The organism is Geodermatophilus sp. SYSU D00742, assembly GCF_054049935.1.
In genome coordinates this window covers 171,876-229,546 of record NZ_JBJGYJ010000002.1, presented here as the reverse complement: position 1 = coordinate 229,546, position 57,671 = coordinate 171,876, and the positions used below count along the sequence as shown (strand labels likewise).

The window sequence follows — 57,671 nt, the reverse complement described above, 5'->3', positions numbered from 1 at the left end:
CTCCTCGGACACGGCTCTCGTCCCCGGAGTGGCGTGGCCCCCGATCAGGTCGCTGCGGCGGCACCTGGAGTCGGAGTTCCGACTCGCCTACGGGAACACTGTGGCGCACCCAGCAATCCTGGAACTGCGTCTGCTGCAACAGCACGTCCTGCGCTGGAGACGCCGTCGCGAGTTCTCCACGCTGACGCAGTACCCCAGCCTGATGAAGGCCCGCGCACGCGTCATCGACAGCCACATGCGGGCCCTCCTCCGGGAGAGCGGGCATCGATTGGCGCGGTCGCTCCAGACTTCCCGACCCCGTCGGCGGGTGGCAGCCGGATGACCAGATGGGACGAAGGACGACGGTGAAGATCTTGCTCACGGCTACCGTGACGCCACAGGCGATGCGTGTCCTGCACCTCCGGGACCCGGCGGAGCGACGCGAGCAGTACGTGGAGAGTCTGCGCCACTGGATGCCCATCGCTCGTGCGCACGGGGCGACCGTGGTGCTCTACGAGAACAGCGGCGAGGACCTCGAACAGCTGGCGCGCGACGCATTCGGCTCCCTGCCGGAGGACCTCCACCTGCGGCCCGTCCCCGTGCCCGATCCCTCACTGGTCGCGCTGGGCAAGGGTGCCACCGAGGCAGCCATGATGGACCAGTTCGCCGCGACCTACAGGGGCGACGCCGGGGAAGAGGTCTGGGTCAAGTGCACCGGCCGGCTCGTCGTCCGCAACTTCGGCCGCTGCCTTCCCCTGACGCTGCCGCCCTGCTCGTTCGCGGCACGCCTCGCCATGAGTCTCGACCACATGGACACCCGCTTCTTCGCGGCCACGGCAGCAGCCTGGCGGGATTACCTGACCGGCGCGGGGTCGGAGGTGGACGGGCCCGGCGGAGTCCTCCTAGAACACGTCCTGGCGCGTCGCGTCCTGACCGGGCTCGGGGACGGCGCCACCCTGGTGCGCCTCCGCGCCCAGCCGGACGTCCTGGGGCGCTCCGGCAGCCACGCCGAGCGCCGGTACGACAGCGCCCGCAGCCGGCTGCAGCGCCTCGTCGCGGAGGGGATCGAGTGGACGCTGCGAGGCCCTTTGAAGGACAAGCACTTCTGACCGCTCCGGGGGTCGATCAGTCGTACAAGCGCTTGAGCGTGCACCGGTACGCCTGCGACGAGTAGGTGCGGTGCGCCCAATCGAGGGCGCGCGCCCGTACCTCGACCGCAGAGGCCGGATCCCGCAAGACCGCGACAACGGCGTCAGCGAGGCAGCGCGCGTCGTCCTCGACGGCCACGAACACCCCAGGACCGTCGACTCCCTCGGCCCCCACCCGCGTGGCCACGACCGGAACGCCCCACAACATGGCAGTGACGCACTTGAGCTTGACGCCCGCTCCCATGCGCAACGGCGCCACCACCACGGAGGCCTGGCGGTAGTAGGGACCGAGGGTGTCAACGTATCCGGTGACCTCGACGCCGTCGTGCCGGGCGGCCTCCTCGACGAGGGAGGGACGCACACCTGCACCGGCCAGAGTGAACCGGGCCTCAGGGACGGATGACCGGATGCGCGGCCAGATGTCGCTGAGGAACCACGTCGCGGCGTCGTGGTTCTCCGGCCGGCCCAGCGCACCGACGAACAGCACCCGCGGTTCGATCGATCGGTGCTGCTCCAGCCGATCCGGCATGTCCTCCGAGTCCAGGGGCGGTGACACGACCAGTACACGGGCGGAGCCCCCGCGCCGCCTCAACAACATCTCGTCCTTGTCACTGAGGACGACTGCGGTCTGCAGTGCCCGCATGGCACGCCATTCCAAGGGGATCGCAATCAGCCACCGGAGCAGCGCCACCGTTCGCGACCGCCACGGGAGGTGTCCGCTGATCGCTCTCCGCTGGTGACCCTGGGAGACCACGTCGTGGAACACTCCGACCAGCGGTGTGTCCGGGACGGCACGTCTGATCCGTGAGGCGAGGAGCACGGAGCTGAACCACTGGAGCTCCACCCGATCGGCGGCCCGCAACGCGGCGATGACCCGTTCATCACGCAGGCAGGCGTGTGCGAAGGCACGGGCGGCCAGGAACGGGACTGCTCTGACGGCCAGCGCTGCCAGCGGACGACGACGTGCCGACGGCTCGACGAGGAGTCGCCGGTAGGGCACCACCGGTGCACGCTCGAAGGCGAGTTCGTTGTCCGGGACCCGAGGCGAGACCACGACCACGTCGTGGTCCTCGGACAGCAGCACGGCATGCCTGCGGAAGAACTCGCCGCCGGCGTGCGGAATGCCGGGGAAGGGTAGGAACGGCGAGATGCTCACGATCCGCACGTCCTCGTGCCTTCCGTCTCGTGCTCGATCCCATCCACCCGGCGCTCCCTGCGAGCGCTCGGGGCCAGCTGGAGTCGTTGCCCCTCAACAGGGGGATGAGGCTACGCGCTGAGACCAGCTCCACCTCACGTGGACCGCGGCGCGTTCCGACCTGTTCGGGCTCGCGTCGCCGAGGGCGAGCAGGCGCCGCCGAGGGACGGGACCTGAAACAGTGGCCGCCATGAGGGTCACCTACGTGTTGCACACGGCTGTCTGGGGTGGAGCGGAGACCTACGTGGCCCGGTTGATCCAGGAGCTGTCGGGCCGGATGACCCCCATCGTGGTGACCCCTCGCCCGGTGCCCGAGCGACTCCTGGGAGCGCTACCGAGCGAAGTCGAGCTCCGCGCCGTCGACGGCGTCGGTCGCAAGGGTGACCTGGGGGCTCTTGCACGGCTGGTCAGGACGGTCCGGTCCACCCGGCCAGACCTCGTCCACGTCAACCAGTCGACGCCGGCGAACAACCGCTACGGCCTGCTGGCGGCGCGGCTGAGTGGAGCTCCCTTCCTGAGTACCGTCCACTCCCCCGAGCCGGCGCGGAGCCGACTGCAGAGGCTGCTCCTGCCCGTCCTCTTCCGCGGTGTGCGCACGGTGATCACCGTCTCGGACGAAACGCAGGACCTTCTGGTGCGGACGCTGAGGGTGCCCGCCGCGCGAATACGCGTGATACCGAACGGGGTACCGCTGTTGGATCGACCACCAGCGCGGAGAACCGACGGAGGGGGACGACTCGTCGCCGGGAGCCTCGGCCGCCTCGTCCGGGAGAAGGGGTTCGACGTCCTCCTGGAGGCACTGGACCTCGTCGTCCGCGACAGACCCGGGGTGCGGCTCCGAGTCGCAGGTGAGGGCCCACAGCGAGCTGCGCTGGAGGCGCGCGCTCACGACCTCCCCGTCTCCTTCATCGGCGAGGTCACGGACCCCGCATCCTTCCTCGTCGAGCTGGACGTCTTCTGCCTCTCCTCCCGTCGCGAGGGGCTCCCCTTCGCTCTGCTGGAAGCAATGGCGTTGGGTGTCCCGTGCATCGCGACCGACGTGGGCCAGGTCCGGGCTGCACTGGATGACGCGGTCCTCGTGGTGCCGCCCGAGCAGCCGTCCGCTCTGGCTCATGCTCTCCGGCAGCTCGCCGATGCACCTGTCGATCGGGCTGCCCTCGGGGTGCGGGGGCGCGCGCTCATCGCGGAGCGGTACGACGTCCGGTTGATGGCAGCAGCGACGATGGCGCTGTACGAGCACACCGTCGCCGTGGCCGGCGATGGTCGTCGGGAACCGGAGCGGACATGACGTCGCGCCAGCCCGAGGCCGTCGGCCTCGGACGCGAGATGCCAGCCTCCCCCGCGTCGGGCCGTGAGCGCGGCGCACCCACCGCCTGGCCCACTCTCGCCTCCATCCACGGGGATGCAGGACAGCAACGAGAGCACGGCCCGGCGGACAGCGGCGGAGCCGCTGGATTGGCCGGATCGTGACCCTCCGCAGTGCGGACCTCAGGTTCGTCCTACCGCACATGGTCCGGCGTGCGGTGGTCGTCGGAACCGGCGAGCGGCCGCAGCTGGCGGCGATGGCGGTCGGCCTCGAGGAGGCGGGCATCGAGGTCGACCAGCGGCCGGCAGGTCACACTGGAGCCCCCGGGGATCTCGTCGTCGCTGGAGCGGGCGACGCCGAGGAGGCGCTGCGGCTCCCGGGACGGGCCCACCTCCTCGTGGGACGGCCTCCCCGGATGCGTGGGTTGGCACGGACGTCGCTGCCGCTGCTCCTCCGCGGCGATCCCACGGCTCCTCGACTGGTCCTGCCACTCTCCCCCACCACAGCGCTCCGGCACTATCTCCGCCAGGCGGCGCCTCGTGATGCCCTGGCCCGTGGCTTCAGTCGGAGCATCGCCCATCTCACCCGGCTCCCCGTGCCCACCCAGGCTCTCGTCCCCTCCAGCGCGCTGGTGACCCTGGTCCTCCCCCGCGGTGACAGGTCGCGGCCGCCGGCCATCCTCCAGGCTGCCGAGCGCGTCGGGGTTCGCCCCGGGAGGAACTGGATCCTTCGACTCGGCACGGGGGACGTACTGCAGCGAGCCGTGTTCTACGTCCTGGACGGGCAGCAACCGACCTGGGTGGTCAAGTTCAGCCGTGTCCAGGGGTACGACCGGTCCTTCGTCGACGACGAGGCGGGGCTGGCGCTGGCACACAGGTCCGGTGGACCAGTGGCTGCCCACGCTCCCCGCCACCTGGGCCAGTTCGACGTGGACGGACTGACCGCGTCCGTCGAGACCGCAGCGGTCGGCACTCAACTCGTCCATCTGCTCCGTCGGCGTCCGTGGCACCTGCTCGACGAGATCGCCGACTGGATCGTGCAGGTGGGTCGGCACACGGCTCGGGCACCTCAGTTGCTGGAGCCCGAACGGGCACGACTGCGGGCTCTCGCGGTGGAGGCGGGTGGCCGCTTGGGTGTGCCCGAGGACGTGGTCGACCGAGTGCCCGAGACTCCCGCGGTGCTCCAGCACAACGACCTCGGCACCTGGAACATCATCTCCGACGGTCACTCCTTCACCGCCGTGGACTGGGAGGCGGCTCGGCATTCGGGCCTTCCGCTGTGGGATCTGTTCTACTTCGCGGCCGACGTCTTCGCCCACATCGACGGACCAGCTGACGTCTCCACCCGGATCGAGCGCACGTTGCGCGTCTTCGCCGGTGAATCAGCGCACTCACCGCGACTCTTTCGTTGGATCCGCGCGGCCGCGACCGCTCTCGACGTGCCGAACTCGGCCTTGGGTGCACTCGCCACCCTCTGCTGGCTGCACCACGGACAGTCCCCCGCACGACGTGAGATGGACCTCCGCGGGGCGGCTCATGCGCCCCTCGGCCACCATCCACTTCTCGCACCGGCCTGGCTCGGACACCCGCGGCTGGGCGTTTCGTGGGCGGCACTGAACGGGTGATCGGCATGCGAGTCGAAGAAGTGCCATCCGGACGGCGAGTTCGCGCGGAGGGTCGTTGACCGTATCGGCGCCAGCGTCGCATCGGAGTGGCGAGCGAGCGACAGTGCCCGATGACGTCCTCATACACGGCCGCAGGAGCGGACCGCTAGGTCAGACCGCCCCGCCCCTTCGAGGTGCCAATGAGGGCGACAACCGCGCACGGCCGCCCGCGCAGCCCGCGTTCTCGCCGGTGCTGAACGCAGGTCAGACCAGCGCCAAGGTCTCCTTGCACCAACGACTGTGGCTACGAGCACGAGCGTCAGCAGATTTACGACACGCAGAGGCCCATGCGCCGTTCCCGTCGGACAACCCGGAAGGAGCCTTCGAGATCGATGTGCTTGTGGATCGATGCGCGGGTCTGAACGTGCACGGGGACCCCGTGCTGGCGGCCGTCCGCCGACCCGCCGCGGACGAAGCGAGCAAGCGCAGGAGTCGCGCCTATTACGACACCCTCACCGCGGCGCACCGTGATCGGGGTGCCTGCCAGCCGTCGAGGGTGTGGGCGCAGCGGCGATGGGCGACCATGGGCGTACCGGAGGCCCCTCTGGCACGTGCTGACGGCCGAGCCGGGATCACTTGCTGCTCTGCAACGCCGAGCACGTGAACAACCTGCCTGGGCGCCAGACCGACGTCTCCGACGCGGCCTGGCTGGCTCCCTCCGCCGCGGAGGTTGACCTGCTGGGCACGATCCCCGGGATCAGGCCGCGCACCGCTCGGGTGGTCCTTGTCGAGATCGGCGCGGGTATGAGCCTGACCCACCACCGCGCATCTGGCCAGGTGGGCCGGGCTGTGCCCGCGCAACCCACGAGTCCACCGGTAAACGCCGCTCCTGCAAGGCCCGCAGGGGCGATGCCGCGCTGCGCACTGCCCTGGTCGAGGCGGCCTCGGCGGCAACTCGCACCCGCGGCACCTACGCCGGCGCCCAGTACAGCAATCTCGCCGTCGCTGAGGCAGCAACCGCGAAGGTCAGGGGGTCTTCGCCGTCGCCGTGCCGACACCCTGATGGTGATCACCTGGCACGTGCCACCCAGCGCGCACCCTACGTCGACCTGTGTGCCAACTACTTCACCCGACGCACCGACGCCCAGGCTGGTTTCAGCTGGACGATCATTACATCGACAGCTCGTTCTTTCAGCTGGATGTCAAGATCCTCACCCTGACTATCACCGCGCCTTGCGGGCGTTCGGGCGACGAGTGTCGAGGAGGTCGTGGACCTCCCCCTGGAGCCGTAGGGTCCGGGCATGTATTCGCGATCGGCCCGGCTCTACGACGTCATGTACGCCGGCAAGGACTACGCAGCGGCAGCCCAGTACGTGCGTGGCGCGATCGAGTCGGTCAACCCCAAGGCCGCGACGCTGCTGGATGTCGCCTGCGGAACGGGCCAGCACCTCGAGCACCTTCGTGCGTCCTACGACGTGGAGGGACTCGACCTCAACCCGGATCTCCTCGCTGCGGCGCACACCCGCTGTCCAGGCGTGCCCCTCCACCACGCGGACATGTCCTCGTTCAGCTTGCCGAGGCGCTTCGATGTGATCACGTGCCTTTTCGGTTCGGTCGCCTACCTCAAGACGGCTGACCGGCTCACTGCAACGGTCAAGCGCATGACCTCGCACCTCACAGATGACGGCGTACTGCTCATCGAGCCATGGTTTACACCGGCGGCATTCTGGTCCGATCACCTCGTAGCGAATTTCTATGACAGTCCAGATTTGAAGATTGCGTGGATGTACCGACACGAACGCGATGGCGACTTGGCCATCCTCGATCAGCATTTTCTCGTAGGAGAACCGCACGGCATGGAGTCCTTCACCGAGCGTCACGAGCTCGGGCTGTTCTCCGAGGAGGACTGGGACGCTGCATTCGCTGCAGGAGGCCTCCGCGCAACTTTCGACGCCGACGGGCCGTTCGGGCGCGGGCTGTACACGGCGCGGCGACTGCCCGGCACATAGAGATGACGCACGAAGAGGTGATCGACCTCGGTGATGTAGGCCGATGGAAGGAGACCTTGGAGACACTCCCCCACAGCTGGGCTCACACCTGGGAGAGTTGCCATGCAAACTACCTCAGCACGAACCAGCGGACGTTTCTATACCGGGCCGAGACGCAAGGAGCGCGCGTGGCGTGCCCGATCGCCGAACGTCTCATCGACGAGCACGTCGACATCGCCACGCCTTCCGGGTTCTCCGGCTTCGTCGGCACGGGAGAATGGAACGACTTCCCGGAGCGCTTCCGCGGTTTCGCCCGGAGTCAGGGCTACGTCTGCGGCTACATCGCACTCAACCCATTGTACGGTGACGCATCGTACATCGATCCTGACGAGGTCTATCCTAACACCTACATCTACGTCCTCGATATGACGTTGGGATTGGACGCCCTACATGATCGCCTGTCTCGGAATCGGCGACGCGAACTCCGGGCGTGGTCGCCGGGGATGCATGACCTCGATCGGGCTCGGCTGCGCGATTTCTTGCTCACCCACTATGGGGCGTTCATGGAACGTCGCGGCGCGGCGCCTCAGTACCGGTACGATGCGCGGACACTGGAGGCGATCTGCGATTCAGGTAACGTGCTGATGTTCGGCGCCGAATCGAACGGATGCGTTGAGGCGGTGCGGGTGGTGGGCTATACCCCGTATGGCGCAGACGACCTGTTTCTCGTCTCGACGGACGAAGGATCGCGGCACGCAGCCGGGTTGGCATGGTCCGCGATGCACCGGCTCACCGAGCTGGGTGTGCCGACGTACAACCTCGGTGGAGGCGTCAGTCCGGGCGACGCGGTCGCGCAGGCCAAGGAGCGGTTCCGCCCCGCGCGCCTCCCCCTGAACGGGCTCAAGCAGGTGTACGTCCGACAGGCGTATGACGAGCTCTGTCGCCGTTACGGCCAGCGTCGAGACATTCACCCCGGATACTTCCCGCCCTACCGGGCGACTCACGGCGCGCCCGTCAGAAAAGTTCCGTGACGCTCCTCGAGTGCAAGGGCAACGGCCCCTTCGAGGAAGCGGGCTACATCAAGGCGAGCGCGGCCCATGAGGGCTCGGTTCCGGTCGTCGTCGACGCCGGACGCGCACGCCTCACACTCTTGAGGACCAATGACGGCAGCATGCACACCGTCTACGGCTACCCTCACCCGGTCGGCCAGGTTTCAGAGTGCGATCTCATGGAACTCGCGGAGGTGCTGGCCCTCAGCCCGGGACCGCTCCGGGTTGCACTCTCACCGGTAGGATGCGGCGCGCTGCTGGCGCAATGCCTCAGACATCGAGTCCCGGTGGTCGATGAGCGGATTGTTGGCATTGCGGACCTAGACGGCGACCCGCTCGACGCCTTCAAGCCAAAGGCACGGGCGATGGTGCGGCGTGCACTGCGCTACGGCGCCAGCGCCCGAGTAGGCCCGGTGGAGCCGGACTTCGGTGTCTTCTACCGTCGGGCGATGCGGGCGGTGCGAGCCGGACCGCTGTACCACTTCGGCAACCCATACTTCGACGCGCTCGCCCGATCCGGCGCCTTCCAAGTCACCGCTCGAGACGCGCATGGAGTGAGTGCGGCAGCGATCTTCCTCGCCCGCGGCGCCGATGCCAGCTACCACCTCAGTGCAAGCCGAGCTGAACCCAGGCCCGAGGCCGGATCAGTCAACCTCGTTGTACTCGAGGGCCTCCGTGAGTGCGCGAGACGCGGAGCGGTCATCTGCGTGCTAGGCGGTGGCACGACAGCGGCACCCGATGACACGCTCCTGCACTTCAAAGCCAGCATGGCGACTCGCATGTTGCGACGGCCCACGTTCCAGCGCGGCACGGTTTAGCGAGAGCGCGCGATCGCTGAGCCAATCGTGGCCGACGAACGGCCAACTGCCGGTCAGGGGCACCTCGGTGAGCATCCGCCGCCCCAACGGCCGCGAGCCGGAATCATCGACAGGGGCAGGCAGCGCGTCGTGACATGCGACCTGCGCGGTCCCGCGGGAACGTCGTCGCAGTGCTTGGGGGCGCTTCCGGCTTGAGTTCACCGACCGGCAGCCGCCTGCCGTCAGATCGGCCATTCAGTCACCGTCTCCGCGTCGCGCACCGGCACCCAGGTCATGGTTCCGGTACGCCTGTGGCGGAATCGCTTGGACCTCACTCACTCGAAGGCCGTGAATACTCGGATGAGGAGTGCGTGTACCGCCCCAGCCGAGCGGGTCAACGGACGTCCTCCACAGGCCGAATCGGAGGTCGTGAGGGAAGTCTGGTCAGTGCCCACAGCGCGAGACGTGCACGCTCCCCCCTGCCACCGTGTAGGTACCGCGGATCGAACGGCCAGGTGCGGAAGCTTTCGGCGAGACAGGCTCGTGCGGTGTCGCGTTCCCCCACCCGCAGTTGTGCACGAGCAAGCCGGCTCAGGGCGAGAGCCAGTCGTCGTCGGAGGTGTTCCTCCTGCGAAGGAGGCAACACGCCGACCAGACGACTGAAGAACTCAACCTCGTTCTCTCGTCGCGTGACATCGGACAGTCCCGAGTGCATTCCTCTGTCGTGGAGGCGGAAGACCCCCATCACATCGGGCAGGTAGTGTACTTCCCCCTTCTCCATCGCGATGAAGTAGAGGGGCCAGTCTCCCCATGGCAGGTGGAAGTACCAGGCGGGCAGTGGATTCAGAACCGCCCGTCTGAACAGGGGGCTACAGGCGGGTACCGGATTGGATCCGAACAGGTCTCGCCATTCGAGCCGACGCTGATCCCCCGGTGATAGATACAGCTCATCCGGCCGCTCTTCGTCCTCAAAGTGGCGGACGACGTTGTGGAACACCATCGAGCACGCGGGATACTCGTCGAGATGGGCGGTCTGGACGCGGAGCTTGGCGGGCGAGGTCCAGTAGTCGTCGCCGTCCAACCCCGCGATGTACTCGCCCTGGGCGCGTCGGATGAGCTCGTCGAACATGACCTTCCCGCCGCCGCCCAGGTTCGCTTCCGGGTAGTGAACGCGGATGAGGTCTGGATGCCGACGGACATAGCTGTCGATCACTGATCTCGTTCCGTCGGTCGAGCAGTCATCGCCGACGAGCAACTCGAACGACACGCCGGCCTGTTCGAGGACGCCTTCCAGAGCACGTCCGATGTAGGCCTCGTGGTTGTAGGCGGTGACTATGACGCTGACCCGAACGGGGGCCACTGGACGTGGAACGCCGTTCATCCGGCCTGCGGCCGCTCGTCCGGGAGGACGGGAACGGCGCCTGGAGGGGATCCGGGCCGGCGCGGCAGAGCGGCGGCGAGCGCGGGGCCCGCCGACATGGCGCGCCGCATGAGCCCAGTGATGACCTCGATGTCCGCAGTCGAGACCCCGGTGCCGGTCGGCAAGGTCAGGACCCGCGCCGCCAGGCGATCGGTCGCCGGCATTCGAAGCCGGTCGGGCCCCTGTTCAGAGACGTAGGGCTCGGCCCGGTGGCAGCCGGGGTAGAAGTACCGTCGGGCGAGGACGTTCTCGGCCCACAGCACCTGGCAGAGGTCGTCCCGAGACAGGCCCGCGGACTCGTCGATCTCGACCACGACGTACTGACGGGTCGTGACATCATCGTCGTCGTAGACCATGAGATCCACTCCCGGGATGCCGTCGAGGCCGCGGCGGTAGGCGTCGTAGTTCTCGTGGTTCACGGCGATGAACCGGTCGCGCGCCTCCAGCGACGTGAGTCCCATGGCCGCGGCCACTTCTGACATCTTGCCGTTCGTCCCCAAGCTACGGACCTGGTCGTAGTCCGCGAATCCGAAGTTCCGGATCAGCCGGGCCCGATCCGCGAGGTCATCGTCGTCGGTCACGATCGCCCCGCCCTCGAACGAGTTCACGAACTTCGTGGCGTGGAAGCTGAAGGTCTCCGCCGCTCCGAAGCTGCCGATCATGCGTCCCCCGCTGGAGCAACCCAGCCCGTGGGAAGCATCGAACAGGAGCGGCAGCCCGTGACGGTCCGCGACCGCCTGGAGGTCGTCCACCGCGCAGGGCCGGCCCCAGACGTGGACGCCGAGGATCCCGGTGGTGCGTGGGGTGATCATCCGCTCGACCTGGGCGGGGTCGATGTTGTGCGTGTGTGGGTCGATGTCAGCGAAGACCGGGGTGATCCCCTGCCACCGCAGGGAGTGTGGCGTGGCGACGAAGGTGAAGGGCGTGGTGATGACTTCGTCGGTCAGTCCAGCCGCACGGACGAGGATCTCCAACGCCAAGGTGCCGTTGCACGTGGCGACGCAGTGCCGGACGCCGGCGATCGAGGCCACCGCCTCCTCGAACTCCTGGACCAGCGGACCTCCGTTGCTGAACCAGATCCGGTCCAGGATCCCGTCGATGCGGGCCAGCAGACGGTCGCGGTCCCCGAGGTTGGGTCTCCCCACATGGCGCGGCCGGTCGAACGCCGGGACGCCACCGAGGACGGCGAAGCTGGCCAATCGGGCATCCACCGTCGGCTCGGCACCTGACGGCATGTCCTGCGCAGGCCTCATCACTCCCCCGCTCCCTGCGCGCTGACCGCGACGTTCCGGTCGGCCGCTCGGTACGCCGGGAACCACTCGCCGGACGCTCGAGTCGCAGCAGTGAGCGTCGCGTAGCTCGTCTCGTCGAAGACCAGCCCCCACAGGTATGCCGGCCGTTCCTCGGTGGGCCAGCCGCTCTTGAAGCGCGAGAGGCCGTCCTCCTTGTGCCCCGCGCCTGCGACACCACCGAAGTCGACGAACCGGACGCCGTCGTCACCGAGACCCTCCAGCCCAGCGGCGAACGACGCGCAGCAGGCGCTGACCTGCCGACCCGCGTCGGAGGACGCGCCGAGGTGGTGGGCCCGTTCCCAGTCCACCAACCACAGCGTCATGGCGACGATCGCACCTCCCCGGTCAGCGCGGAGTGCCACCATGCCGCGCAGCTGGAGTTTTCGCTTGAGGGACTCCCGTGGGGAGCCGTGAATCCCGCCGAGTCTGTGTCGAGCCACGAGTCCAGAGCAGAGCGTCACCCAGTCATCCAGGTGCCTCAAGGGCACCAAGAGGACTTCCACATCGACCGAACGGCCGGCGCGTCGCAGCTGCCGTCGATCGTGTGGGGGCAACGGCGCCTCCGCGGTGAGGTCGCGGACGAGATGGCCCTGGAAGAGGGCCAGACGGTCGGGGAACGCTACCTCCAGGCGGCTCTGAAGCACCTCGTGGAGCGGGGCGGCCACGAGGACGACGTTGGTGGCCTTGCCCTCCAGAGCTGCAAGAGGGTCCGGGAACCGGGACCAGTCCCGACGGCTGAAGAGCTGATACGGCCCCATGAGGTCATGGCGACCCGTCGCCTCGACCCCCCGCTCCAAGAGCGAGCTCCCGGAGCGGGGGCTGGCGACGAGTGCGCGGATCTCAGATTGGGAGGCCACATGGGCGGGGTCGACGTAGGCAGCGCCCTGACCCGTCGACCTGGTCAACGACGCTCACCCAGGGCGGCATCGCTGTCGGCGAGCTGCTCGGTCTCCCAGGCCAGCTGTGGCCGTACCGTTCCCTCCCACGCCCCGAACCAGCCGTCACGGCTGCGCGGGTCGTCTCTCACCTCGAAGACGAGCATCTCGTCCTGCTTGTAGATCGCTCGTGAGTCAGAGATGACGAGGAGTTCGACCCGGTACGTGCCGTCGTTGAACAGATCGCCGGGGATGTGGCAAGTGTCGCGGTACAGACCCCGCGGGAACGGCCGCCCCTGCCACTCCTTCTCCAGTAGCGGAAGGGCGTTGAAGACCATGACCCCCTGCGCGTTGTACACGTGCAGGCTGAGGTTGAGCAGCGCCCCGGGCCGCAGGTTCCAGTACTCGAACTCCATGGCCACCGGGGTGCGCACGTCGATGGGGTCGGATGGGTCGCCGAACTCGGGCCGGACGGCCGCCCGGCGGATCCGGACAGCGTCGGTGCCGGGAGCCGACTCGAGGTCCGGCCACGTGCGCTCGCTGAATGCCGAGAAGGACGTCGACAGGTACCGGCCCACGACGTCGGGCGTCGGGCCGTCAGCGACGACGCACCCCCCGTCGAGCCACACCGCCCGCCGGCAGAGGGACTCCACAGCGGTCATGTTGTGACTCACGAAGAGCACGGTGCGTCCCCCGTGCGCTGCATCACCCATCTTGCCCATGCACTTCTTCTGGAACTCGGCGTCACCGACCGCGAGGACCTCGTCGACGACGAGGATGTCCGTCTCGAGGAAGGCCGCGACCGCGAACGCCAGTCGCGCCCGCATGCCGCTGGAGTAGCGCTTCACCGGAGTGTCCACGAAGCGCTCGACGCCGGCGAAGTCGACGATCTCGTCGAACTTGGACTGGATCTCCCGTCGTCGCATTCCGAGGATCGCACCGTTGAGCGTCACGTTCTCCCGTCCTGTCAGTTCAGGGTGGAACCCCGTCCCTACTTCCAGGAGCGCACCCACGCGGCCTGCGACGACGGCTTGGCCCTCCGTGGGCTCCGTGATCCGGCTGAGGATCTTCAGCAACGTGCTCTTGCCGGCACCGTTGCGACCGACGATGGCGACGGCCTCCCCCGGAAGGACCTCGAAGCTGACGTCACGCAGCGCCCAGAAGGTGGAGTCTCGAGAGCGCTCACGGCGACGAGACCTCCGGAACGATGCAGACACCCCCCGGGAGATGACGTCACGCAGGGCGAGGTACGACTCGCGCTCCCCCAACTGGTACCGCTTGCCCAAGCCGTCCACCCGCAGTGCGACGTTGCTGGCCTCAGACGGCATCCGCGAACGACCTCTCCATACGACGGAAATAGGCGAGCCCGCCCACGAGGAGCACAATGACGACGCCAACGGACACGAGGAAACTCCATCCTGGCGCCTCCACGTCTCCGAGCAGCGCCCAGCGGAAGCCGTCGATGACGCCGACCATCGGGTTGATGCCGTACAGGGGCCGGAGTGCTTCCGGCACGAGGGACGAGGGATAGGCCACCGGGGAGGCGAAGAGCCACACCTGGACGATGAAGGGAAGTGTGTACCGGACGTCGCGGTAACGGACGTTGAGGGCGGAGAGCCAGAGGCCCACCGCAAATGCGGTCAGCGCGGCGAAGGCCACCAGCAGCGGCAGAGTCAAGACGGCGATCGTGGGTACGATTCCGAACGCGAGCATCATGACCACCAGCACCGAGAAGGCGATGGTGACGTCGACAAGGCCGGCGAGGACTGCCGCGAGAGGCACGATGACGCGCGGGAAGTAGACCTTTGTGAGGATCGACTCCTGCTGGACGAGGCTGTTGCTCGCCTGCGTCACCGCGTTGGCGAAGAACGTCCAGGGGACCAACGCCGTGTAGGCGAAGACCGGGTAGGGGACGTCCCCCGAACTGATCCCCGCGAGCCTCCCGAAGAAGATGCTGAAGACGACCATGGTGAGAAAGGGCTGCAGCACCGCCCAAGCTGCACCCAGCGCCGTCTGCTTGTAGCGGACCTTGATGTCACGCCAGGTCAAGAAGTAGACGAGGTCGCGATACGCCCACAGTTCCGACCAGTCCACCAGCCTCGTGGCCCGGCGTGCGCGGATCACCGTGACTGGCGGCGCCGGGGACGTCGTCATGCGCGAGTCACGCCGGGGACACCGCACCGGCAGCGCGGGCTCTTGCGACGGTGGTTGAAGGGCACGAGCCACGTCTCCTCATGAGGTCCCACCGCACCGATGGAGGCTCGATTGTGCAACACGCCACGGCACCTGCACCGACTTTCGCCCCAGCAGGTGCGCTATCGGCAAGGGCTCTCGCGGTGGTGGGCAACGGCCCACGGGCTCAGCGGGTGGCCGCTCGCAGGGACGATCGCGCGGGTTCGTTGTGCGCCCCCGCTGCACCGACGACGGCAGCCGGCATGGCCGGACAACCGACACGAGGCGAGATGCCCGGCGGGTTCGACCTCACTCCTGTGGCGCCATCCACTCGCGCAGCCACAGTGCTGCCCCAGAGGGGCAACCACCAGTGGTGGCTCGGCCTAGCAGGAGCGACTCCCGCGTCTCGCTCCTGAGAGTCACGACTGCGACATCGACCCGGGTGAGCAGCCTGGCGCGTCGAGTCGAGGGCGGCCAGATGTCCCAGCAAGTCGATCGCGCCCCGGCGGCCGAGGGGTACGGGAATGTCTTCCGCGCGTCCCGCCACGAGGACGAATGGCGAACACCCGCCCGCGGACTTGCCGGCATTCCTCGGGCAGATGGGCGGTGCACCGCCTGTACCCATCTGCCTACGGCAGGATTGGGCCTCACGTCCATTCGCGCAGACAGGCGCACAGTCGGATACGGAACGTCGAAGTCCCCTCGCGACAGGCTCGCTCACTCTGGGTGAACACTGCCCGCGACGTCATGATGTGAGCGTTGCGTAACTGCTGGTCATGAGTGTGGTTGCCCCTTCCGTTCGGGTTCGGGAGGGGATCGATGTCACGTATCGTTACGAGACTGCGGATCCCTGAGCGAAGGGGGCACCGATGTCGGTGGTGCGGTTGCAGGGTGCCTCACCACCGAGACAGGCCCGTGATGGCTGGTCCAACTTCGCCGCCGATCTGCGCGGAGAAGGCACCGAGGCACGCCGAGCCTGGCAACTGCGCTACGTCCGACGGTCGGTGGTGCTGGACGCCCTGTGTGCAGCAGTCGCTGCAGTGGTGGGTCACCTGCTCTGGTTCGACCTCATCGCTACCGGAGACCCTCGGCCTCCCTGGTGGAGCTTGGGGGCCCTGCCGGTGATGTGGCTGTCGGGGATGCTCATCGCTCGTACGTACGAGCAGCGCTACCTGTGGGTTGGCGTGGAGGAGTACCGCCGGGTCTTCGCCGCAGCAGTCGGGCTGCTCGCCGCAGTGGCGACCCTGTCGTGGACGCTCTATCTCGACATCGCTCGCGGTGTCGTGGTCGTCGCGCTGCCGCTGTCCACGGTATTGACGCTCGGACAGCGCTTCGGCCATCGCCACTGGATCTACCGGCAGCGTTGTCGCGGCAGGCTGCAGCAGACGACGCTCCTGGTCGGTCACCGTCTGGCTGTTGCGAACCTCGATGAGGAGTTGCAACGGAACAAGCACCAGGGGTACCGGGTCATCGGCTGTTGCCTCCCCTCCGGTGAACGGGCAGCGCACGCAGACGCGTTCAACGGCCTCCCGGTTCTCGGCGGGGTCGACGAGGTCGCCGACGTGGTCGCCCGCTTCGAGGTCGACACCGTGGCCGTCCTTCCCAGCCAGGAACTCGACGGTCCCACACTCCGACGCTTGGGCTGGCAGCTCGAGACCACGGAAGCAGAACTGTTGGTGGCGCCAGCCATCACGGACGTGGTCGGCCCTCGTGTGCACATCCGCCCCGTCGCGGGCCTCCCCTTGCTGCACATGGAGCGGCCTGAGCTGACGGGGGTCCGCCGGTTCACCAAGGAACTCTTCGACCGGACCGCAGCCGGCCTTGCGCTGTTGCTCCTCTTCCCGGCGCTCCTGGGCATCGCGGTGGCCATTCGCATCACCAGTCCCGGCCCGGTGTTCTTCCGTCAGGAACGAATCGGGCTGTCCGGACGACCCTTCACCATGTTGAAGTTCCGCAGCATGGTCCCGGGGGCCCAGCGGATGATGGCAGACCTCGGAGACCGAGACGAGGGCAACGGCGTCCTGTTCAAGATCAAGGAAGACCCCCGGGTCACTCGAGTGGGCAGGGTGCTTCGCCGTTACTCCCTCGACGAACTGCCACAACTCCTCAACGTGGTGTGGGGAGACATGTCCCTCGTGGGCCCACGCCCGCCACTGGCCTCCGAGGTGGAGCGTTACGGCGAGGTCATGCGGCGGCGTTTCCTGGTCAAACCGGGCCTCACCGGCTTGTGGCAGGTGAGCGGCCGGTCCGATCTCTCCTGGGACGACTCGGTACGGCTCGACGTCCGTTATGTCGAGAACTGGTCCTTGGCTCTCGACATCATGATCCTCGCTAAGACGGTTCGGGCGATCCTGCGGGGCGCCGGGGCGTACTGAGGGCCTCCGCGCGGCCTGGCCGACGTTGACCCGCCCGCCAGGCGCGCGTGACCGGCCGTCTGTCCACGGCGACCAGCAGCGGGGCGGGGAACGAGGAGGTCGAACACACGCGACCTGCCGTCCCACCTCGTGGAGGGTCGTGAGCCGATGATCGGGCTGGCGTCCTTCCTAGCCGGGGTCCGTTCCCGCTGCCGTCCCCCGGACGGGTGACGCCGCCGGCACCGCGCTCCACCCCCACCGGCCGGACGCCGATGCGCTCCTCATGCAGACGTCCAGCATGCGCCGGGGGCGTCACCGTGCGCCGCGGGCACTCGCCGGCGGTCCGCGGGCCGTGCCCCCGACCGATCCGGTCCGGAGGCGGCCCCGGCCACGGGGCGCGCTGCCCACGCCCGAGAGCCCCGCCCGCCGCGCGCTGCTGCACGCCGTCGCCGTCGGCGCCGTCGTCTGCACCCTGGTCTACCTCGTCTGGCGCATCGGCTGGACCATGCCGGCCGGCGACGCCCTCTGGCTCGGCGTCCCGTTCCTCGCCCTCGAGCTGCACGGCTTCGTCGCGCTCGTGTTGTTCGTCGTCACGACGTGGAACGTGGACCCCACCCGCGAACGGCTGCGCACCCCCCCGACCACGGGGCAGCAGCCCCGCGTCACCGTGCTCGTCGCCACCTACGACGAGCGCCTCGAGGTGCTGCTACCCACCGTCGCCGCCGTCCTCGCCATGGACGGCGACCACGAGACCTGGGTGCTCGACGACGGCAACCGCCCCGAGGTGGCCGAGATGGCCGCCGCGCTCGGCGCCCGCTACGTCACCCGCCCGGTGCACGACCACGCCAAGGCCGGCAACCTCAACTCCGCGCTGCGCCTGGTGACCACCGAGCTGATCGCGGTGTTCGACGCCGACCACGTGCCGGAGCCGGACTTCCTCACCCGCACCGTGCCGTACTTCGCCGACGAGCGGCTGGCGCTGGTCCAGACCCCGCAGGACTTCTACAACACCGCCTCCTTCGAGCACCACCGGCCGGGCTCGGCCCTGCACGAGGAGTCGCTGTTCTACCGGGTCATCCAGGCCGGCAAGCACAACGCCGGTGCCGCCTTCTGGTGCGGCACCAACGCGGTCCTGCGCGTCTCGGCGCTGCGCGAGGTCGGCGGCGTGGCCACCGAGACCCTCACCGAGGACTTCCACACCACGATGCGGCTGCACCGCGCCGGCTGGCGGACGGCCTACCACAACGAGGTGCTCGCCAGCGGCCTGGCCGCGGGCACCCCCGCCGCGTTCTACGCCCAGCGCCGCCGCTGGGGCGCCGGCGCCATGCAGGTGCTGCGCACCGACAACCCGCTCACCGCGCGGGGACTCACCCTCGGTCAGCGGCTGGGGTACACCTACTCCCTGTCGGCCTGGTTCGACTCGTGGCGCACCCTCGGGCTGGCGCTGGTGCCGGTCGCCGTCCTCGCCACCGGGCTGTTCCCCGTCGCCGCCGACCCGTGGCAGTTCGTGCTCTTCGCCGGCTCGGCGTTCGTGCTGCAGCAGGTCGCGATCACGCTGCTCGGCCGGGGCTTCACCCGCGCCGCCTTCTCGCTGCTGTTCGACATGGTGCGGCTGCCGTCCAACCTCTCGGCCACCCTCTCCCTCCTGCGCCGCGACAGCGGCACCTTCACCGTCACGGCCAAGGGCCGCACCGGCGACGAGCGGGCCCGCGCCCGCGTGCCGCGGGCGCTCACCGCCCTCGCCCTGGTGCTGGTCGCCGCCGTCGTCTACGCCGCGCTCTCCCTCGCCGGCCTCACCCCCACCGAGTACCCGGTCAGCGGCACCGCCGCGGTCCCCCTGCTGTGGCTGCTGGTCACCACCGGCTTCGTCGCCACGGCGATCTCCCGCATCCGCAGCCCGAGGTTCGGCACCGAGCGCCGCGAGGGCCACCGCTTCCCCATCGCCTTCCCCGCCACCCTCGACGGCCTGCCCGGCCAGATGGTCGACGTCTCCCTCGGTGGCGCCCAGGTGCGCGTGCCCGGGGAGCCGCTGCCCACCGGGACGGAGACGTTGCTCGCCATGTGGGTGCCCGACCGGCAGGAGCCGATCATCTTCGAGGTCACCGTCCGCTCCGTGCAGGACGACCGGCACCGGCTGCAGTTCCGCGTCCGCGACTGGCGGGCCCTGGCCGCGCTCTCCGCCACCGCCATGGGCGTCGGCGCGCTCACCTGGGCCGCCGACGCCGGGGACGCCGTGCGGCCCACCGCCGCCGGCATGCTGGAGCCGGCATGAGGCGGGCCCTGGGCGCGGCCGCGGCCGCCGTCCTGACCCTGAGCGGCTGCCATCCGGCGGCCGACGAGGAGCAGTCGGTCTGTGCCGCGACGCCGGCCGCCGACCTCGTGCCGGCCTCCGGCGCCTACCTGGGAACCAACCTGGACTGGGCCGACCAGACCCTCGCCGACCACGCCGGGCAGCTCGGCCGGGCCCCCGCGGTCGCGGTCAGCTTCGCCGGCTTCCCGCTCACCGCCGACGACCGGCGCAACCTGGACGGCGCGGTCGAGCAGCTGCGCGCCGACGGCGGCATGCTCCTGCTCACCCTGGAGCCGCACGGCGGCCTGGCCGCCGTCACCGACGCCGTCGCCCGCGACCTCGCCGGCCGGCTCGACGGCTGGAACGCCCGGGGCGTACCGGTGGTCGTGCGGTTCGCCCACGAGATGAACGGCTCCTGGTACGCCTGGGGGCAGCAGCCCGAGGAGTACGTCGCCGCGTTCCGCCGCGTCGCCGACGCCGTCCACGCCGGGGCGCCGGGCTCGGCGACCATGTGGGCCCCCAACTACGGCGGCGGCTACCCCTTCGCCGGCGGTCGCTACGCCGGCTCCTCCCCCGCCCTGGACACCGACGGGGACGGCGCCGTCAGCGGCCTCGACGACCCCTACGCCCCCTACTGGCCGGGGGACGACGCCGTCGACTGGGTGGGCATGTCGCTCTACCACTGGGGCAGCGCCCACCCCTGGGGGGAGAACGAGGTGCCGGAGGCCGGCAAGTTCGTCGCCCAGCTGACCGGGGAGTACACCGGCCTGGCCGGGGACGAGCGCCACGTGCCCGACTTCCACGGCACCTACGGCGTGGGACACGGCAAGCCGGTCGCCATCCCGGAGACCGCGGCGCTGTACGCGCCCGGCCGGCCCGGTCCGGACGAGCTGAGCGTCAAGCGGGCCTGGTGGCGTCAGGTGCACGACCCGGCCCTGGCCGAGCGGCTGCCCCGGCTGGCGATGGTGAACTGGTTCGAGTGGGCCAAGGACGAGCCCGAGGTCGGCGGCCGCGTCGACTGGCGCGCCACGGCCTCACCCGCGATCCGCGCCGCCTACCGGTCCGACCTGCCCGCGTGGGCGCTGTGGGCCGACGCCGTGCCGACCTGTGGAGAGCGCGGGTGACGGCGTCAGTGACGGCGTCCCCCCGGCTGCTCCAGCGCCGCCCCGAGCACCGGGACCCTCAGCTCCTCGAGGGTGCGCACGGCGCGCTGCAGGTCCCGGCCCCGCGTAGCGCCGTCGGCCACCAGCAGCAGGACGTCGGTGGCGGCCAACGCCAGCACCTCGGCGTCCGGCGGGCCGTCGAGCGGTGGAGCCGCCACGACCACGACGTCCGCACCGGCGGCCAGCTTGTCGAGCACCTCCCGCGCTCTCGTGGCCGAGAGGACGTCGGAGACCTCCGCCTGCCCGGCCGACAGCACCTGGACCTCGTCGGCGCCGGGGCGGAGCACGTCCGACAGGTCCGCGCTGCCGCCGAGCACCTCGGCCAGCCCCGCGCCGGTGCCCTCCCGCGCGTACGTGTCCACGAGCACCACGCGGCGCCCGGACGCCGCCAGCACGACGGCGAGGTCGCCCGCGAAGCAGGCGACCTCGGGGCCCGCCGCCGGGGAGGTGACGGCCAGCACCCGCTGCCCGGCGTCGGCGGCGTCCAGGTGCATCCGCACCCGGCGCAGCGCGTCCCGCCGTGCACCGGTCGGACCGGCCCCGTCGCGCGACCGGCGGGGCACCACGGCCAGCGGCAGCAGGCCGAGCCGGCGGACGTCGTCCCCACCGCCCACCCTGTCGTCGGACGCCGCCCGCAGCAGGGCCAGGCCCACGCCCACCACCAGGCCGAGCAGCACGCCGGACAGCACCAGCAGGACGACGTCCGGCGAGGCCTGCGCCCCGGGCACCTGCGCCGGCCGGACCGTGGTGACGTCGACCGCGTCGATCGCCGCGGCCTGCGTGCCCTCGAGCTCCGCCAGCAGCCGGGCGAACTCGTCGCCGACGGTGTTGGCGATCTGCGTGGCCCGCTGCGCCGAGGCGTCCCGGACCGACACGTCGAGCAGCACCGTCTCGGCGGGCACCTCGACGGTCATCCGGGCGGCCACCTCGGCCCCGGTCAGCTCCAGTCCCAGCTCGTCGGCGACCCGGTCGCCGAGGGCCGGGCTGCGCAGCACGGCCGCGTAGGACTGCATGCGCTGCTGCAGGTAGAGCGTGTCCTGCCGGCTGGACTCCGTGTCCGACGCGTCGGTCGCGCCCAGGAACAGCTGCGACTCGGCGACGTACTGCGGCGTCTGCACCAGCGTGTACGTCCCGGCGGCCCCGCCACCGGCGAGCACGCAGAGCACGATGATCAACCACCCTCGGCGCAGCGCGCGGCCGAGTTCCCCCAGTGTCATGGATGTGCTTCCCCAGTTGCGTCGTCCCGGATGAGCCGACGGGCACACCGGTACCGTGCCCGCCGTCTCGCCGGGCCGGAGACGCAGCGTAGCCACGGGGACACCCCGCGCCAGTGGGATCGAGCGGAGACCAGCCAGGAGAGGGACAGTGGACGACACCCGGTGGGATGACCTCGGCGCGGTCTGCGTCCTCCACGGCGACCCTCCGCTGCCCCGGTGGCTGCAGGACCTCGCGGCCGCCGTCCCGACGGTCCTGCTGGTCAACGACCCGGGCCCCGGCCGCTACCGCGACCTGCCCACGGAGGCCACGGTCCTGGTCAACGACCGGCCCGCCGGCTTCGCCGTCAACGTCGACGCCGCGGTCGAGGCGCTGCTGCAGGACGCCGGCATCGGCACCGTCCTGGTGCTCAACTTCGACCTCGACCTGGGGTTGCCGGCCCTCGGGTCGCTGGCCGCCGCCCTGCACGCCGACCCCTCGCTCGCGGCCGTGGGCCCGCTGATGGTCGGCGATGACGGCCGTCCGGTCTTCAGCGCCGGCCGCCTGCCCCGCCCCCCGGTGGAGTTCCTCCGCGCCGCCGGGCTCCGGCAGGGCGCGTGGCTGCGGCTGCAGCGGGCCGCGATGCGCCGGACCCGCGGCTGGTCCGGTCGCAACGCGGTCCCCTCGGCGGCCCGGGTCCGGGTGCTGGAGCCGGGCGAGTACCTGCCCTGGACCTGCGTCGCCGTCCGGCGGTCGGCCTGGGCGGAGGTCGGCCCGCTCGACCCCCGCTTCCGGCTCTACGCCGAGGACATCGACTGGTCGGTCCGCGCCGCGGCGTCCGGACGACGGCTGGCGCTGGTCCGCACCGACCCGCCGGTGGTCCACACCGAGCGGTGGACGCGGTCGCCCACCACCGACGCCTGGTTCGAGGCCAGCCACAAGCGCCTGCACGCCAAGTACGGCTGGACGACGAACGCGCACGCCCAGCGGCTCGGCCTCGCGCTGCGCCGGTGGACCCCGCTGCGGTGGACCAGCCGGCTGGCCTGGTCCGAGGTGGACGCGTGAGCGAGCGCGGGGGCTCCACCGACGGACACGGCACCGCGGACGTGGCCGACGGGCGCCGGCGAGGGAGTCTCATGACCACACCCGCCGTGTCGCGCCGCGTCGTCCTCGCCTACGCGCCGCTGTGGCTGCTGGGCGCGGGCTTCCTCTGGTGGCCGTGGGTGCTGGTGCGGCTGCTGCTGCGGCTGCGCCGCGACCACCGGCCGCCGCTGCTGGTCTCCGGCATCGCCGTCCTCCTGCTGCTGAGCCTGGTGCTGGCGCTGCCGTCGGGCCCCTCGGCCGGGCGGGTGCTGGGCGCGCTGCTCAACCTGGCCGTCTGGGTCACCGTCGCGCTGTTCGTCGCCGCGCGGCCGGGCACAGCGGAGCTCGCCGGCATCGGCCGCGGCCTGGTCGACCTCGCGCTGGTCCAGGCGGTGCTGACGCTGCTCGCCTGGCTGGCCCACCCCCGGTTCCAGGACCTGCGGCTCCCGCTGGACCACGTGCTCCCGGCCGGTCTCACCGAGGACCCGAGCATCTCGGCGTTCACCACCACGCACCTGGCCTTCCTCGACTACTTCGGCCAGCCGGTGGTGCGCAGCGCCGGCATCCTCGGCAACCCCACCTGGAGCGGCGCCCTCGCGGCCCTCGGCATCCTGCTGCTGCTCGTCGGGGTGCGGTACGTGCCGCGCGGCGGAGCGGCCGGCGTCGCGCTGACCCTCGGTTGCGTCGCCGTCCTCGTGCCGTCGCTGGTGCTGGCCTACTCGCGCAACACCGTGCTGGCGCTGCTCGTGGCGCTCGCCGCGGCCGCCGTCGTCGCCCTGCGCCGGCGCACCGGCCCGGCCGTCTTCGGCGCCCTCGTCTGCCTGGCCGTGGCGGTGCTGGTCGCCGTCCTCGCCCTCGTGCCGGTGGCCTCCCTCGTCAGCGACCTCAACGCCACGCGGGCCGGGTCGGCCGAGACCCGCGGCGACATCTACGCCACCACCTGGGAGCGGATCACCGCCGCACCCACCCCGTTCCTCGGCTCCGGCGTCAAGGAGCGGGTGCCCGGCCTGGTCGCCAGCCTGGGCAGCCACAGCACCTACCTGGGCCTGGTCTACCGCGGCGGGTTCCTCGCCGCGGCGCTCCTCCTCGCCGCGCTGACCGCCGCCGGCCTGCGCGCCTGGCGCGACCGCGACGGGACGGCGCTGGCGCTGGTCGTGTTCACCGCCGTGTGGTCGATCGCCGAGGACCTCGACGTCGGCCACTTCGTGCCGCTCGCCCTGGCCCTGGCCCTCGCCGGCCTGCGCGCCGGACGCCCGGCCGATGCGCCGCTCCTCCCGGCGCGGACCGGCTGACGTGGTCGAGAGCACGACGTCCCGGGAGGTGCGCGGCCGGCAGTTGCTGACGCTCACCGACCAGGCCCTGTCCAGCGCCACCAACTTCGCCGTCTCCATCGCCGCGGCCCGGGCGCTGACCCCCCGCGCCCTGGGCGCCTTCGCGGTGGCCATGGCGACCTACCTGATCATGCTCGGGATCGTCCGCGCCGCCTGCGGCGAGACGCTGCTGGTGCGGCACGCAGGCTCCCCCGCCGAGCGGTGGCCGTCGCTCACCAGCGCCTCGACGGGGCTGGCCGCGGCGGGCGGGGGCCTCGCCGCCGTCCTCAGCGTCGGCGCCGGGCTGCTGGTCGGCGGCGGGACCGGCACCGCTCTCGTGGCGCTCGGCGTGCTGCTGCCCGGCCTCCTGGTCCAGGACGCCTGGCGCTACTGCTTCCTCGGCCAGGGCCGCCCCGGAGCGGCCACCGTCCTGGACGCCGCCTGGCTGGTGCTGCTGGTGCCCGCCCTCGCCGCCCTGGCGCTCACCGGCTGGCTGACCGCCGCCTCGCTGGTGCTCGCCTGGGGCGCCGCCGGCGTCCTCGCCCTCGCTGCCGGGCTCGTGCTGGACACCGCCCGCCCCTCGCTGCCCGCCGGGCGGGCCTTCCTGCGCGCCCACGGACAGCTGATCCGGCGCTACAGCCTGGAGTTCCTCACCGGCTACGGCAGCTACCAGCTGCTGGTCTACGCGCTGGCCGCGCAGTTCGGCCTGGCCCTCACCGGCCTGCTCCGGCTCGCCCTGACCGCGCTCAGCCCGGTCAACGTGCTGTTCCAGGGCGCCTACACCGTCGCCACCCTGCGCGGCATCGAGCTGCGGCCCCGCGGTCGAGCGGCGCTGCTGCGCTGGTCGGCCACCGTCGCCGCCGCCCTCACCGCGATCGCCCTCGCGTGGACCGCCGCGCTGCTGCTCGCCCCGGACGACCTCATGCGGGCGCTGCTCGGCGAGGCGTGGCCGGCCGCGCGGGAACTGGTCCCGTGGCTGGGCGTGTGGCTGGTGACCGTGGCCGTCCAGTCCGGCGCCGCGACCGGGTTGCACAGCATCGCCGACTCCGCCCGCAGCCTGCGGGCCCAGCTGTGCTCGGCGCCCGCCGTGCTCGCCTTCGCCTGGGGCGGCGCCGTCCTCGCCGCGGCCCCCGGCGTCGCGGTCGGGTACGCGCTGGCCGGCGCGACCGCGCTGGCGATCTGGTGGCAGGCCTACCTGCGGGGTCTGCGCACCCCATCCTCCCCGGCCTGAGACGGCCGCCACAGGCCCGGGCCGTGGAACGGCACGGCTGTTCCGGATGGTCCCCGGTCGATCACACACCGTCAGGGGATCCCCACCCTGTGATGCGGCTATCACCTGATCCGGTGAGGTGACGCCGTTGCCGCCCGCGACGACAGCTACCTAGCGTCAGGCCCGCCCCAGGCACCGCGCACCCACTCCCACGGGGGAGCCCCTGTGCTCCGACCGTGCACGCGCCCGGTCGACGGCGACCGCACCTGGGCTGCCACCAGCGACGAGAGACGAGACCACGTGTCCCCACCCCTGGCCCCTGCGCGCCCGCTCGCTCGCCGAGCCGTCGCGCCCCTGGTCCTGTCGGCCCTGTTCCTCGGGTCGATGAGCCTCGCCGTCCCGTCCGCTGCGGCTGCCGCGGGGGCGGCCGCAGCGGACTTCGACGGGGACGGCGCCTCCGACATCGGCGTCTTCCGCGACACCGAGGGCCGCTTCCACATCAACGGCACGGACTCGCCCTCCTGGGGCGGCGCCGGCGACGTCAACGTCTCCGCCGACTACGACGGCGACGGCACCGCCGACGTCTCGGTCTTCCGGCCCACCACCGGGCAGTGGTTCGTCCAGGACGGCCCCAGCACGTACTGGGGTGGTCAGGGCGACGTCCCCGTCCCCGCCGACCACGACGGCGACGGCACCGCCGACATCGCCGTCTTCCGGCCGGCCACCGGGCAGTGGTTCGTCCAGGACGGCCCCAGCACGTACTGGGGTGGTCAGGGCGACGTCCCCGTCCCCGCCGACTACGACGGCGACGGCACCGCCGACATCGCCGTCTTCCGGCCCACCACCGGGCAGTGGTTCGTCCAGGATGGCCCCAGCACGTACTGGGGTGGTCAGGGCGACGTCCCCGTCCCCGCCGACTACGACGGCGACGGCACCGCCGACATCGCCGTCTTCCGGCCCACCACCGGGCAGTGGTTCGTCCAGGACGGCCCCAGCACGTACTGGGGTGGTCAGGGCGACGTCCCCGTCCCCGCCGACTACGACGGCGACGGCACCGCCGACATCGCCGCCTTCCGGCCCACCACCGGGCAGTGGTTCGTCGACGGGCAGCCCACCACCTGGTGGGGCGGCACCGGCGACCAGCCGCTCACCGCGCGGCCGACGGCCGGCGCCGGCACCCCGACCGACCCGATCGACACCGTGGCCCCGGGTGCCCCGGCCGACCCGACCGCGACGCTCGGCCGCGACGAGGTGACCGTCTCCTGGACGGCGCCCGCGGACGCCGACGTCGCCGGGTACCGCGTGACGCGGACGGCGGCCGGCGCGCAGCCCGTCGTCGTCAGCGGCGAGGACCCGGTCACGGGGACCGCGTTCACCGACGACACGGTCACCACCGGCACCACCTACACGTACAGCGTCACCGCGGTCGACACCGCGGGCAACGCCTCCGCCGCGTCGGCACCGGTCACCACGACCCCGGTCGAGGTCGACGTCGTCGTCGCCGCCGACGGCTCCGGCGACGCCACCACCGTGCAGGCCGGCATCGACCTGGTGCCCAACGGCTCCGACAACCGGGCCGACCCCAAGGTCGTCCTGATCGAGCCGGGCACGTACCCGGGCGCGGTCGTCTCCGGCAACCGCTACGGCGTCACCCTGCTCGGGGCGACCACCGACCCGGCCGACACGGTGCTCACCACCGCCAGCGCGACCCTGCCGACCATCAGCCTCTCCGGGCACGAGTGGGCCCTGCGCAACCTCACGGTGTCCAACACCAACGGCACCGGCGTGAACGGCGCCCAGGCCACGGCGCTCAGGGTCAACTCCGGCGACAAGGACGTCTTCGACAACGTCCGCTTCCTCGGCAACAAGCAGACCCTGCAGCTGCAGACGGCGAACACCTCGACGTTCACCCGGCTGTACTTCACGAACGCGTTCGTCGAGGGCGGTCAGGACGCCGTCCTGGGCCGGGCCGTGGCGGTGTTCGAGAACAGCACCTTCCACGTGCTGGACCAGCCGGGCGCCAGCCTCACCGACTCCGCGGTCGACGCCGCGCACCCGTACGGGTTCCTCATCACCGGAAGCACGATCGACACCGACGGCACCGGCATCCACCTGGGCCGCCCGTACCCGGCGCACGCCACCTCGCAGGCGCAGGTGACGGTGCGGGAGACCGAGCTGGACGCCGGCATCGACGCCGCCCAGCCGTGGAAGGACTGGAACGCCACCACCCCGTGGACCGGCGCCCGGTTCTGGGAGTACGGCAACACCGGGCCCGGCGCGACGGTCAACGCCAACCGGCCGCAGCTGACCGACGAGCAGGCCGCGCGGTACACCAAGGCCGCGTACCTCGCCGGCAACGACGGCTGGACCCCGGTCGGGCAGCCGCTGCCGACCGAGCCGGTGGACACCACCGCCCCCGCCGCCCCGGCCGGTCTGGCCGCCACCGCGGGCGACGGCGTCGTCGAGCTGTCCTGGACGGCGGGTACCGACGCCGACCTGGCCGGCTACCGGGTCTACCGCGCCACCGGCTCGAGCATCGAGCTCACCGAGGCCGACCGGCTCACCGCCGAGCCGGTGGCCGCGACCTCCTACAGCGACCGCGCCGTCGTCAGCGGCACCGCGTACACCTACGTGGTCACCGCCGTCGACCGGGCCGGCAACGAGTCCGTCGCCTCCACGACCGCCTCGGGCACGCCGACCGGCGCGGTCCTCCCGCCGCACGACGTCCTCGTCGCACAGGACGGCTCCGGCGACTTCACCAGCGTCCAGGCCGCGCTCGCCGCGACCCCGGCCGGCACGGCGGGCGACCCGGTGGTCATCGCGGTGGCGCCGGGGACCTACCGGGAGCTGGTCAGCCTGACGAAGGACCACGTCACGCTGATCGGCACCACGGGGGTCGCCACCGACGTCGTGATCACCTACGACAACGCCGCGGGCACCACCAACCCGGCGACCGGCGCGACCTACGGCACGGGCAACAGCCAGACGTTCCGGCTCTCCGGCAAGGACGTGACGCTGCGCGACCTCACGATCGAAAACTCCTTCGACGAGGCCGCGGTCGCACTCGCCGGCGGAGAGCAGGCGGTCGCGCTGCACACCACCGGCGACCGGCTGGTGGCCAGCAACGTCCGGCTGCGGGGCAACCAGGACACCCTCCTGGTCAACTCGCCCGACGCCGACGTCGTGTCCCGGTCGTACTTCGTCGACAGCTACGTCGAGGGCGACGTCGACTTCATCTTCGGTCGCGGTGCCGCGGTGTTCGACCGCAGCACCATCCACGCCCTCTCCCGCGGCAGCAGCTCGAACAACGGGTACGTCACCGCGGCCAGCACCGCCGACCGGTTCACCCACGGCATCCTCATCACCGACAGCACGATCACCAGCGACGCCCCGGAGGGCACCTTCTCGCTGGGCCGGCCGTGGCGCGGGTGGGCCGACGGGTACACCAAGAACGGCGCCGTCTACAACAGCCGCGGTCAGGTCGTCGTCCGCAACACCGAGCTGCCGGCGGCGATCCGCACTCCCCAGCCGTGGGCGGACATGTCGCCGAACCTGTGGACCGACGGGCGGTTCGCGGAGTTCCAGAACACCGGCCCGGGCGCGACGGTCAACGCCAACCGCCCTCAGCTGACGCCCGCCCAGGCCGCGGACCACACGAAGTGGGACCACCTGGCCGGGTCCGACGGCTGGAACCCCACCGGCGAGACCGAGCCGGTCACCGACACCGTCGCCCCGGCGGCCCCGGCCGGCCTGACCGCGGCGCCCGGGGACGGGTCGGCGACCCTCACCTGGACGGCGGGCACCGATGCCGACCTCGCCGGCCACAACGTGTACCGGTCGACCAGCACGCCGGTCGCCGTCACCGCGGCCACCAAGGTCAACGACACCCTGGTGGGCGGCACGACCTTCACCGACGGGTCGGCCGCCGCCGGCACCGAGTACGTCTACGTGGTCACCGCGGTGGACACCGCCGGCAACGAGTCGTCGGCGTCCGCGCCGGTCTCGGTCACCCCGACCGGGGTGGTCCTGCCGGCGCACGACGTCCTCGTCGCGCAGGACGGGTCCGGTCGGTACACGACGGTCGCGGCGGCACTGGCCGCCGCGGGCTCCGGCACCCCCGCCGACCCGGTGGTCATCGCGGTCGCACCCGGCACCTACCGGGAGAAGCTGACGGTCTCCACGAACCACGTCACGCTGGTCGGGACCACCGGCGACGCCCGGGACGTCGTCCTCACCTACGACGACGCCTCGGGCACCCCCAAGCCGGACGGCTCCGGCACCTGGGGGACGTCGGGCAGCGCCAGCGTGCTGGTCAAGGGCCGCGACGTCACCGTGCGCGACCTGACGATCCAGAACGCCTTCGACGAGGCGGCGTCCACCTACAGCAGCGAGCAGGCAGTCGCCCTGAAGACCACCGGCGACCGGCTGGTGTTCGACAACGTCCGGGTGCTCGGCGACCAGGACACCCTGATGGTGGACTCACCGGCGGTCGGCACGGCTGCCCGCTCGTACTTCGTGGACAGCTACGTCGAGGGTGACGTGGACTTCGTCTTCGGTCGCGGCACCGCGGTGTTCGACCGGAGCACGCTGTTCGCCTCGACCCGCGGCAGCAGCTCGAACAACGGCTACCTGACCGCCTCGAGCATCGACCGGAGCCTGCAGTACGGGCTGCTGGTCACCGACAGCACGGTGGCCAGCGACGCCCCGGCCGGCACGGTCTCCCTCGGGCGGCCGTGGCAGCCCAGCGGGGACGCCGACGCCATCGCGCAGGTCGTCGTCCGCGACACGGTGCTGCCCGCGGCGGTCAGGTCCACGCCCTGGACGGACATGGGCGGGTTCTCCTGGCGGGACGCCCGGTTCGCCGAGTACCGGAACACCGGGCCCGGCGCGGGTGTCGACGACGACCGCCCGCAGCTGACCGCCGCCCAGGCCGAGCTGTACACCAAGTGGACCTACCTGGCCGGCAGCGACGGGTGGAACCCGACCGGGGAACAGCCGCCGCCGCCCTCGGACACCACCGCCCCGGCGGCTCCGGCCGGCCTGTCGGCCACGGCGGGACCGGGCACGCTGGCCCTCGACTGGACCGACAGCCGGGAGGAGGACCTCGCCGGGTACCTCGTCCACCGCTCGCTCGGCACCTCCGGCAGCTACGCGCGGCTGACGGCGACGCCGATCGCGGACTCCTCCTACGTCGACCGGACGGTGCCCGTGGGCACCACCGCCTCCTACCGGGTGACCGCGGTGGACCTCGTGGGCAACGGGTCCGACGCCGCCACGGTGCGCGGGACGGTGACCGAGGCCTCCACCGAGACCCGGCCGCTGCGCGTCTTCGTCGCCGGCGACTCGACCGCGTCGGTCTACCAGACCAACGAGGCACCGCGGGCCGGCTGGGGTCAGGCCCTCCCGCTGTTCATGACCGGGAACGCGACGGTCGTGGACTACGCCAAGTCGGGCGCGAGCTCGAAGAGCTTCTACGACCTGGGCCTGCTCGACCGCATCCTCGCGGAGATCCAGCCCGGCGACCACCTGCTCATCTCCTTCGGTCACAACGACCAGAAGAGCGATGACCCGGCCCGCGCCACCGACCCGTACACCACCTACCAGGACCACCTGCAGCTCTACATCGACGGTGCCCGCGACCGGGGAGCCATCCCGGTGCTCGTGACGCCGGTGGAGCGGCGACGGTTCGACGCCAACGGGGTGGCCAAGACCACGCACGGCGAGTACCCGGCCGCGATGCGGGCCCTGGCGGCCGAGGAGGACGTCGCGCTGATCGACCTCACCGCGCTCAGCACCGACCGCTGGAACGAGCTGGGCCCCGAGGGGACGCTCGACCACTTCATGCACCTGGCGCCGGGCGAGTACGCGAACTACCCGGACGGCGAGGTCGACGACACGCACTTCCAGGCGCGTGGGGCGGTCGAGCTGGCCCGGACCGTGGCCACGGCCATGGCGCAGCAGGGCGTCCTGCCGGCCGGGGACTACTACCAGCGGCTGGACGCCGAGGTGGCCGACAGCGAGGTCGTGTGGCCGACGAAGCGGCCGGTCTGATGCGCCCGCTGCACCTCGCCGTCGTCGGTGGCGCCGCGACCGGTCCCGGCTCCCGGGCCGACCGGCCGACCCGCGAGACCCCGGCGGGCGGGCGGGTCGTCGACCTGCCCGCCCTCGGGGCCGGCCGCCCACCCCTGCCCGACGGGGCCCGGGAGCCGGCCGCGGCCGGTGCGCCGAGCGACGTCGCGGCCACCCTGGTCGCGGAGCACCTCGCGGCGCTGCACGACCAGGGTGGGGCCTGCGTCAGCGTCTCCTGGCTGAACCACCACAGCGCCCAGGTGGTGCTCCGCCGGACGCCCGAGGTGCTCGACGAGCTCACCTACATCGGCGTCGACGGGCTCCTGCTGCGCCGCATCCTGGGCCGGACGGCGCCGCGGACCAGCGCCGACCTGGTCCTGCCGGCGCTGCTGGGCCGGCTGCGCGCCCCCCGCGTGGCGATCGTCGGGGGCACCCCGGCGGCGTTGCCCGGCGTGCGCCGGGCGATCGCGCGGCTGCTGCCACCGGGTGGACGGATCGTGGCCGTGCGCGACGGCTTCGAGGGCCTGCCCCGGGGCCGGGAGCTCGACCGCTGGCTGGCCCGGCACCGCCCGACGGTCGTGCTGGCCGGGCTCGGCGCCCCGCTGCAGGACGAGTTCGTCTGCGAGGTCGCCCGCAGGCTGCCGACCGGGCTGGCCGTCACCTGCGGGGGCTTCCTGGACCAGGTACAGCAGGAGGGCTACTACCCGAAGTGGGCCTACCCGCTGAAGCTCAACTGGCTGGTCCGGCTCGCCCGCGAGCCGCGCCGGCTGTGGCGTCGCTACACCGTCGACGCGGTCACCGCGGTCCGCGCCGCCGCCCGGCTGCGCACCGCCGTCGAGGGCGCGGAGGGCTTCCGCCGGCTGCGCTACTTCGCGCTGCCCGACCGGCAGCGCGGTGCGGTGCGGCAGGCGTCGTCCTCCTGACGCCGTTCCCTGGCCGACACCGGCGGGCCGCACTCGAGCGGTCCGCCGGTGTCAGACCGCGGTCCCGGTACGCAGGGACCGCCACCACTCGTCGTGGCTGGCGAACCAGGCGACCTCCTCGGCCAGCCCCTGCTCCAGGGTCACCAGCGGTCGGAAACCCAGCTCCTGGCGCACCCGGTCGGTGCGGCACACCAGGTCGGCGGCGGACGGGCCCTCGACGTGCTGCGGGCCCGGCGGCTCCGCCCCGACCTGCGCCGCGACGGCCCGGCACACCCGGTGGGCAAGCGCCACCGTCCGCTCGACGGTGCCGCTGCCGGCGTTGACCAGCCGGAACACCGTTCCGCCGGAGACGCCCGGCGGGCGGGCCACCGCCCGCACCACGACCTGGGCGGCGTCGCTCACGTGCAGGTAGTCGCGACGCTCCAGCCCGTCCCCCGCGATGGTCGCCGGCAACCCGGCCAGCCCGGCACGGACGAACGCCGGCACCGACCGCGGCACCGTCTCCCCCGCCCCGTACAGCGTCGTGAACCGCAGCACCGTGGCAGCCGGCCCACCCTCGCCGGCCACCACCCGCAGCAGGTCCTCCACCGCCAGCTTGGCCGCCCCGTAGGCGTCGTCCGGCGTCGGCCGCAGGCACTCGTCCACCGGCCCGCCCGGGTCGTGCCCGTACACCCCCACCGTGCTGCCCAGGACGACGTGCCCGAGCCGGTCACCCAGCGCCGCGAGCAGCTCCAGGGTCCCGGCCTCGTTCACCACCGCCTCGTGGCGCGCACGGGCCGTCGGCGTCCCCGTCCCCGGCGCTGGAGGCGCGTACGCCAGGTGCACCAGGTGCTCGGTCCCCGCCGCGCGGCGGGCGAGGCGCCGTGCCGCCGCCGGCCGCCACCACTCGCCCTCCGGGATGAGCCGGACGACGCCGTCGCGGATCAACTGCCGGAGTGGTTCCCGCCAGCCGGCGTCCGACCCGACGACAGTGACCCGGCAGCCGGCCCCCACCAGCCGGGGGACGACGTACGCGCCGAGGAACCCCGTGCCACCGGTGACCAGCACCGGCGTGCCGGTCAGGTCGACGCCCGGGGGGACGTCGCCGACCGCGAACCACTCCTGGACGGTGTTGACCACGGCGGGTGACGCGCTCGTGCCGGCCACGCTCAGAGCGGGGACACCGACGACGACGCCGCGGAGGACCGGGAGCCGCACGCTCGGGCGGCGCCGGAGTAGACGAGCACGCTGCTCCTCCTGACGTCGCCGCGGCAACTGGGGGCTTCCGCCCGCGCATGATCCGGAACGCTCCCGTCCGTCCTGGAGACGTTAGGGAGGCGACACGCGATCTGAGCAGGGACGTTGGGCCCGGCTACGGCGTGGCCTCACCGGGCGTAGGCGTGGTGGGCGCCGCTGCACGACCCCGGCCCGTTGCGCGTGACCGTGCGTCAGGGACCGATCGCGCGGGCGCGATCATCCCCCGATGACCGCGGCCGCGGCGGGCGCGCGACGTCGTCGCCGCCGACCCGCGCGGCACCCGCCGGGACCGCGGCCGGGGCCCCGGGTGCATCCGGGCGCCGGGTGCGGGCAGATCCGGGCCCGGCCAGCTCGACCCGCAGCGCGGCGGCGAACCGGCGGGCGGACTCCAGCGCCGGCACGCTCGCCCGCCCGACCGGGACGCCCAGCACCCGGCTGCGCTCGACCAGGTGGTCGCCGACGGTGAGGTGCACCCGGCGGCGGCCACCGCCGATCTCCTCCCACGCCACCTGCAGGGCCATCTGCCGTTCGAACCCGCCCGGCCCCTGGGCCACGTAGCGGACCAGCGACCCGGTGGCCCGGGTCTCGCTGATCGTCGTCCGCAGGTACCGGCGCCCGGCCTCGGCGGCCCGCCGCCCGGCCGCGCGGATCTCCGCCGGCCCCAGTTGCGTCTCCACCGTGAACGCCACGGCGGCGACGTCGTCCTCGACTGCCACCTGCTCCCCCGTTGCCCCCGTGCCGGCGCCGTACGACGCCGTCGTGCCTCCGACACTCAGCGTAGGGGCGACGCTCGCGGAACGACGCGGTTCCGTTCCCGGGCGCGACCGAGTCGTGACCTCGCCGCACTCATCCGTCCGGGTGGCGACGCCTCCACGCTCCCAGGGACACCGGCCACGCGCCCCTGTCGCCGCGAGCGACGCGCCGACTCCCGGCCACCCGCCGGCACGCCGGTTCCGACCGGCGGCCTCCCGGCGTTCGCCCGTCCGGGTGGACGTGCCGCGGATCCGTTCAGCTCCGGGGACACCCTGCCGATGTCCTTCGACATGGACACGGTCTACGACCTGACGCGCGCCGTCTCGCCGGTCGGCGCCCCGCCGCAGGACGACGTCACGAGCCTCCTGCCCGGTCCGGACTCCGTCCTCGCCCACCTGACCGAGCGCCTGGCCGCCGCCACGGAGGTCCCCGGCGCCCTGATCGTCATCGGGCTGCTCCGCGGCGACGACACGGGGCCCGCCGCCGCGACGTCCCGGGCCACCGCCACCGCGACCGTGGCCCGCTCGGTGCGTGGGGACGACTGGCTGGGCCGCTCCGGCCCCGACGAGTTCGCCCTCCTGCTCGGCGGGGGCCTCGGGGGAGCCATGACCGCCGCCGCGCGCGTCGTCCGTGCGGTCAGCGCCCTGGCCACCACGGGGCTCGGTGTCTGCGCCGGCGTCACGGTCCTCGAGGCCGGCGTCCCCGCCGAGGACGTCCTCCGCCGGGCCCGTGCCGGACTCGCCGCGGCGACCGCCGCCGGCACCGGAGCGGTCTGCGTCAGCTGATCCGTCGGTCCCGCGACCGGCGCCGGCGCGCGCGGCGCAGTGCCGCCCAGGAGACGACGCCGAGCAGCACGAGCCCGGTCACCCAGCCGACGACCTCGGGCGCCGGGCCGCCGACCGCCGTCCACAGCCCATGGCCGACGACGTAGCCCAGCACCACGACCAGCAGCGCCGGTACCGCGAGGACGAGGACGAACACACCCGCCCTTCGGCCCGGGAGTCCCCGCCGGACGCGCTCAGCGGGTGATCGTGCCCGCGTCCTCGCGTGCCCTGATCCGCTCCCGCTGCGGCACCACGATGTACTTGGGGTCTTTCGTGCTGGCGATGCCCGCCTCGAACACCCCGAACCGGGTCAGCAGCGACCCCGCCGCCAGCAGCACGCCCGAGGCCACGGCGCCCAGCCGCCGGCGTCCCGCGACGACGGTCAGCGCCGCCCCGGCCGCGGTGCATGCCTTCGCCGCCCGCATCAGGGCCCCGGGCCGCCCCTCGTGGTAGGGCTCGCTGACGATCCCGTGGTCGTTCTCCACCCGGTGCGTCACGGCCAGCTCGACCACGGCCCCGGCGACGGCCATCTTGCGGGCCGGGCCGGCCTCGGCGACGGGGCTCAGCGCCATGGCGATCCCACCGCCGGCGGCCATCCCGGAGGCCCCGAAGAGGTAGGGCAACTGGGTGTGCGCCGCGTGCCAGGACGGGACGGCGGTGTTGGCCAGCAGCACCCCGGTGTAGGAGGCCAGCGGCCCGCCGAACACCGCCGCCACCGCGCCGCCGAACCGCTTGAGCCGCGGGAACCAGCCGAGCAGCTCGACGGCCGCCGTCGCCCCGGCCGCGGCGCTGAACGGCGAGAGGATGTAGGTGCCGACCGACAGTGGCGACGTCGGCTTGAGCACCCGGAGCATGTGCAGGAACCGCTCGGGCCGGCCGAGGTCGTGGATCAGGAAGACCACCGATGCGATCGCCCCGCCGCCCGAGACCAGCCGGGTCACGCGGGTCAGCTGCGGGCGGTCGGTGAGGTCGGCGATCGCGCCGAGGATCGACGAGGACCCGGCAGCACCGCCGAGGAAGAGGTACAGCGGGACGTCGGGGCTCTTCCACACCGGTGTCTTGACGATCTGCCGTCCGTAGTACGAGGAGAACTCGGCCTCCTCGACCATCGGCACCTCGCCGCCCGGGCGGCCGCCGCCCCGACGACGACGTCGCTTGCCGGTCGCCGTGACGTCCGAGCCCCCGGCCCGGCGCCAGCCCGCACCCGGCGTGGCGGCCTCGTCGCTCATCGGGGCCTCCTCGAGCCGAGGACGGCCGACAGCGCCACGCCGACGATCATCGCCGCGGCGGCCCCGGCGGCCCGCCACATCGCCGGGAGGTCCCGGGTGGTGACGATCGGGTCCGGCGGCAGCCCGTAGACCTCCGGCTCGTCGAGCAGCAGGAAGAACGCACCGTTGCCGCCGACGCCGTCGTCCTCGTCGCGCCCGTAGAGCCGGGCGGTCTCCACGCCCTGCGCCTTGAGCGTGGCCAGCCGCGCGTCGGCCCGGGCCTGCAGCTCGTCGAGGTTGCCGAACTGGATCGACTGGGTGGGGCAGGCCGAGGCGCAGGCCGGCTGCAGCCCGTCGGTCAGCCGGTCGTAGCACAGGGTGCACTTGAACACCCGGCCGTCGTCCTTGCGCTGGTTGATCACGCCGTAGGGGCAGGAGGCCACGCAGTAGCCGCAGCCGTTGCAGATGTCACCCTGGACGACGACCGTGCCGAACTCGGTGCGGAACAGCGCGCCGGTCGGGCAGACGTCCAGGCACCCGGCGTGCGTGCAGTGCTTGCACACGTCGGAGCTCATCAGCCAGCGGATCTGCTTGTCGGTGCCGCTCTGCCCGGTCTGCGGGTCGAACTCGGAGAGCGCCTCGGCGTTCAGGACGCTCGACTGCTGCGCCGTCGCCAGGCTCTCGTCGTTCGGCCCGTCGGTGACCGAGCGACCCGCGTCCTGCCGCGTGTCCCCCGGCCGGCCGAAGGTCGGCATCGGCAGGTCGACGGTGCGCACCTGCTCGATGAAGGCCACGTGCCGCCAGCTGTTGGCGCCGAGCTGCCCGGTGTTGTCGTAGGACATCCCGGACAGCCCGATGACGTCCCGCGTGCCGTGCGAGTCGTCCATCGGCAGGAGGTTCCACTCCTTGCACGCCACCTCGCAGGCCTTGCAGCCGATGCACACCGAGGTGTCGGTGAAGAAGCCGACCCGCGCCGGGTGGTCGGCGTCGTAGCCGGCCTCCGCCTGGACGTCGGGCAGCGGCCCGTACAGCCGGTTCTCCGGGTCCCGCCCGGTGAAGGCCGGACTCGCCGAGCTGATCGAGGTCACGCCGGCCTCCTCTGTCCTCCGCTGACCGATCCGGTGCCGTGCAGAGTCACAGCGTCGACCCCTCGCCGGCCTCGGCCGCGACCGGGTCCCGGCCGTTGAGGCCCACGCGCCCAGACTCCACCCCGGCCCGCCGCCGGTACCCCTCCACGAACTCGACGAGCTCCGGACCGCGGGGGCGTCGTCCGGGCCGGATGTCGGCGGTGCTGACCTTGTCCTCCTGGATGTGCGTGTTGGGGTCGAGCACGATGCCCAGCAGGTCGTTGGCGGTGTCGCCGGTCGAGATGCCGCTGTAGGACCAGTGGTAGGGCATCCCGATCTGGTGCACGACCTGGCCGTCCCGCAGCCGGATCGGCCGCACCCGCTCGGTGACCAGCACCTTCGCCTCGATCGCCGTCCGCGCGCTGACCAGCGTGGCGTACTCCCCGTTGCGCAGCCCGCGCAGCTCGGCGAGCTCCGGGCTCACCTCGACGAAGAACTCCGGTTGCAGCTCGGCGAGGTAGGGCAGCGTGCGGCTCATCCCGCCGGCGGTGTGGTGCTCGGTGAGCCGGTAGGTGGTCACCTGGAACGGGAAGACCTCGCTCAGCGGCGGGTTCTCCCGGTTCCACGGACCCGGGATGCGCTCGACCGTCGGGTTGGCCTGCTGCTTGTACAGGGCGTTCTCGACGACGGACTCCGCCGGCTCGTAGTGCGTCGGCAGCGGGCCGTCGACCAGCCCCGCGGGCGCGAACAGCCACGCCTTGCCGTCGCCCTGCATGACGAACGGGTCGGTCCCGGCGATCGCGTCCTGCGCCCGCGCGCCGTCGGGCGGCACGTAGTCCGGGCGCTTGGTCGCCTCGAAGTCCGGGTTGTCCGCGCCGGTCCAGCGACCGGCCTGCTCGTCCCAGTACACGTACTTCTTGCGCTCGCTCCACGGCTTGCCGTCCGGGTCGGCCGAGGCGCGGTTGTAGAGGATCCGCCGGTTGTACGGCCAGGCCCAGCCCCACTCGGAGGCCACCGGGCCCTGCTCGCGGCCGGGCTTGCGGCGGGCGGCCTGGTTCACCTCGTCGGCGTAGACGCCGGAGTAGATCCAGCAACCGCAGGACGTCGAGCCGTCGTCCTGCAGGTCCATGTACCCGGAGACGGCGCGCCCGTCCGGGCCGGTGCCGTTGATCTCCCGCAGAACGGCGTCGGCGCTCGGCTCCTGGTCGGGGCCGTGCGTCGGGTAGTCCCAGGTGAGGTCGAGCAGCGGGCGGTCCCGCGGGTCGGTGGAGTCCGCCAGCCGCTCCCGGAGGATGCGGCCGAGGTGGAAGTAGAACCACAGGTCGCTCTTCGCGTCGCCCGGCGGGTCCACCGCCTTGTGGCGCCACTGGAGCAGCCGCTGGGTCTGGGTGAAGGTCCCCTCCTTCTCCGCGTGCGAGGCCGCGGGCACGAAGAACACCTCGGTGGCGATCGACTCGGGGGACAGCTCCCCGGTCTCGATCTCCGGGGACTCCTTCCAGAAGGTCGCCGACTCGATCAGCTGCAGGTCGCGGACGACCAGCCAGTCGAGGTTGGCCAGCCCGAACCGGTTCATCCGCCCGTTCGGGTGCCCGACCGTCGGGTTCTCCCCGACCAGGAAGTAGCCCGAGACCTTCCCCTCGATCATGTCGGCGATCGTCCGGTAGGAGCTGTGGTCGCCGTCGATCTTCGGGAGGTGGTCGAAGGCGTAGTCGTTCTCCGCCGTCGCCGCGTCACCCCACCAGGCCTTGAGCAGGTTGACCATGTAGGTGCGCTTGTTCCCCCAGAACCCGGCCTTGCCGGCGGCGTCGGCGCAGTACTCGTCCAGCGTCTGGTGCTGCAGCGCGTGCGGCATGGGCAGGTAGCCCGGGAGCAGGTTGAACAGCGTCGGGACGTCGGTCGAGCCCTGGATGCTGGCGTGCCCGCGCAGCGCCAGGATCCCGCCGCCGGGACGGCCGATGTTGCCCAGCAGCGTCTGCAGGATCGAGCAGGTGCGGATGTACTGCGCACCGACGCTGTGCTGCGTCCAGCCCACCGAGTACACCCACGCCGTCGTCCGCTCGCGGTTGCTGTTCTCGGTGACCCACCGGGCGACCTGGAGGAAGACCTCCGGCTCGACGCCGCAGACCTCCGAGACCATCTCCGGGGTGTAGCGGTCGAAGTGCCGCCTGAGGATCTGGAACACCGTGCGCGGGTGCTGCAGCGTCTCGTCGCGCTTCGGCTTGGCGGCGATCGGCGGCCCCCCGCTGCCGGCCGCCTGCGCCCGGTCGGCGTGCTTGACGTCCGGGTGCTGCTCGGTGGCCTCCTGCTCCGCGGCCTCCGCCGGGTCGTCGGAGGAGGCGTGCGGCGGCTCCTCCGGCTCGTACTGCCAGCTGGCCTCGTCGTAGGTGCCGTTCGCCGGGTCGAAGCCGGAGAAGATGCCGTCGAGGTCCTCGGCGTCGACGAACTCCTCGCCCACCAGCGCCGCGGCGTTGGTGTAGGCGACGACGTACTCCTTGAAGTACAGCTCGTTGTCGAGCACGTACCTGATCAGGCCGCCGAGGAACGCGATGTCGGTGCCGACGCGCAGCGGCACGTGCAGGTCGGCGATCGCGCTGGTCCGCGTGAAGCGCGGGTCGATGTGCACGACCTTGGCCCCGCGCGCCTTGGCCTCGGTCACCCACTGGAAGCCCACCGGGTGGCACTCGGCCATGTTCGAACCCTCGATGACGATGCAGTCGGAGTTCGCGAGGTCTTCCAGGGTGTTGGTGGCGCCGCCACGTCCGAACGAGGTCCCCAGACCGGGGACCGTGGCGGAGTGCTATATGCGGGCCTGGTTCTCGATCTGGATCGCGCCCAGGGCGCTGTAGAGCTTCTTCATGAGGTAGTTCTCCTCGTTGTCGAGGGTCGCCCCTCCGAGGCTCGCTACTCCCATGGTGCGGTTGACGCGCTTGCCGTCGTGCTCGTCCTGCCAGCCCTTGCGGCGGGCCTCCAGCACCCGGTCGGCGATCATCTCCATCGCCGTGTCCAGGTCGAGGTCCTCCCACTCCGTCCCGTACGGACGGCGGTACTTGACCGTGGTGACCCGGGTCGGGCTCGTGACCAGCTGCTTGCTCGCGCTGCCCTTCGGGCACAGCCGGCCGCGGCTGATCGGCGAGTCGGGGTCGCCCTCGATCTGGACGATCTGCTCGTCCTGCACGTAGATCCGCTGCCCGCAGCCGACCGCGCAGTACGGGCACACGCTCTGCACGACGCGGTCGGCGGTGGCCGTGCGGCTCACCACGTTCTCGGTCGCCTTGCTGCGGGCAGCCCTGCCACGTCCGAGCGGGTCCGGGCCGGTCAGCTGCCGGAACACCGGCCACGCGTCTAGCCAGGTCTTCACGACCGTGACTCTGCCACCCCGGAGGTGATCCGGCCCGTCGGAGCCGCCTCGCGTGCCTGGTCACCGCGCCGTCCCCGCCCCCGCCTCCCGTCGAGGAGGCACCGGTGCGCGAGGACCTCGTCGGCAGCGGGCCCACCCCGGGCACGGGCGCCCGCCCCTTCCGGGTGAGCCGCCCGCACACGCGCCTCCAGCGCCGCCCGGACGCGCCCGATGACAGCACCGTGACCTCCGCACGCGTCCTCCCCGGACCGGCCGCCGCCCCGGCGTCCCGGCCGCTGCGCGGCCGCGCCGGCCTGCCGCTGGTGGGAGCACTCGCCGTGGTCGCCGTCATCACGTCGCTGACGGGGCCGTCGGTCCTGGAGCAGTCCTCGGGGCTGGCCGCGGCCGTCTCCGGCTGCCTGTACCTCCTCCTGCGCGCCGGGGACAGTGCCGCCCCGTCCGGTTGGCGCTGGTACGCGGGTGCCACGGGCCTCTGCGTCGCGGGGGGGATCCTGGTCGAGGCCGTCACCGGGCAGCCGGCGAGCTCGGTGCTCGGCGTCCTGCCCGGCAACCTGCTCACGATCGTCGCCCTGGTCCGGCTGCGCGACCACCGGTGCCGGGCGACCGACCGGACCCGGCTGGTCACCACGTCGACGTTGTTCTTCGTCGCGGCCCTCCTGGCCCTGCACGTGGTCCTGCACCTGGTCCCCGGGCACGGGGACGCGGGGCTGCTCGGTCTCGCCGTCACGGTCGTCCCGGTGGTGCTGGCGTCGAGCACCGCGGCCGCCCTGGTCTTCGCCGGTACGACCGCGCCGGGACGCTCGCGGGTCGCCGCCCTCCTGCTGACCTCCCACGGGCTGACGGCCGGCGCCGGCGTCCTCCGGGTGCTCGCCTGGGGCACGTCGTCGGAGGTCCTGATGGCGGGGGTGCGGCCGGCCACCGTGCTGGCGCTCGTCGTGCTGTGCCTGGCCTGCCGGGCCGACGTCCGGCGAGGGGGCACGACGGGTTGCGAACCACGGGAGCGCGCGACCGGGGCCGCGAGCGCCCTCCTGCCGCACGCCATGGCCCTGGTCGCGGGCTCCATGCTGCTCCTGCAGACGTCGGTGGCCGAGGCGCGCGACCACCACGGCACGGTGCTCGGCATCACCGGGCTCGGCGCCGTGCTGGCACACCAGACCGTGATGTGGCGGACCCAGCGGCGACTCACCGGCGCCCTGCTGCGCAGCGAGTCCTGCTTCCGGACGCTCGTGCGCAGCAGCGCCGACCCCGTCGTGATCCTGGACGGCGGACTGCGCGTCAGCTTCGCCTCGGGGGCCCTCCGCGAGCTGCTGGGCCGCGACCCCGACGCCGCCGTCGGCCGGCCCATCGCCGAGGTCGTCCACCCCGCCGACGCCCCGGCCCTCTTCGACGCCCTGACCGGCCCGGTCCCCGACTCCGCCGTCCGGACCGTGCGGGTCCGGCACGCCGACGGCGGCTGGCGGCTCATCCAGGCCACCGTGCGCGACCTGCGCAACGACCCCGACGTCGGCGCGCTCGTCCTCTACTGCCGCGACGTGACCGGCACCGTGCCCGGCGCGGACGCCGACCCGGCGCTGGTGGAACTCTGCCTCGCCGACCCGGTCACCGGGCTGCCCAACCGGACGGCGCTGCTCCGGCGGCTGGCCGCGCTGCGGCTCGAGGCCGGGGGGCGCCCGCGGGCACTGGCCCTGCTCGGCGTCCCCGGCCTGACCGGTCTCCCGGCCGAGGACGCCGCCGGCACCCTGCGTGCGCTCACCACCCGGCTGACGCGGGTGCTGCGTGCCGAGGACTGGCTGGCCCGCACCAAGGACGGCGACTTCGTCGTCGTCGCCTCCGGCAGCGTGGCCGACGCCGAGGTGCTCGCCGCCCGGCTCGTCGCGGCCGCGGGCACCGACCTGGCCGTCGCCGCGGGCGTCGCCGCGCTGCCCGACGACCTCGACCCCGGCGAGGCCCTGCGGCACGCCGACCTCGCGCTGCGTGCCGCCGGCCGCGGCCGGGTGCACCGGTACGACGACGCCGTGCGGCAGGAGCGCGACCGCCGCGACGCCCTGCGCGCCGACCTCGCCGGCGCCCTCGACCGCGGCGAGCTGCGCCTGGTGTTCCAGCCCGTCGTCGACCTGGTGCTCCGGCGCACGGTCAGCGTCGAGGCGCTGCTGCGCTGGCGGCACCCCGTCTTCGGGGAGGTCTCCCCCGCGGAGTTCGTGCCGCTCGCCGAGGAGTCGCCGCTCATCTCGGAGCTGGGCCGGTGGGTGCTCGCCCGCGCCTGCGCGACCGTCGCCGCGATGCCGGACCCCGAGCTGGCCGTGGCGGTCAACGTGTCGGCCCGGCAACTGCACGGCGGTTCCCTCGTCGCCGACGTCCTGGCCGCACTCGACGCCAGCGGGCTGCCGGCCCGGCGGCTGTTCCTCGAGCTGACCGAGTCGATGCTGCTGGACGACGAGGCGGTGACGGAGGAGCTCCAGGCGCTGCGGCAGGTGGGCATCCGCATCGCGGTCGACGACTTCGGCACCGGGTGGTCCTCGCTGGCGTACCTGGTGGGCCTGCCGGTCGACACCCTCAAGATGGACCGCCAGTTCCTCGCCGACGTCGAGCACGACCAGCAGCGGCAGGCGCTGTGCCGGGCCGTGCTGCACCTGGGCGCCAGCATCGGCCTGCCGGTCGTGGTCGAGGGCGTGGAGAGCGACGCCGAGGCCGCGCTGCTGCGCGACATGGGCCACCGCTACCTGCAGGGCTTCGCGCTCTCCCGCCCGCTCGAGGCCGACCGGCTGGCGGCCGGCCCCCTGCCGACCGGCCTCCCGCTGACCGTCGACCGCTGACGTCGGCACCTCTGGTCGACGATGACGCCGCGCCCGGTGATCGGGGTCTCCCCGGAGGGGGTCGTCCGGTCCCGGAACGTCACCGGTGAGGTCGATACTGGGCCGGTGGGTGACCCGGAGCTGCACTTCCTCGGCCACTCGACGGTGCGCGTCGAGCTGGCCGGGCACACGGTGCTGACCGATCCCCTGCTCACCGGCCGCGTCGGCCCGCTGCGCCGCGTGGTCCCGGCTCCCGAGCCGAGCGCCTGGGCCGGTGTCGACCTCGTGCTCGTCAGCCACCTGCACGGCGACCACCTGCACCTGCCCTCACTGCGACTGCTGGGGCCCGACGTGCGCATCGTCGTCCCCCGCGGCGCCGGCGAGTGGCTGCGCTCCCGCGGGTTCCGGCACGTCGTCGAGGTGCTGCCGGGCGAGGGGTTCACCCACGGTGCCCTGCGGGTCACCGCCGTCCCCGCCGACCACACCGGCCACCGCTGGGGGCCGCGGTCCACCCACGGGCCCGACACCCGGGCCGTCGGCCACCTGGTCGAGGGCGCCGGGCGGACGGTGTACGTCAGCGGTGACACCGACCTCTTCGACGAGATGTACCTGCTGGGTGAGCGCGGTCTCGACGTCGCGCTGCTGCCGGTGTGGGGCTGGGGCCCCTCGCTCGGGCCGGGCCACCTCGACCCGGACGGCGCGGCCGAGGCCACCGAGCGGCTGCGTCCGCGGGTCGCCGTGCCCGTGCACTGGGGCACCCTCGCGGTCCCCGGCGCACGGGTGCTCCCCGGGCTGCGCGGCCGGATGCGCCCGCTGCTGACCGAGCCGCCGCGCGCCTTCGCCGCCGCCGTCGCCGCCCGCGGGCTGGCCACGCACGTGGCGGTCACCGAGCCCGGGCAGCCGGTCGTGCTGCCGGCAGCGGCGGGGACGACGTGAGCGCGCTCGCCGCGTGGGCCGACGGGTCGGCGATCGGCTACCCGGTGCTGTTCGGCGGAGTGCTGCTCGGCTCGATCGTCCCGGTCGTGCCGACCGGCGCGGTCGTCGGCGCGGGCGCCGCGTTCGCCATGACCGCCTCCGGGCTGAACCTGCCGCTGGTCGTCCTCGTCGCCACCCTCGCCGCCTGGACCGGCGACGTGCTCACCTTCGCGATCTGCCGGTTCGGCGGGCCGGCGGCCGTGCGCTGGGTGGCCCGCGGGCAGCACGCGGACCGGATCGAGGAGGTCCGCGGGCAGTTCCACCGCCACGGCTGGCAGATCGTCGTCGTCGGCCGGATGCTGCCCGCCGGGCGCATCCCGGTGCTGCTGGCGGCCGGCGCCCTGGCCTACCCGTGGCGGCGACTGCTCCCCGCCTCGCTGCTGGCCGCGTTCCTCTGGGCGGTGGCGTACGCGCTGCTCGGGGTGGTCAGCGGCGGCATCTTCGACTCCCCGCTCACCGCCGTCCTGCTGGCCACCGTGCTCGTGCTCGTCGTCGGCGCCGTGCTCAACGTGGTGAGCGGGCGCCGCCGCAGGTCGGCACCCGAGGGGCAGCCGGCCGAGCCCACGTCCTGCGGACCGGCATGAGCCGACCCGCCTCCTCCGGCCGGGTCCTCCAGCGCGGCCGGACGCCGGCCCGCGTGCTGCTCACCTGGGCCGCCACCACCGCCGCGCTGGTCGTCCTCGACGACTGGCTGCGCGACTTCACGATGACGTCGTGGTGGCAGCCGCCGGTCATCGCGCTGCTGGTCGGCCTGCTCACCGCGGTGGTGTGGCCGCTGGTCATGCGGGTCGTGCTGCCGCTGGCCTTCTTCACCCTCGGGCTGGGCAGCTTCCTGCTGCTGGGGGCGGCGGTGCTGGGGCTGTCCTTCCTCGTCCCCGGTGTAGTCGTCGAGAACCTGCGCACCGCCGTCTGGGTCGGCATCGGCCTGGCCGGCGTCTCCGGCGTGGTCAGCAGCGTGCTGGCCATCGACGAGGACGAGCTGTTCTTCCGCCGCGCCCGCCGCCGCGCCCGGCCGACGGAGCAGAACGGCCCGAGCCCGCCCGGCATCCTGTTCCTGCAGATCGACGCGCTGTCGTTCGACACCGCCCGCCGTGCGGTCCGCGACGGGTCGATGCCCACCCTCGCCGCCTGGCTGCGTCAGGGCAGCCACACCCTGACCTCGTGGCACACCGACTGGAGCTCGCAGACCGGCGCCGCCGTCTGCGGCATCCTGCACGGCTCCAACCACGACATCCCCGGCTTCCGCTGGTACGACAAGGACCGCGACCGCATCGTCCGCGTGTCCTCCCCCGTCGACGCCGCCGAGATCGAGCGCGCGCACTCCGACGGCCGGGGGCTGCTGTCCGGGGGCGGCGCCAGTCGCGGGAACCTGTTCACCGGCGACGCCACGCACGTGAGCCTGACGATGAGCTCGCTGGCGCACGTGGTGCCCGCGGCCAGCCGCCGCCCGCGGCGGGCCCGGGAACGGGTGGGTTCGGGCTACTACGCGTACTTCGCCAGCCCGGTGAACGCGCTGCGCACCATCGCGGTGTCCGCCGTCGACATCTACCGCGAGCTGGTCGCCGCCGCCCGGGAGCGCCGCGACGACGTCCGGCCCCGCGTCTCCCGTGGCGGCATCTACCCCCTCGCCCGACCGGGGACGACGGTCATCTCCCGCGACGTCGTCGTCTTCGCGCTGCTCGAGGACATGCTCGCCGGCCGTCCGGTCGCCTACGCGGACTTCCTCGGCTACGACGAGGCCGCCCACCACGCCGGGCTGGAGCGGGCCGACAGCCTGGCGGTGCTGCGCAGCATCGACCAGCAGATCGGCCGGCTGCACCGCGCGGCCCAGCTGGCCCCGCGGGAGTACCACCTGGTGTGCCTCTCCGACCACGGGCAGACCCAGGGCGAGGCGTTCACCGCCCGCTTCGGGGAGTCGATCGAGGAGCTGGTCGGCCGGCTCTGCGGCGGGTCCGGCGGCCTGACCGAGCCGCACCTGACCGGCCCGCGGGACAGCCGCCGGCTCACCGAGGGCTGGCAGGTCGGCGCCGCGCTGGCCGAGGGCGGCCCGATCGCCCGCCGGCTGCGCGAACGGGTGGAGCGGGCGGAGCGCGTGCCGCACTCGCACGAGCTGCCGGCCGACCGGGAGGGTGGCGCGCCGCGGGTGGCGCCGGGGGTGGTGGTCGCCGTCTCCGGCCACACCGCGATGGTGTCCTTCGCCGACATCCCCGGCCGGGTCTCGCTGGAGGAGATCGAGCGGCACTGGCCCCGGCTGCTGCCGGGCCTGGTCGACCACGACGGCGTGGGCTTCCTGCTCGTGCACTCGGAGGAGTACGGGCCGGTGGTGCTGGGCCGGAACGGCGTGCACCGGCTCGCGGCGGGGCTGGTCATCGGCGAGGACCCGCTCGCCCCCTACGGGGAGCACGCGGCCCGCCTGGTGGCCCGCGCGTCGACGTTCCCGCACTGCGCCGACGTCGTCGTCAACAGCCGCTACGACCCGGACACCGACGAGGCCTCGGCGTTCGAGCCGCACGTCGGGTCGCACGGTGGGCTGGGCGGGCCGCAGCAGCACGGCTTCCTGGTGCACCCGCGGTCGTTCCGCCCGCCCGGCGAGGTCGTGGGGGCCGAGGCCCTGCACCGGGTGTTCCGCGGCTGGCTGACCGACCTCGGGCACCCCGAGCCGACCACGGACGACGCGGCCGTCGGCCCGCTCAGCGCCACCGCCCTGCACCCCTCCCGCGCACAGGTGTGACCCCGGGCCGGACAGTGGATGACGTCCTCGTGAACTCGGTCGCGGCGGATGGACCCCGGCCGACGCCGTCCCGGAAGGTAGGGCGATGAGACCCGACGCGCGCGCCTGGTTCCGCAACCGCACGACCTCCGCACCGTCGCTGGGCGCCCTGGACCTGGACGCGCTGCTGCGCGCCAAGCGTCGCGGGCAGCACCGGGTGAGCGTCGTCCTCCCCGCGCGCGACGAGGAGGCCACCGTCGGCCGGCTGGTCAGCGACCTGCGCGAGCACTGGGTCCTCGGGACGCCGCTGGTGGACGAGCTGCTCGTCGTCGACTCCGACTCCACCGACGCCACGGCGCGCGTGGCCCGGGCCGCCGGCGCCGACGTCGTCGCGAGCGCGGACGTGCTGCCCGGCCACGGCAGCCGCCCCGGCAAGGGCGAGGCGCTGTGGAAGTCGCTGGCCGCGACCACCGGCGACCTGGTCGTGTTCCTCGACGCCGACCTCCTCGGCGACGTCACCCACTACGTGCCCGGCCTCCTCGCGCCGCTGCTCACCGAGCCGCAGGTCAGCTACGTCAAGGGCTGCTACACCCGGCCGCTCGAGGTAGACGGGAGCAGCGTCCCCGCCGGCGGCGGGCGGGTCACCGAGCTGACCGCGCGGCCGCTGCTCAACGCGCTGTGGCCGGAGCTGGCCGGGTTCGTGCAGCCGCTCGGCGGGGAGTACGCCGGACGGCGGTCGGTGCTCGAGCAGGTGCCGTTCGTCTCGGGGTACGGGGTGGAGGTCGGGCTGCTGGTCGACCTGCTGGCCCTCGCCGGCCTGGGCGCGCTCGCCCAGGTCGACCTCGGGGAGCGGCGGCACACCTCGCAGAGTCAGGAGGCGCTCGGGCGGATGGCCGGGCAGGTGGTGTCCACGGTGCTGTCCCGCGCCGGGCAGGGGGCGGCCTCGCTGCGGGACGGCGCGGGCGGCCTGCTCACCCAGTTCCGGCACGACGGCTCCGGCTTCGTGCCGCACAGCACACCGGTGGCGGTCGACGAGCGCCCGCCGATGGTCACCGTGCCCGAGTACCGGGGGCTGCGCGCCGACGTGGTCGGCTGAGCCCGGGAGCCGGCCTCTCCGAGCACTCCTCCACGACGCCGGCTCAGACGGCCGCACCCTCGCGCGTCGGCTGCAGGATCGGCAGCAGCACGTCGTCGACGACCCGCCGCACCTGCTCGGTGGTCATGACCCCGGCGCTGGAGGTGAACCGCTGCCACCAGAAGGCCTCCAGCACCGAGCCGAGCAGTGCCAGGCGCGACTCGGGGACCTCCTCGCCGCGCTCGGCCTGACGGGCGCCGAGGGTCGACACCGCCGCGGCCAGCGGCCGGACCAGGGCGTCGTCGAGGCCGGCCTGCAGGTCCTCGTCGTGCCGCGCGGCCCCGACCAGGCTGGCGGTGGCCCGCTCCTCGCGGTCCAGCGGCCGGCGCCAGCGGTCGACCAGGCCGGCGAGGTCGTCGCGGAGGGAACCGGTGTCCGGGGGGATCCGCACGAGGGTGAACCGGCTCAGGGCGTGCCGGGCCATCGCCGCCATGGTGGGCCACCGCCGGTAGATGCCGGCCTTCCCGGCGCGGGCACGGGCGGCGACCCGGTCGCTGTTGAGCTTGCCCCAGCCCTCCTCGGCCAGGATGTCGACGGCGACGGAGAGCAGCTGGTCGGACAGTTCGGCACTGAGTGGGCGCCCCGGCGTTCCCGTCACGCTGCGCCCCGTTCACAGGTGGACATCACCGCGACATCGTGGACGTTCATCGGGGTCACCACAATGACCCCGGCACGAACTCGCAGGCTTTTTCTTGAGAGTCTCAACCATGTGCGCTGAGCGCACACGTCGGGCCCACCCGATCAGGCGCCGGCGGCGCTCTCCACGTGTACCTGCAGGCTCGCGCCGTCGTCGGCCAGCCAGCCCTTGCGGGCGGCGTACTCCACCATGCCGTCCCACTGCTGCGCCCAGTCCGCGGCGCCGGCCTGCGGTTCGGCGGCCGCCCGCAGCGCCGCGACGTCCAGGAAGCCGGTCTCGGCGTCCTGCAGCCGGCCCAGCCCGGCGTCCCGCAGGACCCGGTCGGCCTCCTCGTCGGTCACCGCACCCAGGGCCAGGTGCAGCCGCTTCAGGTCGTCGACGTCGACCACCCGCACCTCGGGCAGCTCGTCGGCGCCACCCACCACCTCGACGATCATGTCGTCTCCCTCCTCGTCGGTCTCAGGCTATGGCCCCGTCCCGGGCACCGCCCCGAGCGTGCGAGCGGTGGTGAGGGCGGGGTCGTCCGTCACACGTGCCAGGGGAAGCGGGAGAAGTCGGGGGCGCGCTTCTCCAGGAAGGCGTCCCGGCCCTCGACCGCCTCCTCGGCCATGTACGCCAGCCGGGTCGTCTCACCGGCGAACAGCTGCTGGCCCACCAGGCCGTCGTCGATCAGGTTGAACGAGTACTTCAGCATCCGCTGCGCGGTGGGGCTCTTGGCGACGATCCGCCGTCCCCAGTCCAGCGCGGTCGCCTCGAGCTCGGCGTGCGGGACGACCCGGTTCACCATGCCCATCGCGTGGGCGTCCTCGGCGGAGTACTCGTCGCCCAGGAAGAAGATCTCGCGGGCGAACTTCTGGCCGACCTGCCGGGCCAGGTAGGCCGAGCCGAAACCGCCGTCGAAGCTGCCGACGTCGGCGTCGGTCTGCTTGAACCGGGCGTGCTCGGCGCTGGCCAGGGTGAGGTCGGAGACGACGTGCAGGCTGTGCCCTCCGCCCGCGGCCCAGCCCGGGACGACGCAGATGACGACCTTGGGCATGAACCGGATCAGCCGCTGCGCCTCGAGCACGTGCAGCCGGCCGCTGGACCCGGCCGCGTGCTCGTACCCGTACCTCCCCCGCACCCGCTGGTCGCCGCCGGAGCAGAACGCCCAGCCGCCGTCCTTGGGGCTCGGTCCGTTGCCGGTGAGGATCACGCAGCCCACGTCGGTCGACAGCCGCGCGTGCTCCAGCGCGGTGATCAGCTCGTCGACCGTCTGCGGCCGGAAGGCGTTGCGCACCTCGGGCCGGTCGAACGCGATGCGGACCACGCCCGCGTCGACGGCGCGGTGGTAGGTCAGGTCGGCGAAGTTGAAGCCCTCCACCGGCTGCCACGCGGCGCTGTCGAAGATCTCCGAGACGTCGTCACGCGCGGTCATCCCCCGAACCTAGTGCGCGCCGGGGCGGGCGCTCAGGGGAGGAGTCCGTCGACCGCGCCACCGACCGCGTCAGCGGCGTCACCGACCACGTCCCCCGCGGCGTCGCCGGCGCCCTCGGCCACCCCGTCGACCGCGCTCCCGACGCCGTCCAGCGGTCCGCCACCGCCACCGGCCGGGCCCCTGCCCGACGAGCCCCCGCGGGTCGGCCGGGCGCCGGTCGAGCCGTCGGCCGGCGGGGCACCGGTGGCGCCGGCGCCGGGCGGGGCGCCCCGGCCGGACGAGCCACCGGTCGTGGGCCCCGCCGTCGAGCCACCGCCCGGGCGGCTGGGGGTGCTGCCGCGGTCGGCCTCGGGCGCGGGGACGGGCGTGGGCGTGGGAACGGGCGCAGGGTCAGGGGGAGGTGCGGGCGCGCCGCGCGCCACCGGACCCCCACCCCGGGTGGGCGAGGGAGGGCTCGGCGCCGCCGCGCCCGGAGCGGGCGCCGTCGCGCCGGGCACGGCAGGCGTGCTGCCGGGAGCCCCGGGGGTCGTCCCCGGCGCCGTGGTGCCGGGCACGGCAGGCGTGCTGCCGAGAGCTCCCGGGGTCGTCCCCGGCGCCTCCGCGGCCGGCGCACCGCCCGCCGCCGCCGTCCCGGCGGGGTCACCGACGGCGGCAGGGGAGTCGGCGGCGGCCGTGTCCTCCGTGGGACCGCCCGCGGCCGCGGCGCCGTCGGGCAGCAGGCCGGCGACCACCGCGCCCACGCCGACGGCGCTGGCCGCCGCGTCCAGCCCCGGTGCGGCCGGGTCCCGGGAGCCGGCGGAGGCGCGGGCCGCGCTGCCGATGCCCCGCCCCTCACCCGCCGAGGGGGTGCCGACGGACCAGCCCGACGTGTCCGTGTCGGGGGCTCTGGTCGAGGAGGGCGCGACCACGATCATGACCAGGGCCGCGGCCAGCAGGAAGCCGGAGAGGAACAGCAGGGCCAGCGGCGCGTGGGCGCGCACGGCCTCCGGCCAGCCGCCCGACGCGTCCGCGTGGGCCGGACCGGCCAGGTGGGCCGGCGCGGCGAGGTGACGGGGACGGCGGTGCACCGGCGAGCTCCTCCGGACGACGGACTGCGGTGCCCAACGTAAGCGGGCACGCACGCAGGGGCATGTCGATCACCGGTGGGTACCGTCGGGACGTGGCCGAGCCGCCCGCCGTGCGGATCGGCACCGTGAACACCGCCTCCGGGCGTACCGCGACCGGCCGGGTCCTCGCCGGCGACGAGCTGGGCGCGGCGGTGGCGGGCCTCGACGTCGACGTCCTCGCCGTGCAGGAGGTCGACGCCGGCCAGGACCGCTCCCGGGGCAGCGACCAGGCCGCCGCCCTCGCCGCGGGGCTGGGTGCCCCCCACTGGCGCGGCGCGGCGACCCTCGTCGGCACGCCGGACCCGTTCCGCAGCTGGACGCCGGCCGCTCCCGCCCTGCGCGGCCCCGACGACCCGCACGACGGGCCGCTCTACGGGATCGCGCTGCTCAGCCGGCTGCCGGTGCGGGGGTGGTCCGTGCTGGGGCTGGGCAGCGGGCGGGCCCGGCTCCCGGTCAAGGGGCCGGACCCGCGCACCGGCGGCCTGCGCTGGTGGTGGGTGCCCGACGAGCCGCGGATCGCCGTCGCCGCCCGGCTCGACGCCGTGACCGTCGTCGCCACGCACCTGTCCTTCGCACCGCACACCGCGGTGCGTCAGCTGCGGCGGCTGCGCCGGTGGATGGCGGCCATGCCCGGCCCCGTCGTGCTGGCCGGGGACCTCAACCTGCCCGGGTCGGTGCCGGCCCGGCTGCTGGGGGCGGCCGCGCTGGTGCGCGCGCCCAGCTTCCCCGCCGTCGAGCCACGGGTGCAGCTGGACCACCTGCTGGCGGTCGGGGGCGGCCTGCGCGGCCGCGACGGCGCGGCGACCGTGCTGCCGGTGGGCGACCACCGCGCCCTCAGCGTGACCGTCTCGCCGTCCTGACCGTCGTCCCCCGCGGCGACCGACGGTGGTGGTGTCGGTCGCCCGCGGGCGCCACCAGGGCTCAGGACAGCAGGTCGTGCAGGCGGCCCAGGGACGCCTCGAAGCCCGGGTGCAGCGGCACCGAGGCGAGGTCGTCGAGGGCGATCCAGGCGACGCCGTCGCTCTCGCCGTCCAGCCGCAGGTCGCCGGGCTCGATGCTGCGGAGGGGCCGGGCCAGCACGGTCGTGTACGACCAGCCGCCGTGGTCGTCGACCGAGGACGGGCCCAGCTCCAGGTCCTGCGGCAGCAGGCCGAGCTCCTCCGAGACCTCCCGCAGTGCCCCGCGCTCCGGGGACTCCCCCGCGTGCAGCGCGCCACCCGGGGTGCCCCACGTGCCGCCGTGGTGCGACCAGCCCGCCCGGTGCTGGAGCAGCAGCTCGGTGCCCCCGGCACCGACCCGGTGCACCAGCAGCCCGGCCGCGCCGAGCAGCCCCCAGTGCCGGTGCCCGAACGAGCAGGTCACCCAGCCGTCGGTCGAGGAGAACACCGCCCCAGTGAACCCCGTGCGGAGAGCCGGAGCGCGGACACCGCACCCGTGGCGCTCCGCCCGACGCCGCATGACACGCTCGAGGGCGTGCGCGTCGCCGTCTTCACCGGGTCCCGGAGCGGGCCACCGTCCCACCAGCAGGCCGCCGCCGACCTCGCCGCGGACCTCGCCCGGGCCGGTGTCGGGATCGTGTACGGCGGCGGGCACGTCGGGCTGATGGGCGTCGTGGCCGACGCCGCCCTGGCCGCCGGGGGTGAGGTGGTCGGCGTCATCCCCCAGCACCTGGTGGACGACGAGCTGGCGCACCCCGGCCTGCCGCAGCTGGAGGTCGTCGACTCGATGCACGAGCGCAAGGCGCGGATGGCCGAGCTGGCCGACGTCTTCGTCGCCCTCCCCGGCGCGGCCGGCACCCTCGAGGAGTTGTTCGAGGCCTGGACCTGGGGGATGCTCGGCCTGCACGCCAAGCCGGTCGCGCTGGTCGACGTCGACGGCTTCTGGCAGCCACTGCTCACCCAGCTGCGCCGCATGGTGGACGACGGCTACCTCGCCCGCACCCGGTTCGACGCGCTCGGCGTGGTCACCGACGCAGCCGGCCTGCTGGCGTTCGTCTCGACGTACGAACACCCGGCCCGGAAGTGGACGCCCACCCCGCCGTGACGTGACCGCGCGGCCCGGTGCGGCACCGCGGCCCCTCGCCGCGGACCACCGCGGAGGAGCCCGGGAACCCCGGCGGAGCGCGCGGGACGGGGGCACGGCCTAGCGTCGGCGCCGTGGAGCGCTGGGACGTCGTCGTGGTCGGTGGCGGTCCGGCGGGCGCGGCGGCCGCGCTGGCCGCGCGGCGCACCGGGGCGTCGGTGCTGGTGCTCGACCGCGCCGACTTCCCGCGCGACAAGGTCTGCGGCGACGGCGTCGCCCCCGAGGCGCTCGACGTGCTGGCCGCCCTGGGCGTGGACCGGGAGGCGCTCGTGCACGGGTACCCGCCGGTGCCGCGGCTGGCGCTGCGCTCACCGGGCGGGGCCACCGTCGAGCGGGCCACGGCGCGCCCGTCGCACGTCGTCCCCCGGGCGGTGCTCGACGGCCGGCTGCTGCGGCAGGCGCTGCAGCGCGGGGCACGGTTCCGGCGGCGCACGGTCCGCACCGTCCGCGCCGACGCCGACGGCGTGACCGTGGACGGCGACCTGCGGGCGTCGGTGCTGGTGGGCGCGGACGGCGCCGAGTCCGTCGTCCGCCGGGCACTCGGCCTGGGCAGCAACCGGGCCGACCGGCTGGCCGTGGCGATCCGCGGCTACGCCCCCCAGCCGCCCGGCCCGCCCGGCACGCAGGTGCTGGTGACGACGGACCAGCGCTGGCCGGCCTACGCGTGGTCGTTCCCGCTCGGCGACGGCCGCGCCAACGTCGGGTACGGCGAGCTGGTGTCGGGCGGGGCCACCCGGGCCGACCTCGTCGACGGGCTGCACCGGCTGCTGCCCGGGGTGCAGCCAGGCCCGCTGCGGGCCCACCGGCTGCCGCTGTCCACCGGGCGGCCGCGCCAGCCCGACGGCCGGGTGCTGCTGGCCGGCGACGCCGCCTCCCTGGTCAACCCGCTGACCGGGGAGGGCATCTTCTACGCGGTCGTCTCGGGCGCGCTGGCCGGCTCTGCCGCGGCCGCCGGGCCGGACGCCGGGGCGCGCTACCGCGACATGCTGGACCGGCGGCTGGCCGCGCACCTGCGGTCCACCCGGCTGGCCTCGGAGCTGAGCCGCTGGCCGGCGGTGATGGACGCCGCCTTCCGCGCGGCCGCGGCCAGCCAGCGGGTCTTCGACGACGTGGTCCACCTGGGCCTGGCCGACGGCCGGCTGACCCTGCGCACGCTCACGGCCGCGGCGGGCCGGCTGGTCCTTCGGCGGCGCTGACCTCGACCCCGGCCGCCCCGCTCGGCGGGCCCCGTCGCCCGCCGGGCCGGGGCGGGGTGCTCAGGACGGCGGCGCGGGCGCGGGCGGGACCGTGGGCGGCGGCGTCAGGTAGGTGGCGTAGTCCTCGGCCGAGAGGGGCGCCGAGCTCAGCTGCCCCGAGGGCAGCGGTGCGTCGATCGGCTCGCCGTCCAGGGTCAGGACGACGGTGTCGACGCCCGGCACGCTGGTGGCCGACAGCACCAGCTGGGCCACCGCCCGCCGGCTCGCCGACCCGGCCGGTGCCTCCGCCGGGCCGGTGAGGTCGATCGTCGCCGTGCCGTCGGTGAGGCCGGCCACGGCGAGCTCCACGCCGGGCGGCAGCGCGGTCGACAGCTGGAGGTCCCGCTCGGCCGCCGTCGGGCCCGCGGCGAGTGCGTCGAGCAGGTCGTCCAGCCGGTCACGCGGTGACGGACCGGTCACCTCCCGGGGCCGGGGCACCAGGCTGTCGTCCGGCGCGGCCAGGTAGACCCGGGTGGGGTCGGTCTGCGGCTCGGGCGCGGCGGTCACCGAGGGCTGCGCGCTGGGCGAGGTCAGCCCGAACGGGACCTCCGACGGTGGGATCGTCTCCGCCGGCCCCCCGGTGGGCACCCCGCACCCGGCGAGGACGACGCCCAGCCCGGCCAGCCCGAGCCGCACCCCACGGGCGGTCACCGCACACCGCCGGGGAGCGACAGGGTGAAGCGCGCGCCGCCACCGGGCGCCTGGCTGCACCAGGCGGCGCCACCGTGCCGGGCCGCGATCTCGGCCACGATCGCCAGCCCCAGCCCCGCCCCGGGCAGCGACCGGCGGGCGGCGCGCGGCCCCCGGGCGAACCGCTCGAAGACCCGCTCCCGCTCCTCCACCGGGATGCCGGGTCCGGCGTCGTCCACGTCCACCACCACCGCGCCGTCCCGCCGCTGCACGGCCACGCCGACCGGCCCGCCGGCGTGCCGGTCGGCGTTGTCCAGCAGGTTGCGCACCGCCCGCTCCAGGCCGCTCTTGTCGCCGGTCACCACCGTCTCCTCGTCGGGGTCGCCCACCAGCAGGGCGGGGTCCCGCCCGGAGCCGGCCAGCACCTCGCGCACCAGGGCGGTCATCGACACCGGCGTGGACCGGTCCGAGGGCGGGGCGCCGTCGATGCGGGCGAGTTCGAGCAGGTCGTCGAGCATGCGGCGGAACCGCTCCAGCTCGCGTTCGACCAGGGCCAGCGCCTGGTCGGCCCGCGGGGACAGCTCCGCCCGCCGGGCGGCGAGCACCTCCACGCTGGTGACGACGCCGGTGAGCGGGCTGCGCAACTCGTGGCTGACGTCGCCGACGAAGCGGGCGTCGCGCTCGAGCCGGGCCGCCAGCGCGTCCACCATGCTGTTGAACCCGGCCACGATCGCCAGCAGGTCGGGGTCGTCGGTCGGCGGCAGCCGGGTGTCCAGCTGGCCACCGGCGATCCGCGTCGCCGCCCCGGCGACCTGCTCCAGCGGCTGCAGGGCCCGCCGGCTGGCCCAGCCGCCGAACGCCGCCCCCGCCGCGGTCGCGGCCAGCGCGCCCGCCCCGAGGACGACGGCCAGCGTGCGCAGCACCATCTCCAGCTCGGTGAGCGGGGAGAGCTCGTAGAACTCCACCCCGGCGGCGGGGACCGGCACCCCGACCAGCAGCGCGGGGCCGGCGGGGGTCTCGACGCGCACGGTGCCGGCCGAGCCGTCGGCGACGAGCGCGCGCAGCTCCTCGGGCACGTCCCGGGCACCGACGTCCAGGCTCGAGGAGTACCAGGAGTCCCCGCTGCGGACGACGACGTCGGCCCCGCCCGAGGGCACCATCTCGACCACCACGTCGCCGACCTCGGTGCCCGCGGTGGCCAGCCGGCTGCTGAGCACGTGGGCGTCGGCGAAGGCCTGCCGGGTGAGCGACCGCTCGCGCTGGTCGACCAGGTAGCTGCGGGCCAGCAGCCAGGTGGTGGTCACCAGCACCACCGAGACCAGCAGGGCGCCCGCGGCGAAGCCCAGGACGATCCGCGCCCGCAGCCCCCGCGACCCGAGGGCGCGGGTCACCGTGCCCTCGGTCCGCTCCCGCGGAGCGCTCCGCTCCTCGTCCGCCGGCGCGCCCCGTCGGGCTCCCGCCCCTGTCCGCTCACTGGCGATCCAGCCGGTAGCCCAGCCCCCGGACGGTCACCACGATCCGCGGCGCGCTCGGGTCGAGCTCGACCTTGGTGCGCAGCCGCCGGATGTGGACGTCGACGATCCGCTCGTCGCCGAAGAAGCCGTGCTCCCACACCCGCTCCAGCAGGGCCTGCCGGCTGAACACCCGGCCCGGGGCGGCGGCGAGCTCGCACAGCAGCCGGAACTCGGTGAGCGTGAGCGGCAGCTGCTCGCCCCCGCGGTGCACGGTGCCGCGCTCCTCCCGCAGCACCAGCGGCGCCGCGGGGTGCCGGTCGAGGACCACCTCGGCCGGCGCGGCATCCGGCGCCCCCGTGGCGCCGGAGGCCGCGCGGCGGCGCAGGGCCCGCAGGCGCGCGGTGATCTCCTTGACCTGGAAGGGCTTGGTCACGTAGTCGTCGGCGCCGGCCTCGAGCGCGGCGACGATGTCGTGGGTGTCGGCGCGGGCACTGACCACGATGATCGGCAGGTCGTGGTCCCGGCGGACCTCGCGGATGACCGCGAAGCCGTCCATCGAGCCGAGCATGAGGTCGACGACCATCAGGTCGGGTGCAGCGGTGGCGACGGCCGCGAGCGCCTCCTCGCCGCTCACG

At 73.5% G+C, this 57,671-nt stretch carries 45 protein-coding genes and 1 pseudogene (2 of these 46 cut by a window edge); 25 read left to right on the top strand and 21 right to left on the bottom strand.

Annotation, left to right across the window (positions count from 1 at the left end; all coding sequences use genetic code 11):
* Both ACI78V_RS02425 and ACI78V_RS02420 read left to right on the top strand, forming a co-directional pair.
* Positions 1-322: the end of an aminoglycoside phosphotransferase family protein gene (locus ACI78V_RS02425; RefSeq protein ID WP_456848552.1), read on the top strand. It extends 743 nt beyond the left edge of the window; 322 of the gene's 1,065 nt are visible here — the last part of the coding sequence; its start codon lies off the left edge, out of view; its stop codon occupies positions 320-322.
* A 61-nt stretch (positions 323-383) separates the two neighbouring features.
* Positions 384-1,088 (top strand): hypothetical protein, encoded by a 705-nt coding sequence (locus ACI78V_RS02420; RefSeq protein ID WP_456848551.1) that lies wholly within the window; start codon positions 384-386, stop codon positions 1,086-1,088.
* 16 nt (positions 1,089-1,104) lie between these two features.
* On the opposite strand, the gene ACI78V_RS02415 is transcribed toward ACI78V_RS02420, so the two are convergent.
* The gene (locus tag ACI78V_RS02415) at positions 1,105-2,283 is read right to left on the bottom strand and encodes a glycosyltransferase (protein ID WP_456848549.1); all 1,179 of its coding nucleotides are present in this window, start codon (positions 2,281-2,283) and stop codon (positions 1,105-1,107) included.
* Between the two features lie 229 nt (positions 2,284-2,512).
* On the opposite strand from ACI78V_RS02415, the gene ACI78V_RS02410 reads away from it, so the two are divergent.
* The 6 genes from ACI78V_RS02410 to ACI78V_RS02385 all read left to right on the top strand — a co-directional run bounded on the left by ACI78V_RS02410 (position 2,513) and on the right by ACI78V_RS02385 (position 9,086).
* On the top strand, positions 2,513-3,610 hold the full coding sequence (locus ACI78V_RS02410; RefSeq protein ID WP_456848547.1) for a glycosyltransferase: 1,098 nt from the start codon (positions 2,513-2,515) through the stop codon (positions 3,608-3,610).
* 781 nt (positions 3,611-4,391) lie between these two features.
* Positions 4,392-5,252, top strand: a complete 861-nt coding sequence (locus ACI78V_RS02405) for a hypothetical protein (protein WP_456848545.1) — start codon at positions 4,392-4,394, stop codon at positions 5,250-5,252.
* An 806-nt stretch (positions 5,253-6,058) separates the two neighbouring features.
* Positions 6,059-6,451, top strand: coding sequence for a transposase (locus ACI78V_RS02400; protein WP_456848631.1), 393 nt, complete (start codon positions 6,059-6,061; stop codon positions 6,449-6,451).
* 81 nt (positions 6,452-6,532) lie between these two features.
* Complete coding sequence (locus ACI78V_RS02395; RefSeq protein ID WP_456848543.1) at positions 6,533-7,240, top strand: class I SAM-dependent DNA methyltransferase; 708 nt, start codon at positions 6,533-6,535, stop codon at positions 7,238-7,240.
* A 167-nt stretch (positions 7,241-7,407) separates the two neighbouring features.
* Positions 7,408-8,250 carry a hypothetical protein gene (locus ACI78V_RS02390; protein WP_456848541.1) on the top strand — a complete coding sequence of 281 codons (843 nt, stop codon included), beginning with the start codon at positions 7,408-7,410 and terminating at the stop codon, positions 8,248-8,250.
* Complete coding sequence (locus ACI78V_RS02385) at positions 8,247-9,086, top strand: hypothetical protein (protein ID WP_456848539.1); 840 nt, start codon at positions 8,247-8,249, stop codon at positions 9,084-9,086. The genes ACI78V_RS02390 and ACI78V_RS02385 overlap by 4 nt, the downstream gene beginning before the upstream one ends.
* Positions 9,087-9,459: 373 nt before the next feature.
* Here ACI78V_RS02385 and ACI78V_RS02380 read toward each other — a convergent pair whose 3' ends face one another.
* The 5 genes from ACI78V_RS02380 to ACI78V_RS02360 all read right to left on the bottom strand — a co-directional run bounded on the left by ACI78V_RS02380 (position 9,460) and on the right by ACI78V_RS02360 (position 14,806).
* Positions 9,460-10,446: a glycosyltransferase family 2 protein gene (locus tag ACI78V_RS02380; RefSeq protein WP_456848537.1), complete on the bottom strand. Its 987-nt coding sequence runs from the start codon at positions 10,444-10,446 to the stop codon at positions 9,460-9,462.
* Complete coding sequence (locus ACI78V_RS02375; RefSeq protein ID WP_456848629.1) at positions 10,443-11,720, bottom strand: DegT/DnrJ/EryC1/StrS family aminotransferase; 1,278 nt, start codon at positions 11,718-11,720, stop codon at positions 10,443-10,445. The genes ACI78V_RS02380 and ACI78V_RS02375 overlap by 4 nt, the downstream gene beginning before the upstream one ends.
* A gap of 17 nt (positions 11,721-11,737) precedes the next feature.
* Positions 11,738-12,535, bottom strand: coding sequence for a hypothetical protein (locus tag ACI78V_RS02370; RefSeq protein WP_456848535.1), 798 nt, complete (start codon positions 12,533-12,535; stop codon positions 11,738-11,740).
* A 143-nt stretch (positions 12,536-12,678) separates the two neighbouring features.
* Positions 12,679-13,980: an ABC transporter ATP-binding protein gene (locus ACI78V_RS02365; protein ID WP_456848533.1), complete on the bottom strand. Its 1,302-nt coding sequence runs from the start codon at positions 13,978-13,980 to the stop codon at positions 12,679-12,681.
* Entirely contained in the window at positions 13,970-14,806 is an 837-nt protein-coding gene (locus tag ACI78V_RS02360; protein WP_456848531.1) for an ABC transporter permease, read from the bottom strand. The genes ACI78V_RS02365 and ACI78V_RS02360 overlap by 11 nt, the downstream gene beginning before the upstream one ends.
* Positions 14,807-15,693: 887 nt before the next feature.
* Here ACI78V_RS02360 and ACI78V_RS02355 point away from each other — a divergent pair.
* The 3 genes from ACI78V_RS02355 (at position 15,694) to ACI78V_RS02345 (ending at position 20,592) form a co-directional block, all read left to right on the top strand.
* A complete protein-coding gene (locus tag ACI78V_RS02355) occupies positions 15,694-17,199 on the top strand; it encodes a sugar transferase (protein WP_456848529.1) in 1,506 nt (501 codons plus the stop codon).
* Positions 17,200-17,530: 331 nt separating this feature from the next.
* Positions 17,531-19,450 carry a glycosyltransferase gene (locus tag ACI78V_RS02350; RefSeq protein WP_456848527.1) on the top strand — a complete coding sequence of 640 codons (1,920 nt, stop codon included), beginning with the start codon at positions 17,531-17,533 and terminating at the stop codon, positions 19,448-19,450.
* On the top strand, positions 19,447-20,592 hold the full coding sequence (locus ACI78V_RS02345; RefSeq protein WP_456848525.1) for a glycoside hydrolase family 26 protein: 1,146 nt from the start codon (positions 19,447-19,449) through the stop codon (positions 20,590-20,592). The genes ACI78V_RS02350 and ACI78V_RS02345 overlap by 4 nt, the downstream gene beginning before the upstream one ends.
* Before the next feature lie 5 nt (positions 20,593-20,597).
* Here the strand turns inward: ACI78V_RS02345 and ACI78V_RS02340 are convergent, their stop codons facing one another.
* Positions 20,598-21,848 (bottom strand): Wzz/FepE/Etk N-terminal domain-containing protein, encoded by a 1,251-nt coding sequence (locus tag ACI78V_RS02340; RefSeq protein ID WP_456848523.1) that lies wholly within the window; start codon positions 21,846-21,848, stop codon positions 20,598-20,600.
* Positions 21,849-21,996: 148 nt separating this feature from the next.
* Between ACI78V_RS02340 and ACI78V_RS02335 the strand changes: the two genes are divergently transcribed.
* The 5 genes from ACI78V_RS02335 to ACI78V_RS02315 all read left to right on the top strand — a co-directional run bounded on the left by ACI78V_RS02335 (position 21,997) and on the right by ACI78V_RS02315 (position 32,420).
* The gene (locus tag ACI78V_RS02335; RefSeq protein ID WP_456848521.1) at positions 21,997-22,890 is read left to right on the top strand and encodes a glycosyltransferase family 2 protein; all 894 of its coding nucleotides are present in this window, start codon (positions 21,997-21,999) and stop codon (positions 22,888-22,890) included.
* Between the two features lie 71 nt (positions 22,891-22,961).
* Positions 22,962-24,200, top strand: a complete 1,239-nt coding sequence (locus tag ACI78V_RS02330; RefSeq protein WP_456848519.1) for an O-antigen ligase family protein — start codon at positions 22,962-22,964, stop codon at positions 24,198-24,200.
* A 1-nt stretch (position 24,201) separates the two neighbouring features.
* Complete coding sequence (locus ACI78V_RS02325; RefSeq protein WP_456848518.1) at positions 24,202-25,449, top strand: hypothetical protein; 1,248 nt, start codon at positions 24,202-24,204, stop codon at positions 25,447-25,449.
* Between the two features lie 279 nt (positions 25,450-25,728).
* Entirely contained in the window at positions 25,729-31,479 is a 5,751-nt protein-coding gene (locus tag ACI78V_RS02320) for a pectinesterase family protein (protein WP_456848516.1), read from the top strand.
* On the top strand, positions 31,455-32,420 hold the full coding sequence (locus ACI78V_RS02315) for a WecB/TagA/CpsF family glycosyltransferase (protein ID WP_456848514.1): 966 nt from the start codon (positions 31,455-31,457) through the stop codon (positions 32,418-32,420). Before ACI78V_RS02320 ends, ACI78V_RS02315 begins: the two co-directional genes overlap by 25 nt.
* A gap of 51 nt (positions 32,421-32,471) precedes the next feature.
* Here ACI78V_RS02315 and ACI78V_RS02310 read toward each other — a convergent pair whose 3' ends face one another.
* Positions 32,472-33,566 (bottom strand): NAD-dependent epimerase/dehydratase family protein, encoded by a 1,095-nt coding sequence (locus tag ACI78V_RS02310; RefSeq protein ID WP_456848512.1) that lies wholly within the window; start codon positions 33,564-33,566, stop codon positions 32,472-32,474.
* A 281-nt stretch (positions 33,567-33,847) separates the two neighbouring features.
* Entirely contained in the window at positions 33,848-34,372 is a 525-nt protein-coding gene (locus tag ACI78V_RS02305; RefSeq protein ID WP_456848510.1) for a hypothetical protein, read from the bottom strand.
* A 315-nt stretch (positions 34,373-34,687) separates the two neighbouring features.
* Between ACI78V_RS02305 and ACI78V_RS02300 the strand changes: the two genes are divergently transcribed.
* Entirely contained in the window at positions 34,688-35,194 is a 507-nt protein-coding gene (locus ACI78V_RS02300) for a hypothetical protein (protein WP_456848508.1), read from the top strand.
* On the opposite strand, the gene ACI78V_RS02295 is transcribed toward ACI78V_RS02300, so the two are convergent.
* The 4 genes and pseudogenes from ACI78V_RS02295 to fdh all read right to left on the bottom strand — a co-directional run bounded on the left by ACI78V_RS02295 (position 35,187) and on the right by fdh (position 40,866).
* A complete protein-coding gene (locus tag ACI78V_RS02295; RefSeq protein WP_456848506.1) occupies positions 35,187-35,390 on the bottom strand; it encodes a hypothetical protein in 204 nt (67 codons plus the stop codon). The genes ACI78V_RS02300 and ACI78V_RS02295 overlap by 8 nt on opposite strands.
* A 37-nt stretch (positions 35,391-35,427) precedes the next feature.
* Positions 35,428-36,462: an NrfD/PsrC family molybdoenzyme membrane anchor subunit gene (gene nrfD, locus ACI78V_RS02290; protein WP_456848505.1), complete on the bottom strand. Its 1,035-nt coding sequence runs from the start codon at positions 36,460-36,462 to the stop codon at positions 35,428-35,430.
* Positions 36,459-37,529, bottom strand: a complete 1,071-nt coding sequence (locus tag ACI78V_RS02285; protein WP_456848503.1) for a 4Fe-4S dicluster domain-containing protein — start codon at positions 37,527-37,529, stop codon at positions 36,459-36,461. Before ACI78V_RS02285 ends, nrfD begins: the two co-directional genes overlap by 4 nt.
* Before the next feature lie 46 nt (positions 37,530-37,575).
* A pseudogene (gene fdh, locus ACI78V_RS02280) lies at positions 37,576-40,866 on the bottom strand (formate dehydrogenase).
* Between the two features lie 221 nt (positions 40,867-41,087).
* On the opposite strand from fdh, the gene ACI78V_RS02275 reads away from it, so the two are divergent.
* From ACI78V_RS02275 to ACI78V_RS02255, 5 genes are all read left to right on the top strand, one after another.
* Positions 41,088-43,679, top strand: coding sequence for a putative bifunctional diguanylate cyclase/phosphodiesterase (locus tag ACI78V_RS02275; protein ID WP_456848501.1), 2,592 nt, complete (start codon positions 41,088-41,090; stop codon positions 43,677-43,679).
* A 105-nt stretch (positions 43,680-43,784) separates the two neighbouring features.
* Positions 43,785-44,594: an MBL fold metallo-hydrolase gene (locus tag ACI78V_RS02270; RefSeq protein WP_456848499.1), complete on the top strand. Its 810-nt coding sequence runs from the start codon at positions 43,785-43,787 to the stop codon at positions 44,592-44,594.
* Positions 44,591-45,217 (top strand): DedA family protein, encoded by a 627-nt coding sequence (locus tag ACI78V_RS02265; protein ID WP_456848497.1) that lies wholly within the window; start codon positions 44,591-44,593, stop codon positions 45,215-45,217. Before ACI78V_RS02270 ends, ACI78V_RS02265 begins: the two co-directional genes overlap by 4 nt.
* Complete coding sequence (locus ACI78V_RS02260; RefSeq protein WP_456848495.1) at positions 45,214-47,364, top strand: phage holin family protein; 2,151 nt, start codon at positions 45,214-45,216, stop codon at positions 47,362-47,364. The genes ACI78V_RS02265 and ACI78V_RS02260 overlap by 4 nt, the downstream gene beginning before the upstream one ends.
* 85 nt (positions 47,365-47,449) lie before the next feature.
* Entirely contained in the window at positions 47,450-48,439 is a 990-nt protein-coding gene (locus ACI78V_RS02255; protein ID WP_456848494.1) for a glucosyl-3-phosphoglycerate synthase, read from the top strand.
* Between the two features lie 43 nt (positions 48,440-48,482).
* On the opposite strand, the gene ACI78V_RS02250 is transcribed toward ACI78V_RS02255, so the two are convergent.
* From ACI78V_RS02250 to ACI78V_RS02235, 4 genes are all read right to left on the bottom strand, one after another.
* On the bottom strand, positions 48,483-49,076 hold the full coding sequence (locus ACI78V_RS02250) for a TetR-like C-terminal domain-containing protein (protein ID WP_456848492.1): 594 nt from the start codon (positions 49,074-49,076) through the stop codon (positions 48,483-48,485).
* A gap of 143 nt (positions 49,077-49,219) precedes the next feature.
* On the bottom strand, positions 49,220-49,552 hold the full coding sequence (locus ACI78V_RS02245) for a hypothetical protein (RefSeq protein WP_456848490.1): 333 nt from the start codon (positions 49,550-49,552) through the stop codon (positions 49,220-49,222).
* 89 nt (positions 49,553-49,641) lie between these two features.
* Complete coding sequence (locus tag ACI78V_RS02240) at positions 49,642-50,529, bottom strand: 1,4-dihydroxy-2-naphthoyl-CoA synthase (protein WP_456848488.1); 888 nt, start codon at positions 50,527-50,529, stop codon at positions 49,642-49,644.
* 32 nt (positions 50,530-50,561) lie between these two features.
* Positions 50,562-51,596, bottom strand: a complete 1,035-nt coding sequence (locus ACI78V_RS02235; protein WP_456848486.1) for a hypothetical protein — start codon at positions 51,594-51,596, stop codon at positions 50,562-50,564.
* 92 nt (positions 51,597-51,688) lie between these two features.
* On the opposite strand from ACI78V_RS02235, the gene ACI78V_RS02230 reads away from it, so the two are divergent.
* Entirely contained in the window at positions 51,689-52,495 is an 807-nt protein-coding gene (locus ACI78V_RS02230; protein WP_456848484.1) for an endonuclease/exonuclease/phosphatase family protein, read from the top strand.
* Between the two features lie 61 nt (positions 52,496-52,556).
* Here the strand turns inward: ACI78V_RS02230 and ACI78V_RS02225 are convergent, their stop codons facing one another.
* Positions 52,557-53,021, bottom strand: coding sequence for an NUDIX domain-containing protein (locus ACI78V_RS02225; RefSeq protein ID WP_456848482.1), 465 nt, complete (start codon positions 53,019-53,021; stop codon positions 52,557-52,559).
* A gap of 87 nt (positions 53,022-53,108) precedes the next feature.
* Between ACI78V_RS02225 and ACI78V_RS02220 the strand changes: the two genes are divergently transcribed.
* Positions 53,109-53,678, top strand: coding sequence for an LOG family protein (locus tag ACI78V_RS02220; RefSeq protein WP_456848480.1), 570 nt, complete (start codon positions 53,109-53,111; stop codon positions 53,676-53,678).
* Positions 53,679-53,791: 113 nt separating this feature from the next.
* On the top strand, positions 53,792-54,913 hold the full coding sequence (locus ACI78V_RS02215) for an NAD(P)/FAD-dependent oxidoreductase (RefSeq protein ID WP_456848478.1): 1,122 nt from the start codon (positions 53,792-53,794) through the stop codon (positions 54,911-54,913).
* 60 nt (positions 54,914-54,973) lie between these two features.
* On the opposite strand, the gene ACI78V_RS02210 is transcribed toward ACI78V_RS02215, so the two are convergent.
* From ACI78V_RS02210 to ACI78V_RS02200, 3 genes are all read right to left on the bottom strand, one after another.
* Positions 54,974-55,603 carry a GerMN domain-containing protein gene (locus ACI78V_RS02210; protein ID WP_456848476.1) on the bottom strand — a complete coding sequence of 210 codons (630 nt, stop codon included), beginning with the start codon at positions 55,601-55,603 and terminating at the stop codon, positions 54,974-54,976.
* On the bottom strand, positions 55,600-56,973 hold the full coding sequence (locus tag ACI78V_RS02205; protein WP_456848474.1) for a sensor histidine kinase: 1,374 nt from the start codon (positions 56,971-56,973) through the stop codon (positions 55,600-55,602). Before ACI78V_RS02205 ends, ACI78V_RS02210 begins: the two co-directional genes overlap by 4 nt.
* 79 nt (positions 56,974-57,052) lie before the next feature.
* Positions 57,053-57,671 carry the 3' portion of a response regulator gene (locus ACI78V_RS02200; RefSeq protein ID WP_456848472.1) on the bottom strand. The gene runs 104 nt beyond the window's last position, so the window shows 619 of its 723 coding nt (coding positions 105-723); the start codon falls outside the window, past its right edge — the gene reads right to left on this strand; the stop codon is at positions 57,053-57,055.

Bases quoted from the DNA above. Each gene is read 5' to 3' on its own strand.
- ACI78V_RS02420 (WP_456848551.1), top strand. From the start codon at position 384: ATGCGTGTCCTGCACCTCCGGGACCCGGCGGAGCGACGCGAGCAGTAC.
- ACI78V_RS02410 (WP_456848547.1), top strand. From the start codon at position 2,513: ATGAGGGTCACCTACGTGTTGCACACGGCTGTCTGGGGTGGAGCGGAG.
- ACI78V_RS02395 (WP_456848543.1), top strand. From the start codon at position 6,533: ATGTATTCGCGATCGGCCCGGCTCTACGACGTCATGTACGCCGGCAAG.
- ACI78V_RS02380 (WP_456848537.1), bottom strand. From the start codon at position 10,446: ATGAACGGCGTTCCACGTCCAGTGGCCCCCGTTCGGGTCAGCGTCATA.
- ACI78V_RS02375 (WP_456848629.1), bottom strand. From the start codon at position 11,720: ATGCCGTCAGGTGCCGAGCCGACGGTGGATGCCCGATTGGCCAGCTTC.
- ACI78V_RS02370 (WP_456848535.1), bottom strand. From the start codon at position 12,535: ATGGGGCCGTATCAGCTCTTCAGCCGTCGGGACTGGTCCCGGTTCCCG.
- ACI78V_RS02365 (WP_456848533.1), bottom strand. From the start codon at position 13,980: ATGCCGTCTGAGGCCAGCAACGTCGCACTGCGGGTGGACGGCTTGGGC.
- ACI78V_RS02360 (WP_456848531.1), bottom strand. From the start codon at position 14,806: ATGACGACGTCCCCGGCGCCGCCAGTCACGGTGATCCGCGCACGCCGG.
- ACI78V_RS02355 (WP_456848529.1), top strand. From the start codon at position 15,694: ATGTCGGTGGTGCGGTTGCAGGGTGCCTCACCACCGAGACAGGCCCGT.
- ACI78V_RS02345 (WP_456848525.1), top strand. From the start codon at position 19,447: ATGAGGCGGGCCCTGGGCGCGGCCGCGGCCGCCGTCCTGACCCTGAGC.
- ACI78V_RS02340 (WP_456848523.1), bottom strand. From the start codon at position 21,848: ATGACACTGGGGGAACTCGGCCGCGCGCTGCGCCGAGGGTGGTTGATC.
- ACI78V_RS02330 (WP_456848519.1), top strand. From the start codon at position 22,962: ATGACCACACCCGCCGTGTCGCGCCGCGTCGTCCTCGCCTACGCGCCG.
- ACI78V_RS02300 (WP_456848508.1), top strand. From the start codon at position 34,688: ATGTCCTTCGACATGGACACGGTCTACGACCTGACGCGCGCCGTCTCG.
- nrfD (WP_456848505.1), bottom strand. From the start codon at position 36,462: ATGAGCGACGAGGCCGCCACGCCGGGTGCGGGCTGGCGCCGGGCCGGG.
- ACI78V_RS02260 (WP_456848495.1), top strand. From the start codon at position 45,214: ATGAGCCGACCCGCCTCCTCCGGCCGGGTCCTCCAGCGCGGCCGGACG.
- ACI78V_RS02255 (WP_456848494.1), top strand. From the start codon at position 47,450: ATGAGACCCGACGCGCGCGCCTGGTTCCGCAACCGCACGACCTCCGCA.
- ACI78V_RS02245 (WP_456848490.1), bottom strand. From the start codon at position 49,552: ATGATCGTCGAGGTGGTGGGTGGCGCCGACGAGCTGCCCGAGGTGCGG.
- ACI78V_RS02240 (WP_456848488.1), bottom strand. From the start codon at position 50,529: ATGACCGCGCGTGACGACGTCTCGGAGATCTTCGACAGCGCCGCGTGG.